Consider the following 57,257-nt stretch of genomic DNA (forward strand, 5'->3'; position numbering starts at 1 on the left):
GATCCTGCAACATCGCCATCAACACGTGCTGCATCGTATAGCCTTTTCTGATTGCACCGGCAACCGTTCGCGGCTATCCTTGAATTGTCTGGATTCAAAGAGTCGCCCTCGTAAGTTGCCTTAACAACAACGCGCGAGGGTTTTTCTTTTCCAGCAATGACGCCGCCAGGGTTAAAGCCCCCGCAACGTTGCGCCTGGTCAGCAAAAAGCTGACGTAATGCCATTTTACACCCGCTTCCTGTCGACTGGCTTGTACGACAAATGCTCCCCGGGAACCTTTTTCACCGCCCTGAACGGTATCCCTTTCCCTTATTAATAACCCGCCGTTAAATCATCCACTGAACGTGGATCGGATGCGCCGTACAGCGTTCCGTCCGGAGCAACCATAATGCTTTGTGTGCTGCCCATTGCTTCTTTCACCGCCACCTTCTGGCCTTTTTGACCCAGCAGTTTCAGCGTATCCGGGCTAAAGCCTTTTTCCACCCGCAGCTCATCGGGTAACCACTGATGATGAAAGCGCGGCGCATTCGTCGCCTCTGCAATGTTCATCCCGAAATCAATACTATTGACCACCATTTGCAGCACTGTGGTAATAATACGGCTACCGCCAGGGCTACCGGTCACCAGCCACGTCTTACCATCTTTAACAACAATGGTGGGGGACATTGATGACAGTGGACGTTTTTTCGGCCCCACCGCGTTGGCATCGCCACCTACCAGTCCATAAACGTTTGGCACGCCGGGCTTAGCTGAGAAGTCATCCATTTCATTGTTCAGCAAAATACCGGTGTTACCCGCTACAATCCCGGTTCCAAAAATAGTGTTCAGGGTATAGGTCACCGCGACGGCATTACCGTCTTTATCCACCACGGAAAAATGGGTGGTCTGATTGCTTTCATACGGCGCAAGCTTGCCGGGACGAATTTCGCTGGAGGGCTTCGCCTTGTTGACGTCAATCTGCTGGGCAATCGATTTGGCGTATTCTTTATTCGTTAGCGCCTGCCACGGCACTTTCACAAAGTCCGGGTCGCCGAGATATTCCGAGCGATCGGCATAGGCATACTTCTCCGCTTCCGCCATCACCTGCATGGCATCCGCACTGCCAAAACCGTATTTGCTCAGATCATAATTCTCCAGGATATTAAGGATTTGTACGATATGTATTCCACCGGAAGAGGGCGGCGGCATGGAAAACACCTGATAGCCACGATAGTCCCCACTAATGGGCGTACGCTCAACGGCACGGTAGGTGGCGAGGTCGTCTTTCGTGATCAGACCACCGTTCTTACTCATCTCCTGTGCAATCTGGTCAGCAATCGCGCCCTTATAAAACTCAGAAGGCCCGTTTTCAGCAATCATCTCCAGACTGTGCGCCAGATTGGCCTGCACCAGCCTGTCGCCTTTTTTCAGCGGTTCGCCGTTTTTCCAGAAAATAGCTTTACTGTTTTCATAATTCGGCAACACCTCACTGCCATAGGTTTTCAGATCGTCAGCCAGCGCATCGTTGACCACGATGCCCTCTTTCGCCAGCTTGATAGCAGGCCGTATTACTTTATTTAGCGGCAGCGTACCGTATTTTTCCAGCGCCAGCGAGAACCCGGCGACGGTACCCGGCGTGCCAGAAGCTAAGTGTGACGTCAGCGATTTTTTGCTGTCCGGATTGCCCTGATCGTCAAGGAACATGTCCCGCGTGGCACCGGCCGGGGCCATCTCACGGAAATCTATCGCAGTCGTGTTGCCGTCTTTGGTACGCAGCAGCATAAAGCCGCCGCCGCCAAGATTACCCGCCTGCGGATGCGTCACCGCCAGCGCGTAGCCAACGGCCACGGCGGCATCTACCGCATTGCCACCCTCCTTAAGAATTTCAACGCCTACTCGCGTCGCTGTCTCATCCACCGAAGCGACCATACCCTGCTTCGCCACCACCGGATGAAAGACATCAGCCTCCACGCCATAGGAGACCGGCGGAGCGGCCGCCACGCCAAAACATCCTCCCGCCATCAGAGCGGCCACCGCCACCCAGCGCAAAAACGTCGGTTTCATCATCGTTTTCTCCAGAGATATGAGGGATGGGTCCCGGCTTAAGCCTGGTCCACAATGCTTAAAAGATCATCGTTTTGTCAGAAAACAATTACACTTAAGGGAGTTTTCCGGAGGAGGAAAAGCAGATGAAACGACTTTTACTTCTGTCTCTTTTTGTACCTGCTGTCGCTCTGGCGCAGCCGCTGAACACCATGAATAATCCGAACCAGCCAGGCTATCAGATCCCCAGCCAGCAACGGATGCAGACTCAGATGCAAAGTCAGCAAATTCAGCAGAAAGGCATGCTGAACCAGCAGCTCCAGACGCAGACGCGGATGCAACAGCAGCATCTGCAAACGCAGATTAATAACAACAATGAACGTTTAATTCAGAATCAGCCGCGTGAGCAGGTGCTGCCAAACACTAACGGCGGCATGTTGAGCAGCGGTCAGCAGCATATGCTGACCGAGAAGAAAAACGGCGACATGCTGAATAATACCGTCACGCCGTCACCTGCGGTACGTTAGTCCGGCTGAAAATCCGGCCCAATCTGGTCAATACGATCGGTGCAGATGCAATCCACGCCCCAGCGCAGCAGTTGCGCCGCACGCTGGGGCTGGTTGACGGTATAGACCAGAATGCGTAGCCCCGCATCACGTAACGCCTTCACGCGCGCTTCATCCAGCAGTTTATGATTAAGATGAATCGATACGCAGCCCAGCCGTGCGGTAAGCTCGCGCCAGTCATCGCGCCAGTCATCCAGCAGCAGCCCGCGCGGCAGTTCCGGCGCGGCTTGCTGTGCCGCTTCCAGCGCGTCAATGTCAAATGAGGAGAGCAGCGGTGCAGTCATCCCCTGCCACAGTTCACGCGCGGCAAGCGCCACGACTTTTCCGGTTTGCGGGCCGCTGCCGGTGGTGGGTTTGATTTCGATATTCGCCATCATCCCATGTTCGTGACAGCGATCCGCCACCTGCGCAAGCAGCGGCAGCGGTTCGCCTTTAAACTCGCCGCTAAACCAGCCGCCGGCATCCACGTTGAGCAGTTCGCGCCATGTGAGGTGCCCTGCCACGCCCCAGCCGTTACTGGTACGTTCGAGATTATCGTCATGCAGCAGAAAGATCTGGCCGTCTTTCGACAACTTCACGTCGAATTCAATCATCGTATGCCCGTAGCGCGCTCCAACATCAATCGCCGCAAGGGTATTTTCCGGGGCCAGTTTGCCGCCGCCGCGATGGGCGACAATACGTGGATAAGGCCAGTTACGCATATTGTTTCACCATTTTATAAATACAGATATTACTGAGCTACAGCTTCGCCGCCAGGCAGATAATTACCACATTCATCGTAATAACGCTGGTTCTGGTAGAAAAAATTATTAATACTATGATAGACAAAAGTATTATATTTTGGGAAAGGCTCCAGCATCGTTGTTAGGTTATATATAGCATCAGCATGACCATACCCGTCTCCGTCCCCATCCGCATCATTTGATTTTATAAAATAATCCCATAAATTTTCACCATAACACACAACATCATCACCCTCATGAATCGAGTAAACCGGATTTCCGCTTTCCGCTGGAGAGAGTGAGAGATAGCGGTTAGACTTAATAGGTATAAATAATGGATTTTCTTTGATTTTTTTGCGGGCAAGCGCCAACCTGCCTTCCATCTCATCAGGTCTCTTTCCCCACGACTCCGGCCAACCATCGAGTTTTCGGACAGCATACAACACGCCATCAATGGTGCAGTCATACATTTTAAATTTGATATATTCAACATACTCTGCGGATAAATTCCGCCAGTCGGTAAAATCATGTCTATATAAAGGCATGCCAACAGAAAGAAATGCCTTGTAATCTGCCGGAAATGTAATGTTGTAGCATTCTTCTGCGGCATTTAATTCTTGTGTCGTTAAGCCTGCCGTAATGAAATAACCATTATATCGCAGACATTCAATACTTTTATTAATTTGTTCCGTAAACATCACCTACTCCCAACAAAATAATTTTACTGAAAAAAACCGGCTGGCTTTCTGCTCCACGAAGAGGATATTCATCCCCTGCCATACCCGCACGCAGGCACCTACAAGAATAGTGCCCGTTTTTTTTCAGAGCCGACTTAATCGCTGCAGTCGGCGACAATGTGAGGATAAGGCCAGTTACTCATATGCGTTGTCCCGTTTCACCATCAAAAAGATGCAAATGCGCCTCTGCCATATGCAGCCAGAGCGTGCTCCCTGCCGCCGGCCGTTCCTTATGTGCCAGGCGCACGACCAGTTTTTGCGCGCCCCAGCGTCCGTGGGCGAGATTATCCGCGCCCAGCATCTCCAGCGTATCCATCACCAGCGGTACGCCGCCTTCCGCCTGCGAGCTTAGCGCAATATGCTCAGGACGAATACCCAGCGTCATTTTACGCCCGGCATAGCCGCGATAATACCAGTTGATCGGCAACGCCATGCCACTTTCCAATTCAAAATGCGTCCCCGATGTGCTGATACGCCCGTCCAGCAGATTCATTGCCGGGCTGCCGATAAAGCTCGCTACAAAGCGGCTGGCGGGTTTTTCATACACTTCAACCGGCGTACCGATTTGCTCGACCACGCCTTTGTTCATCACCATCACCCGCTGTGCGAGAGTCATGGCTTCAACCTGATCGTGGGTCACATACAGCGAGGTCGTTTTCAGGCGCTGGTGCAAATGCTGAAGCTCAAGGCGCATCTGTACGCGCAGTTTCGCATCAAGATTAGAGAGCGGTTCATCGAATAAAAATACCGCCGGATCGCGCACAATCGCCCGCCCCATCGCCACGCGCTGCCGCTGGCCGCCGGAAAGCTCGCGCGGCCGACGTTTTAGCAGGCCTTCAAGCTCCAGAATCCGCGCCGCTTCTTTCACCCGCTCGGCAATATGTCCTTTACCCATGCCACGAATTTTCAGTCCCCAGGCCATGTTCTCTTCAACGCTCATATGCGGATACAGCGCGTAGTTCTGAAAAACCATCGCGATGCCACGATCTTTCGGCTCGGTTTCCGTCACCCGCTGTCTGTCGATCCAGATATCGCCACTGCTGACCCGCTCAAGACCAGCGACCATACGCAATAGCGTCGATTTACCGCAGCCGGACGGACCGACCATCACGATAAACTCGCCGTCCGCTACATCCACCGTTAGCGGCTGGATCACCTGTGTTTTGCCGCCGTCCCAGCTTTTAGTGACTGCCTGTAATTTTAAACCTGCCATCTTATTTCTCACTGTCAACGAGGCCACGCACAAACGCGCGCTGCATGGCTAATACAATAATGACCGGCGGGATCAGCGTCAGTAGCATCGCCGCCATCACCTGATTCCACTGTGTCGTCCCTTCCCCGGTGGCGATCATGCCTTTGATCCCCGCCACGGCGGTGCCGAGGTTGACGTCGCTGATAATCAGCAGCGGCCACAGGTACTGATTCCAGCCGTAAATAAACGTAATGACAAACAGCGCTGCCAGATTGGTTCTGGAAAGCGGCAGAACGATGTCACGGAAAAAACGCATTGGCGACGCGCCATCAATACGCGCAGCTTCCATCAATTCGTCAGGCAGGGTCATAAAGAACTGACGGAACAAAAACGTGGCGGTGGCCGAGGCCATCAGAGGCAGCGTCAGGCCCGCATAGCTGTCGAGCATCTTCAGGTTCGCTATCACCTCCACCGTCGGGAAAATACGTACTTCGACCGGCAGCATCAGCGTAATAAAAATCATCCAGAAGAACAGGTTACGTAGTGGAAAGCGGAACCAGACAATGGCAAAGGCGGAGAGCATCGACACGGCGATTTTGCCCACCGTAATGCCAAACGCCATAATGAAACTGTTAAGCATCATCCGCCAGAACGGTGCGCTGTTGACGCCCACGCCGTTCACCCAGATGGTTTGCATATTCTCCAGCAGATGCGTACCGGGGATCAGTGTCATCGGTGTGTCAAATACCGCCTGGTTATCCAGCGTTGCGGCGACAAAGGCGACGTACAGCGGGAACAGGATGGCGACGATCCCCAGAATAAGCATGGTATGGCTGAATATCGTCAGCCCGCGACGATTCTCAATCATTGATAGCGCACCTTACTTTCAACGTAGCGGAACTGGATAACTGTCAGGATGATAACGAGGAACATCAGTATCACCGACTGGGCAGCGGAGGCAGAGAGATCTAATCCGGCAAAACCTTCGCGATAAATTTTGTAGATAAGAGTGGTGGTTGCCTGCACCGGCCCGCCTGCGGTGGCGGCGTCGATGACCGGAAAGGTGTCAAAGAAGGCATACACCAGATTCACCACCAGCAGGAAGAAACTCACTGGCGCGATCAGCGGCAACGAGAGTTTAAAGAAGCGGCGTACCGGACCCGCGCCGTCAATCGCGGCAGCTTCCACCAGCGAACGGGGAATCGATTGCAGCGCGGCGAAGAAGAACAGGAAGTTGTAGCTAATTTGCTTCCAGACCGAGGCAAATACGACGAGGAACATGGCCTGGCCGCTGTTTTGCGCGTGATTCCAGTCATAGCCGAACGAGGCCAGCGCGTGGGTAATTAGCCCGCGTCCGGGGTTGAACAGGAAGATCCATAATACGGCTGCGACCGCAGGCGCGACGGCGTAAGGCAGCAGCATCAGCGTCTGATAGAAGCGGCTACCGCGCGTCACATAATCCACCAGCGCGGCAAAAAACAGCGAGACAATCAGCCCGCTGAACGTCACCAGCGTACTGAATTTGATCGTCGTCCAGAAGGCGTCGAGATAGTAGCTGTCATGAAACAGGGCGATAAAGTTTTCCAGGCCAACAAACTGGCTGGAGAAGCCAAACGGATCAACGCTTTGCAGTGAGTACCACAGCGCTTCGCCAGCGGGCCAGATAAAGAAAATAAGGGTGATAACCAGTTGCGGGGCGACCAGTACATACGGTAACCAGCGGGAACGGAATATCGGACGGGATGAGGACATAAATACGCTCTGCGATATTATCTCCCCCTCACCCCGACCCTCTCCCTCAGGGAGAGGGAGAAAACCGGCACCGGAGGCAGGAGCAAGTTTGTGCCTCACACTCTGTCCTGTGACACGTCGAGGAACACCGTTAAACCTGAGCGCCGGACTGTCCCCTTTCCCTGTGGGAGAGAGAAAACCAGCTCCGGTGGCAGGAGTAAGTTTGTGCCTCACACTCTGTCCTGTGACACGTCGAGGAACACCGTTAAACCTGAGCGCCGGACTGTCCCCTCTCCCTGTGGGAGAGGGTTAGGGTGAGGGCAAAAAGGTTAAGACTTCGTTGACTGCTCAAAACGGCGCAGCAGTTGATTACCACGCTCGACCGCTGAATCCAGCGCCTGTTGCGGGGTTTTCTTGCCGGTCCATACGCTTTCCAGTTCTTCATCCACAATGGTGCGAATTTGCGGCATATTGCCCAGGCGCAGCCCTTTGGTGAACGGCAATGGCGGCTTGTTCAGCATTTGACGAGTGGCGATATCCGCACCTGGATTCTTATCATAGAAGCCCTGCTCGCGAGTCAGGTCATAAGCTGCTTTGGTGATCGGCAGATAGCCTGTTTTCTGGTGCCATTCGGCTGCATTCTCCGGCTTCGCAAGAAAGTCGAGGAACTTCGCCACGCCGGTATAACTGTCTTTATCTTTACCCTGCATCACCCACAGGCTGGCTCCGCCGATAATGGCATTCTGCGGCGCGCCTTTGACATCGGCGTCATACGGCATCATCCCCACGCCGTAATTGAATTTGGCATAGTGACGAATATCAGCCAGCGAGCCGGACGAGGCGGTAGTAATAGCGCAATCCCCGTTATAGAACTTCTCGGTGGATTCGTCCTTACGCCCGAAGTAGCTGAAATCACCCTTCTTATTCAGCTCTTCCAGTAGCGCGATATGTTTCACCTGCTCCGGCTTGTTAAATTCCAGTACCGCGTCGGTACCGTCGAAGCCGTTGTTTTTGGTGGCAACCGGCAGGCCGTGCCAGGCGCTGAAGTTTTCAATCTGTATCCAGCCCTGCCAGCCGCTGGCATAGCCGCACTTCATCCCCGCCGCTTTCAGCTTCGCTGTATAAGCCGCCAGATCCTGCCAGGTTTTCGGCGGCTGTTCTGGATCTAACCCTGCCTTTTTGAAGGCGTCTTTGTTGTAATACAGAACAGGAGTCGAACTGTTAAACGGCTGAGACAACAAATGTCCGGTTTTCGAGTCGGTGTAGTATCCGGAAACCGTCGGCACAAACTGAGACTCGTCAAAGTTAATACCCGCGTCTTTAAACACTTCGTACACCGGCTTAATCGCTTTTGAAGCCATCATCGTCGCCGTTCCGACTTCATACACCTGCAAAATAGCCGGGGCGTTGCCGGTACGAAACGCTGCAATGCCCGCGCTCAGGCTCTGCTCATAGTTGCCTTTATAGGTCGGCACAATTTTGTAATCCGGATTGGCCTGGTTAAAACGCTGCGCCAGAGAATCGACTTCTTTACCCAGTTCTCCTTCCATAGAGTGCCAGAACGGAATAGTCGTAACGGCAAGGGCGTTGCCAGCAAATGCCAGACTCAACGCCATTCCCAGTGCTGTATGTCGTAACGATATCATTCGCTTATCTCTCTTATTGTGCCGGATGCGCGGGATCACGCGTTTCGTGTTCGCGAATTAACATGACATGCGCAAATGACAGAAAAATAACTTTTGAGTTACAGAAAAGTGACAGCCAGGCGTCGGTGGGATGATGGATTGGTGAAGATTAGATGGCGGAAAAAAGCCCGGTGGCGGGGTTGCCCTGGCACCATAACACAAACCTGCCGGGTGGCGGCTTCGCCTTACTCGGCCTACAAATTCATATTTAACGCAAAGGATTGAAGAAATCGTAGGCCCGGTAAGCGCAGCGCCACCGGGCAAAGCGGTTTACCCGCCTAAATACGCACTCCTCACCGCCTCATTCGCCAGCAGCGCGTCGCCGGTATCGGATAGCACCACGTGGCCGTTTTCCAGCACGTAGCCACGGTCGGCCAGCTTCAGCGCCTGATTGGCGTTTTGCTCGACGAGGAAGATGGTCATCCCCTGCTCGCGCAGTTGCTCGATGGTGTCGAAGATCTGCTGAATGATAATCGGGGCCAGGCCCAGCGACGGCTCGTCCAGCAGCAGCAGGCGCGGCTGGCTCATCAGCGCGCGACCTATCGCCAGCATCTGCTGTTCGCCGCCGGACATGGTGCCCGCACGCTGAATACGGCGCTCATGCAGGCGCGGAAACAGTTCATAAACCCACTTGATACGGCTCTGGAACTGGTCGCGATCGGCGAAGAAGCCGCCCATCGCCAGATTTTCTTCGACCGTCATGCGTGAGAAGACGCGACGCCCTTCCGGCACAATCGCCACCGCCTCGCGCATGATCTTCGCCGTTTGCCAGTCGGTAATATCTTTACCGTCAAACACGATCCGCCCGCTGGTGGCGCGCGGATCGCCGCAGAGAGTGCCAAGCAGCGTGGTTTTTCCCGCACCGTTTGCGCCGATTAGGGTGACGATTTCACCCTGATTGATGCTCAGGCTGACATTGTGCAGCGCCTGGATTTTACCGTAGTGAGCACTCACGTTATCGAAAGACAACATTGTTTTTTCCATCTTATGCTTCACCTAAATAAGCGCGGATCACGTCCGGGTTGTTACGAATTTGCTCTGGCGTGCCGTTGGCCAGCGGCGTTCCCTGATTGACTACATAAATGCGATCGGAGATGCCCATCACCAGCTTCATGTCGTGCTCAATCAGCAGGATCGTGGTGTTATGGTGGCTACGCAGTTCAACAATCAGCTCGTCCAGCTCTTTGGTCTCTTTCGGGTTAAGACCTGCCGCCGGTTCGTCGAGCATCAGAATTTCCGGCTGCGTGACCATGCAGCGGGCAATTTCCAGACGCCGCTGATCGCCATACGCGAGGTTACTGGCCTGGCGGTTAGCGTGCGCTAACAAACCAATACGCTCCAGCCAGGTGGCCGCACGATCCAGCGCCTCGCTCTGAGCGCGACGGAAGGACGGCGTTTTCAGCAAGCCAGAGAATACGCCGCTTTTCAGTTGTTGATGCTGCGCCACCAGCAGGTTTTCAATCACCGTCATCTCGCGGAACAGGCGCACGTGCTGAAAGGTCCTCACCACGCCCATGCGGGCAATTTGCTGGCCCGGCAATCCTTCAAGATGCTGATCGCGCAGCATGATGGTGCCGCCAGTCGGCTTATAGAAACCGGTCAGACAGTTAAAAACGGTGGTTTTGCCCGCGCCGTTCGGGCCGATAAGAGAAACTATCTCCTGCGGATGGAGATCCAGTGAAACGTTATTGACCGCCAGCAGGCCGCCAAAGCGCATCATCAGGCCGTTAACCGCTAATAGTGGCTGACTCATGCCTGCTCTCCTTTCGCCTGCGTACGCTTGAGCTTCAGTTGCGGACGCGTCATCGGTAACAAGCCTTCCGGTCGCCAGATCATCATCAGGACCATTAAACCACCCAGCATTAACATGCTGTATTCGTTAAAATCGCGCATTAATTCTCGCGATACTACCAGCAGTACCGCCGCCAGAATCACCGCAAACTGCGAACCCATCCCGCCGAGTACCACAATCGCCAGTACAAACGCTGATTCAGCGAAGGTGAAGGATTCCGGGCTGACAAAGCCCTGACGCGCGGCAAACAGCGTTCCGGCAAAGCCTGCAAACGCGGCGCTGATGGTAAAGGCGGTCAGCTTGATACGCGTCGGGTTTAAGCCCAGCGAGCGACAGGCGATTTCATCTTCGCGTAGCGCTTCCCACGCGCGACCCAATGGCATACGCAGCAGGCGGTTGATGACAAACAGCGAGAAGACCACCAGCAGCAAGGCCACCAGGTAGAGGAAGATCACCCGGTCGGACGGATCGTATTTCACGCCAAAGAAATTGCTGAACGTATCCCAGCCGCCTTCGCGCGCGCTGCGGCTGAACTCCAGGCCAAACAACGTCGGTTTCGGGATCTGGCTGATCCCGTTCGGGCCGCCGGTCACTTCGGTATTGTTAAGCAGCAGGATACGGACAATCTCGCCGAACCCCAGCGTCACAATCGCCAGATAGTCACCGCGCAGGCGCAGCACCGGGAAGCCCAGCAGGAAGCCCGCCGCTGCCGAGACCAGCCCTGCCAGCGGCAGGCAGGTCCAGAAGCCGAGACCGTAATAGTGATTAAGTAAGGCGAAGGTATACGCGCCGATGGCATAAAAGCCGCCGTAGCCCAGCACCAGCAGACCGGACAGCCCCACCACGACGTTCAGCCCGAGGCCGAGGATGATGTAAATCATGGTCAGGGTGGCAATATCCACCGTTCCGCGCGAAACCATAAACGGCCACGCCACGGCAATCACCAGCAGGGCAAGCAGAAACAGCTTCTGCTTAACCGTTGAACCATCAATGGCTGGCAGAACAAACTTCGGTCCGGAGACGCTTTTCAGCGACTTCTGGAATACAGGCCGCAGCAGCTGAAAGAAAAAGACCACCGCCGTACCAATGAAGATCCACTGCCAGCGGATATCGGCAGCCCGATCCACTACCAGTTTAGTGCCACTCAGTTCCAGTTGAACGCCCATAAAAACGCCCGCCAGGATGAAAAACATCGCGGCAGAGAGCAGCGCCATAACAAAATGGATTGGTTTCATACTTTCTCTACCTCCGGGCGGCCGAGGATACCGGTCGGCATGACCAGCAGTACCAGGATCAGCAGAGCAAATGACACTACATCTTTATATTCGGTACTCAGGTAAGCAGAGGAAAGCGCTTCAGCGACGCCCAGGATCAGGCCGCCGAGCATCGCCCCCGGAATACTGCCGATCCCGCCCAGCACCGCGGCAGTAAAGGCTTTCATCCCGGCCATAAAGCCGATGTAGGGGTTAATAACGCCGTAGAACTGGCCGAGCAGCACGCCCGCCACCGCCGCCATCGCAGCACCAATGACAAAGGTCAACGCGATAACGCGATCGGTATTAATACCGAGCAGACTCGCCATCTTCAAATCTTCCGCACAGGCACGACAGGCACGGCCCATACGCGAGTAGCGAATAAACAACGTCAGCGCCAGCATCGACACCAAGGTCACCACCCAGATCACCAGTTGCATGGTAGTGATAGAGGCGGAGAAGTTATCGCTGCTGCCGATTGTCCACTGGCCGTTAAACAGACTTGGCAGGGCCACGTCGCGCGAGCCTTCGGTCAGGCTGACGTAGTTTTGCAGAAATATAGACATCCCGATGGCGGAGATCAGCGCAATCAGACGTTTGGAATTGCGCACGGGCCGATAGGCGACGCGCTCAATACTCCAGCCGTAGGCGCTGGCAATCACAATCGCGCCGATAAATCCGGCTGCCACCAGCAGCCAGCTGGTGTCAATGCCCATCATCATGAGCGCGGCGATGATCATAAAGGAGACGTAGCTGCCGATCATGTAAACCTCGCCGTGGGCGAAGTTAATCATGCCGATAATGCCATACACCATCGTATAGCCGATGGCGATCAGCGCGTAGGTGCTTCCCAGCGTGACGCCGTTAAACATCTGCTGCAAGAAATAGAGAAACTGCTCGGACATAAAATAACCTTTCTCAACCCGCCCGGACGCACCGGGCGGCGGGACTATTATTTGGCTGCCGTGGAAGAACCATCAGCGTGCCACTGGAAGACACCAAACTCAAATCCCTTCAGATCGCCTTTTTCATCCCAGTTCAGCGGCCCAATCACGGTGTTTGCCCCGTGCGCTTTTAAATCTTTCACCAGATCCAGCGGCTCCTGACTGCCGCTGCGATCCATGGCCGTTGCCAGCGATTGCACGGCAGCGTAGGTGATCCACACGTAAGGACCGCTCGGATCTTTCTTCTCTGCGTTCAGCGCATCCACGATACCTTTGTTTGCCGGGTCCTGGTCATAGCGTTTTGGCATCGTCACCAGCATGCCTTCTGCCGCGTCACCGGCGATATTGGACAGCGAGGAGTTGCCCACGCCTTCCGGTCCCATAAACTGAGTTTTCAGCCCGACAGCGCGCGCCTGACGCAGCATTTGCCCCATTTCCGGGTAGTAGCCGCCGTAATACACAAAATCGATATTTTCTTTTTTCAGCCGCGCGATCAGGGCGGAGAAATCTTTTTCCCCGGCGGTAATACCATCAAAGAAAACGATATTGGCATTGCCTTTTTTCAACCCATCCTGCACCGAACGCGCCAGCCCTTCGCCATACTGCTGTTTATCATGAATGATGGCGATACGCTGCGGCTTCACGGTGCCCAGAATGTATTTCGCGGCGGTCGGTCCCTGCGAGGAGTCGAGACCGGCGGTGCGCATAATGTACTGATAACCGCGCTGGGTCAGCTCAGGGTTGGTCGCGCCTGGGGTGATCATCAGGATGCCTTCATCTTCATAAATGTCGGAAGCCGGCTGGGTCGAGGACGAGCAGAGATGACCAATAACGTACTGGATGCCGTCGTTCACGATTTTGTTGGCAACGGCCACCGCCTGCTTCGGATCGCAGGCGTCGTCGTATTCGACGCCAACCAGTTTATTGCCCTTCACGCCGCCTTTGGCGTTGATGTCTTTAATCGCCTGGCGCGCACCGTTGAACTCCATATCGCCCCACTGTGCCACCGGACCGGACATCGCCCCGACCACGGCTACCTTGATGTCGTCGGCCATCGCTGTGTGTGTAAAAGCCAGCGCAATAATGCCTGCGATAAGCGTTTTTGCATTCCTTTTCATGATGTCTGAATCCCCGTTCGTGATGTCGTGTGAATATTTTGTTTTTTTATGGTTAAAAAGCATTCTGTACTATTTGTGAACAACGCTACTTTTACCAGCATCTTTAATGGTTTAGCACTGTTTTATCGCGTAATCCAGACTAAAATCTCTATATTTCAGTCGATTAAGCAGAGATAATATTCTGTATTAGGCCGGAGATAAACAAAAAAAGTCCGCATGACAGCATAAAATAACGACATTATGAGCGGAATAAAACGCTACCTCTTAGGTTAAAATTCTGCTTATTTTTCGATCCTTAATGTTTCACACTGTACTTTCGGGCCGTCAAAAATTAATCACCTGATGGATGCGTCAAAAAAGAGAAAGGCCGCCGGGAGTGAAAATGGGTAAAATCGCTGCTCGTTTATGATTTGGACACGCCGTTAATGAAACTGACTATCATCCGCCTGGAAACGCTGAACGCTCAGGATTATGTCGATTTGGGTAAAATTTGGCCGGAATATTCTTCTTCATCGCTGAGCGTAGATAATACTCATCGTATTTACGCGGCACGCTTTAATGACAGGCTGCTTGGCGCAGTCCGCGTCACCTTAAGCGGCACCGAGGGCGCGCTGGATTCGCTGCGCGTGCGTGACGTCACCCGTCGTCGTGGCGTCGGGCAGTATCTGGTGGAAGAGATTGTGCGTGATAATCCCGACATAGCTTCATGGTGGATGGCGGATGTCGGTGTGGAAGACCGGAGTGTAATGGCGGCGTTTATGCAGGCGCTGGGCTTTACGGCGCAGCGGGATGGATGGGTGAAGCGGTAGTGCGCCATGAATGAAGCTATCACAATGTAAATGGCTCTCTTATAGCCAGAGGCTTCAATGTTTATTTCAGGCGCATAGCAGGATCTCCTGCCATTAGTGGTCGTTTACTGCCCCATTACAGACGCGTTACTCTTTCTGTTTATTGATTAACCATCGACATGCGCAAAAATGACCGGCCAACCATGAGAACTTATGGATTACGCAAAAAGAACGGGCATGCCTCGTTCCTGACGATTGCTCTGGTAACGCTGTTCATTCTGCTGGCAGCCCCCGTCCCAGCCGCAGTAAATATGGTCCGCTTACCCCCCAACGCGGCGCGGACTTACGAACATATTTTGTCCTTCGATTCCCATGCCCGGTTCACCCCGGATGGTCGCATGCAGGTACAGGAAAATATTACCGTCATGTCGCTGGGTAAGGAGATCCGGCGCGGTATTTTTCGCACGCTTCCGCTCTCCTGGAATCGCCCGGACGGCAAGATGTTCAGCGTCGATTACCAGATCCAGTCGGTTTCCCGCAATGACATAGCGGAACCTTACAGCCTCGATACTTCGGGCAAAACGCTGACCGTGCGTATTGGTAACGCTGATGCCACCCTGAAGCCGGGTATTCATCGCTATGAAATTCGTTATCAGGTTAGCAATCATTTCAGCCGCTTTGCGGACTGGGATGAGCTGTACTGGAATGTAACCGGTAACGACTGGAACTGGCCGATTAGTCGGGCCAGCTTTCATCTGCAATTGCCTGATGCCGCAGGCTATGTAAACAAAGATGGCAAAGATACTCGTCTGCGTTCAATTGATGTCTATACCGGTCCGCTGGGCGCAAAACAGCATAATGCGTTTCTGCTGGCCGATGGCGGCGTGGAAACGTCGCAGCCACTGAAAAAAGGCGAAGGGCTTACCGTCGCCTATACCTGGCCACGCACCATTCTTGCCCGCGCGCCTGCGCCACAGGCTATTTCACCATTCGTGCATCTGCTGTTGCCCACGCCGAAAACCAGCATCATCTGGCTTCCGCTGCTGCTGATGGTGCTGTATTACCTGGCGTGGTGGCGTAAAAACGTGACGCCTGCCGGGCTAAAAATGCCGCCCGTGACACCGCAGTACAGCATTCCTGCCAGCATGACGCCTGGATACCTGCGCTTTATTACCCGCCGCATCTATGATGATGTGGCGTTCACCAGCGATTTGCTGGGACTGGTGGCTAAAGGAGGGATGGCGCTCAGCAATACCCCCGATCAGCCTACGCTGGTCCGTCTGCCGGATGGTAATAACCCGCGTTTAACGGCTGATGACAGGGCACTGCTGAATATTCTTTTTGGAGGTAACGGCAACCGGATTGATTTAAGTATTGCCCGCCAGCCGATGGTGCATCACGCGCGGAAATGGTTAATGCAGCGCTGTGAAGAAAAACGCGATCTCCTCTTTCTGAAATGGGGTAAACTTGTACGGCATTGTATTTTCCTCGCCCTGCTCATTCCGCTCATTTGCGGGACCGTCTTTACTGCGTCAGTGGCAATACTGACCATACCAGGGCTGCTGATGCTACTCCCCGCGCTGATACTGTTGCTGGTGTTCGTGATGGCACTGTTCAAACCGCGCGAAACTGGCCGTAACAGAGCTCTGGTGCTCCTGTTTTCGTTTTTGTTCGGTGCGGGTTTGATCGCAGGATGTACGGTGTTCCTGTCGGCTATGCTGCCTCCTCTTGAGCAGATCCCGGCGGGCTATCCCGGCGCACTGGTGGTCGCCATCGCACTGTGCCTGCTTTTCTGCTGGCTAACGCCACGTTATACCCAGCGCGGGCTGAATGACCTGGCGATAGCTAAAGGGCTCAAACGCTACCTCAGGACGGCAGAAAAACATCGTCACCAGACGGTTTATCAGCCCCGCCAGACGGTGCTCAGTTTTGAGAGTCTTCTGCCGGCCGCGCTGGCGCTTGGGATAGGGAAAACCTGGGCGAATAAATTTGCAGCTTACCTTGGTAGCGTCGGTGCGGTATCAGGCGCGTTTTACAGCGCTGACTGGAGTCATCTGCATCATTTCAATCACGCCCTTCATACTTCATCGCAGGAAATGCCGGTGTTTAACTCGCATAGTGGCTCCTCAGACTCAGGGTCCAGCGGCAGTACGGATTCGGGTTCCAGCGGGTCAGGGTCGTCAGACAGCGGATCGTCCGGCGGCGGATCGGGGGGTGGCGGTGGTGGTGGCTGGTAAAGCCGGTTTAGCGGGGAAACCGGGCGCGCTCCTGCACTGTCTTGCCACTAACGTTTCCCGCCAGGACAGCGCAAAAATGGCAAACCTGTTTTTGTTCTGGTCTGGCCCTCCCCTTAATGGGGAGGGTCAAAATCCGTTACTTCGCGTCAGTCGCCGTACCGTTGGCGTGCCAGTCAAAGACGCCGAACTCAAAGCCTTTCAGGTCGCCTTTCTCATCCCAGGACAGCGGCCCCATGACTGTCTCGACTTTATTCGCCTTCAGGTATTTCGCGATTTCTTCCGGCTCGTCAGACTGATTCAGACCCGCCTGTAAGGATTGCAGCGCGGCGTAGGTGGTCCACACAAACGCGCCGCTGGGGTCCTGTTTCTTCGCTTTGATGGCATCAACAATTGGTTTATTCGCCGGAACCTGATCGTAGTTCTTCGGCTTAGTCACCAGCATGCCTTCGGCAGAATCACCCGCGATGTTAGACAGCGAGACGTTCGCTACCCCTTCCGGTCCCATAAACTGGGTTTTCAGGCCCGCCGCGCGCGCCTGGCGCAGGATCTGCCCCATTTCCGGGTGGTAGCCGCCGTAATAAACGAAATCGATATTTTCTTTCTTCAGACGTGCCACCAGCGTGGAGAAGTCCTTTTCACCGGCGGTGATACCGTCAAAGAACACCACGTTGGCGTTACCTTTCTTCAGGTTATCCTGCACCGCACGGGCCAGACCTTCGCCGTATTGCTGCTTATCATGCACAATCGCAATGCGCTGCGGCTTCACTTTTTCAAGAATATATTTGGCGGCCGTCGGCCCCTGATCGGAATCCAGACCGGTGGTGCGCAGGATCAACTTATAACCACGGGCGGTCAATTCCGGCGCGGTCGCTGCCGGAGTGATCATCAGAATGCCTTCATCTTCATAAATATCTGAGGCTGGCTGCGTTGAGGATGAGCACAGATGGCCTATAACGTATTTGATGCCGTCATTAACCACTTTGTTGGCCACCGCCACCGCCTGTTTCGGGTCGCAGGCATCATCATATTTTACGATGGTCAGCTTATTGCCTTTCACGCCACCTTTGGCGTTAATATCAGCCACGGCTTGTTCAGCGCCGGTGAATTCCTGGTCGCCATACTGCGCTACCGGGCCGGACATTGCGCCCACGACGGCGACTTTAATGTCTTCGGCCAGCGCCATGTTGCTTAACGACAGCGCGATACATCCTGCCAGTAACGCTTTACCCTTCATTTTCATCCTGAGATTCCCCATTATTGCGGTTATTACGTGTGTTGTGATGTTGTTATGCGACACATTATTTTGATTTAAAGACTGCGGGCCGTGCCTTTCCAGCATTCTATGCTAAAACATACCCCATTTTTATGATTTTGGAATAGTTAATTTGTCACAGTTATATGAAGTGAGAGAAGCTGTCCCCGGCCAGCACGGTGCTGCCGGGGAGAAACGGCAGGTTTAACGCGTCAGTGCGCGATCGATAATCTCCAGCGCCTGACGAAACTGCGCCTGCGGGATGGTCAGCGGGTAGAGAAAGCGGATCACGTTGCCGTAAACGCCGCAGCTTAGCAGCAGCAAGCCTTCCGCCAGCGCATACTCAAGCACCTGGCGGGTAAATTCCGCTGACGGCTCACCGGTCTGCGGATCGTTAAACTCAACGGCAACCATTGATCCCTGAGCGCGAACCCCGGCAATGTGCGGGCATACCGCGCGGGCCTTGTTCAGCACTTCCACCAGATGCATACCGAGTTCACGGGCGCGTTCGCATAACTGCTCGTCGTCAATCACGTCCAGTACCGCATGCGCTGCCGCGACCGCCAGCGGATTGCCCGCATACGTACCACCCAGACCGCCCGGCGCAGGCGCATCCATCACATCTGCACGCCCGGCAACCGCAGAGAGCGGCATCCCGCCTGCCAGACTTTTCGCCATGGTGATAAGATCGGCTTTCTGCACATAGTGCTCCATCGCGAACAGCTTGCCGGTACGGGCAAAACCACTTTGCACTTCGTCGGCAATCAGTAGAATGCCATGGGTATCACACAGTTCGCGCAACGCCCCGATAAATTCCGGCGGCGCGATGTTAAACCCGCCTTCGCCCTGTACCGGCTCCAGGATGATGGCGGCCACCTGATCCGCGGCAATATCCGCTTTGAAAATACGCTCCAGACTTTTCAGGGCGTCTGCCGTGGTCACGCCGTGCAGTTGGTTTGGATAAAGCGCATGGAACACAGAGCCGGGAAACGGACCAAAGCCGGTTTTATATGGTGCGACTTTGCCGGTCAGCGCGAGCGTCATGGAAGTGCGGCCATGAAAACCACCGCCAAATGCAATAATCCCGGGACGCCGGGTATAAGCGCGCGCTATTTTTACCGCGTTTTCAACCGCTTCAGCCCCGGTGGTAAAAAAAGCCGTTTTCGCCGGACCGTCAACCGGCACGCGTTCATTTATCCGCTCGGCCAGGGAAATATAGCTTTCGTAAGGAACGATTTGATATGCGGTATGAGTAAACGCCTGAAGCTGTTTTTCAATAGCGGCAACCACCCTGGGATGACGGTGCCCGGTGTTCAGCACGGCAATTCCCGCTGCAAAATCAATAACCTCGTTGCCATCCTGGTCCCACAACGTGGCATTTTCCGCCCGTTCAGCATAAAAGCCGCACATCACGCCAATACCGCGCGGCGTTGCCTGTAAACGCCGCTGATTAAGTGACTCATTACTCACGATAACCCCCTGCCAGAAGAAGCCCGAAACAGATAAAGCGCATACGTAATTGTTTGCCATCGCGCGAATTAACGCCAGTGAATGTAAGGAGTCAGACAGAGGAAAGGATTATGGTGGGAAGGCAGAAAACAAAAACCCCCGGACGTGTCCAGGGGTTTATCGGGTGTGGTACCAATCAGGCTTCGATAGCCGCGCGCAGTTTTTTCATCGCGTTTTTCTCAAGCTGGCGCACACGCTCAGCGGAGACGCCGTAGCGATCGGCCAGTTCCTGCAGCGTGGACTTGTTGTCATCGTCCAGCCAGCGGGCGCGAATGATAGCCTGGCTACGTTCATCCAGACCCTGCATCGCATCAGTCAACTTGTTCGCCGCCTGCTCTTCCCAGTTGTCATCTTCAATGCCATCAGCAAAGTTAGACGATTTATCCTGGAGATAAAGCACGGGAGCCATCGGCTGGCTGTCGGACTCATCGTCGGAAGACATATCAAACGTCATGTCCTGCGCCGCCATTCGTGATTCCATTTCCCGCACGTCTTTACTGGAAACGCCCAGCTCGCGTGCCACCATTTCCACTTCATCCTGGTTAAACCAGCCCAGACGCTGCTTAGTTTTACGCAGATTAAAGAACAGCTTACGCTGTGCTTTGGTGGTGGCCACTTTCACGATACGCCAGTTACGCAGCACGTACTCGTGAATTTCGGCTTTGATCCAGTGCACGGCAAAGGACACCAGGCGAACGCCCACTTCAGGGTTAAAGCGGCGTACGGCTTTCATCAGGCCGATGTTACCTTCCTGAATCAGGTCAGCCTGCGGCAGGCCATAGCCCGAGTAGTTACGAGCAATATGAACAACAAAGCGCAGGTGTGACAGGATCAGCGTCTTAGCTGCTTCCAGATCGCCCTGGTAATGCAGCTTTTCAGCGAGCGCCCGCTCTTCATCGGCCGTTAACATCGGCCATGCGTTCGCAGCCCGGATATACGACTCCAGGTTACCAACCGGGGCTAAAGCTAAAGTTTGCATTTCTTTGGTCATTCAAATCCTCTCAATTTACAGCTTACCGGCAGCGGCTTGTTCTGGGGTACAGCAACAAACGTGCCAGTGCGTATGAGCAACGAGAATATCATCCACTCTTTTATCAGACCGTGATTTTATCCACAAGTTCAATGCAACCGTGTGAATAAATTACGCACAAAATGTGACACGGGATAAAAGATTAAGGCATGGGAAGACGAGGAGTGGTCGGCTACGCTTCCCCTGCACAGGGAATATTGCATTGCAGGGGAAGAGTATATCAGAAAATCATTAGTCAGGCGTAAAGTGACGTAAATGTTGAACCGTGGCCAGCCATGCCGCGACCCAGCCAATCATTGAGCATACCAGCAACAGCAGCAGACATTCGTCAAAGGAGAGGTCGCTGAGTGCAAACTGGGTACCGAACACTTTAGCAACCTCAGTAACAGCAGAAGACAGCCGCATCACCAGAATTTCGGACAAAATTAACGACAGCAACGCACCAGAAAAACCCAGCACCGCGCCGCCATACAGGAATGGACGCAGGATGAAACCATCCGTTGCACCGATCAGTTTTTGCACGTTGATGGTATCGCGGCGCGCGAAAATGCTCAGCCGCACGCTGTTACCGATGACGAGGAACACGGCGGCAATCATCAACACGCCAATCATCGCTGATACTCGGCCAACCAGTCCGGTAAGCGAGGCCAGACGCGCAAACCAGCTATCGTCCATCCGCACTTCGTCTACGCCCTGCACGCGGCTGACGCGGTCACGCAGAGTATTCAGCGAATCGGTGCTCTGGAAATCAAGTTTTGGGATCACCACCGCCACGGCAGGAAGCGGGTTCTCTTCCAGCATGTCCAGCGCGCCGCCAAAACCTGACCAGTTACGAAACTCGCCCAGCGCTTCATCGCGCGACAGGTAGTTAACCTTATCAACGCCCTGCTCCGCCTGAAGCTGCCCCACCACGCGGGCTGCGGCATCGTCGTCCAGCGCTTTGTCCAGATAAACGGTGATTTGCGGAGAGGGATAATACTGCGCTGCCGCCTCGCTGACGTTTTTGTACACCATATAGCAGACGCTGGGCAGCGTCAGTGAAATGGCGATCACCATCACGGTCAGGAAGGTAGCAAACGGCTTGCTTTTCAGATCCTGTACCGCGCCGTGCCACGCATAGCGCACCTGCTCGTTAAAGACGTTGGTCTTACGCGAGGCGGTTTTAGGCGCAGGTTTATTACGCTTTGGCGCACCGCGATTGCCGTCTGCGGAACCGCCGCCTGGCTTACGGAAGCGGTCGAAGCGATTACCGAACTGCCTGATGTGATTCACAGCATCACGTTTATTCACCGTGGTGGCCTCCATGCAAATGACCGTCGCTGAGCGTTAACATCGGATAGGTACGACGGGAAATCAGCCCGATATCGTGCGTCGCCATCAGCACCGTTACCCCAACGCGGTTAAACTCTTCGAATAGCCGTAAGATCCCCTCAGACAGCGCATCATCCAGGTTGCCGGTCGGTTCGTCCGCCAGCAATACGGCAGGTTTATTCACCACCGCACGGGCAATCCCCACGCGCTGCTGTTCACCGCCGGAAAGCTGAATCGGAAAGTTTCGCGCTTTATCAAGCAGACCGACTTTATCCAGTGCCGCCGAAACGCGACGACGAATATCATCGCCGCTGGCACCCGCGATGATCAGCGGAATAGCGACGTTATCAAACACCGTGCGATCCATCAGCAGGTGGTGATCCTGGAAGATCATTCCAATTTGCCGACGCAAAAACGGTACTTCACGGTTTTTAAGACGGCTAATATCATGACCGCTGAAGTAAATTTTTCCGGCGCTGGGCCGCTCGATGCCACAGATCAGCTTCAGCAGCGTACTTTTCCCTGCGCCTGAGTGCCCGGTCAGGAAGGCCATCTCGCCTTGTTGCAGGTGAAAAGTCACTCCCTGCAACGCTTGTCTCCCACCGAGATAGGCTTTGCTGACGTGTTCAAAGCGAATCATTGTTAATCCTCTCGGGCAAAAAGTGCCTCTATAAAATCGCCCGCATTAAACGGACGCAAGTCCTCTATACGTTCACCGACCCCGATATATCGGATCGGAATTTCGAACTGATCGGCGACGGAGAAGATCACTCCGCCCTTGGCGGTGCCGTCCAGTTTAGTCAAGGTGATCCCGGTCAGCCCCACCGCCTCATGGAACAGTTTGGCCTGGCTTATCGCATTTTGCCCGGTGCTGGCGTCCAGCGTCAGCATGACTTCGTGCGGCGCATCAACGTCCAGTTTTTTCATTACCCGGACAATTTTCTTTAACTCTTCCATCAGATGCGCTTTGTTTTGCAAACGCCCTGCGGTGTCGGCAATCAGAACGTCAACATGGCGCGCTTTTGCCGCCTGAATGGCGTCGAAAATCACCGAGGCGGAGTCTGCGCCGGTATGCTGCGCGACGACCGGAATATTGTTGCGCTGACCCCAGACCTGAAGCTGCTCAACCGCCGCCGCCCGGAAGGTATCTCCCGCGGCCAGCATGACTGATTTGCCCTGCTGCTCAAACTGGCGGGCCAGCTTACCGATAGTGGTGGTTTTACCCACCCCGTTAACGCCGACCATTAAAATAACAAAGGGCGTTTTGCCTTCAATATTAAGCGGTTCGTCCACTTTCGCGAGGATTTCGCCCATTTCGTCTTTTAACAGACCATATAACGCTTCGGCATCGCGTAGCTGTTTGCGGCTTGCGCCTTCCGTCAGATTAGCGATGATTTTGCGGGTGGTGTCCACGCCCACATCGGCAATCAGTAACTGTTCTTCCAGCTCTTCAAATAAATCATCATCGATTTTTTTGCCGCGGAACAGACTGATAAATCCGGAACCGAGATTTTCTTTGGTTTTGAGCAGGCTACGCTTGAGGCGCGCAAAAAAACCTTCTTTGGTTGGCTTTTCCTGCTCCTGGATAATCTCGTCCTGCGGTACGTCTTCTTCAACCGGTACCACGATAACAGCTTCTTCTGCCGCTTCAGCGGCCAGCGCGTCCAGCTCTTCATCGCTAACCGGGAGATCTTCCGGCACGGACGGCTCCTGCTCGCTGATCCACTCTTCCGGTTCAACCGCAGAAGGCGTCAACTCTTCGGCCAGCGGCAATTCTTCATGCTCGACAAGGGCAACAGGTTCGGGTTCGATGACCGGTTCCGGCTCAATGACAGGTTCCACGTCAATGACCACTTCAGGCTCGACAACCGGTTCCACGTCAACAACCACCTCAGGCTCGGCAACCGGTTCAGGCGTCACAACGGCTTCCGTCGCGTCACGTTCCGCAACCTGCTCTGTTACCTCAACAACATCAGCAGCAAACGCGTCGGTTTCTGCCTCGCTACGCGACGCGGTGTCTGGCGTAGCCTCATCTGCAACCGGCAACTGTTCTTCGGGCTTTTGCTCTGCCGCTGCCGTTTGCTCGTCATCTTTTTGACCAAAGCCCAGCCAGGAAAAAAAGCCACGTTTTTTTTCTTTTGCCATTTGCGACCACACTCCCCGCTGTTAATTCAAAGCTCAGCCCCGCCACCATACTGTCGGGCGCTGAAAATCAGGATGAAATTCGTAGACTAGTCTATCACTTAACTTAACTCGCATCACCGCTTGCGGAATAAGGTTTCACCGCAGGCGTTGCATCGCTAGAATAGCAGGCCGAAATAGTGACCAGAGCAGCAAAATGAAGAAACCGCATTCCGCAGGCAGTGGCCAGATCCGCATTATCGGCGGGCAATGGCGCGGCCGTAAACTACCGGTTCCGGACAGCCCCGGCCTGCGTCCCACGACTGACCGGGTCAGAGAAACCTTGTTTAACTGGCTGGCACCGTCAATGGTCGATGCCCGCTGCCTCGACTGCTTCGCCGGAAGTGGCGCGCTGGGGCTTGAAGCCTTGTCACGCTATGCGGCTCAGGCAACGCTGCTTGAAATGGAACGCCACGTCGCTCAACAGCTACAGAAAAATCTTGCAACACTAAAGGCTACGCATGGGCATGTTGAGATCGTGAATACGCTCGCATTCCTTAACCGCCCCGGTACGCCTCACGATATCGTGTTTGTTGATCCCCCTTTCCGCAAAGGGTTGCTGGAAGAGACGCTAAACCTCCTGGAAAGCAACGGCTGGCTGGCGGATGACGCGCTCATTTATGTTGAAAGCGAATCGGAGAATGGCATGCCGCCGGTTCCGGTTAGCTGGCAATTATACCGGGAAAAAGTCGCAGGCCAGGTGGCTTACCGTCTGTACCAACGCGACGCGCAAGGAGAACAACATGCTGATTAATATAGGACGTTTGCTCATGCTCTGCGTGTGGGCATTTCTGCTACTGAACGTGTTTCATCCCTTTAAGTACCCGGCCAATATTTTCATTAATGTCGCGATGGTATTTATGGTGCTGATGCACGGACTGCAACTGGCGCTGCTGAAAGCCACCCAGCCGAAAGAAGGTCCCCAACTCACTACTGGCGAGAAAACGCGTATCTTCCTGTTTGGCGTGTTTGAACTGCTCGCCTGGCAGAAAAAACTGAAAGCGAAAAAATAAATGCGCCGTGGTCTGGCGTTGTCATCTCCCGACGCCAGACACTACACTGAGTAACAGGGCTGCAGGCGTGATGCCTGCGTAAATATATGCTCTGTGGATTTTGGGTTGCAGAAAGGTGTTAACGCGGCGAGTGATCATACATCTGTAATCTGAAGACAACGAGTATAGCGAATTCAAGGAATTATGATGCTCTGGTCTTTTATCGCAGTTTGTTTTTCAGCATGGCTATATGTCGATGCGTCCTACCGTGGCCCCGTCTGGCAACGGTGGGTCTTTAAGCCTGTCACGCTATTACTTTTACTGCTGCTTGCCTGGCAAGCGCCTATGTTTAATGCCGTAAGCTATCTGGTATTAGCCGGGCTGTGTGCAACGCTGATAGGCGATGCCTTAACGCTGCTGTCGCGCCAGCGTCTGCTGTATGCCATCGGCGCATTCTTTCTCTCGCATTTACTCTACACCATCTACTTTGCCAGCCAGATGACACTATCGTTCTTCTGGCCGTTGCCGCTGGTGCTGCTGGTGATTGGCGCACTGCTGATTGCCACTATCTGGACGCGGCTGGAAGAGTTGCGGTTGCCGATTTGTACGTTCATCGCCATGACGCTGGTCATGGTCTGGCTGGCCGGAGAACTGTGGTTCTTCCGCCCGACGGATACGGCACTCTCTGCGTTCGTGGGGGCGGTACTTCTGCTGCTGAGTAACGTCGTCTGGCTGGGAAGTCATTATCGTCGGCGTTTTCGCGCCGACAGCGCCATCGCAGCCGCCTGCTATTTTGCCGGGCACTTCCTGATTGTACGTTCACTTTATCTCTGATAGGGCTTGACTCTGGAGTCGACTCCAGAGTGTATGCTGCGGGTAATGAGAAAATTATCATTACCCGGAGGGTACAATGTCGATTTCAGCCCCTGATGGCAAAAAAGCCCCTCAGTTCTCTGCGCTCAAATTCACGCCGGCTGCACCACAGGCCGCGCCATGCTGCAGTGACACCGCCTGTGAGCAGCCCGTTGTGCAAGACACGCTCACTCATGCGAGCTACCGATGGAAGGTCGAGGGAATGGACTGCGCTGCCTGCGCCCGAAAAGTAGAAAACGCGGTGCGTCAGGTGGAAGGCGTCACGCAGGTGCAAGTGCTGTTCGCTACGGAGCGGCTGGCGGTAAATGCCACAACGGACGTGAGTCAACGCGTTGAACAGGCGGTACAAAAAGCAGGCTACACGCTGCGCAGTGAAGCGGCACCTGCACCTGAGACCTCACCCCTGCGGGAAAATCTTTCGCTTATCGTGTTGATAGTGATGATGCTTATAAGCCAAGGGCTTGAGCGTATCAATCATCCGGCGGGTCAGGCCGCATTTATTCTTACTACTCTGGTGGGACTCTATCCTATCCTGCGGCAGGCGCTACGGTTGATCCGCAGCGGAAGCTGGTTCGCCATTGAAACGCTGATGAGCATCGCCGCCCTCGGCGCATTGTTTATTGGTGCCACGGCGGAAGCGGCGATGGTGCTACTGCTGTTTTTAATCGGCGAACGGCTTGAGAGTTGGGCTGCCAGCCGGGCTCGTCAGGGAGTCAGTGCATTAATGGCGCTGAAGCCGGAAACCGCCGTAAGGTTACGTGACGGCAAACGTGAGAGCATCGGCCTGCACGATCTGCATGTGGGCGATGTTATTGAAGTCGCCGCCGGTGGACGTCTGCCTGCTGACGGACAATTGTTAACCTCATTTGCCAGCTTTGACGAGAGCGCTCTGACGGGCGAGTCTATCCCGGTGGAACGCTCAGCAGGAGAAAACGTCCCGGCGGGTGCCACCAGCGTGGACCGTCTCGTCACCCTGGAGGTGACCTCAAGCCCCGGGGCAAGCGCCATCGACCGCATCCTGACGCTTATCGAAGAGGCCGAAGAGCGCCGCGCGCCCATTGAACGTTTTATCGATCGCTTTAGCCGTATTTATACGCCGGCAGTGATGGCTATCGCGCTGCTGGTTGCCCTGGTTCCGCCGCTACTGTTTACCGCCTCCTGGCAGGAATGGATCTATAAAGGGCTGACGTTGCTTTTGATTGGCTGCCCGTGCGCACTGGTGATTTCCACGCCAGCGGCCATTACCTCCGGGCTGGCCGCGGCGGCCCGTCGTGGCGCACTGATCAAAGGCGGCGCAGCGCTGGAACAGCTCGGGCGCATTGAGCAAATTGCTTTTGATAAGACGGGAACCCTGACCGTGGGTAAACCACAGGTGACGGGCGTTTATCCCCATTCGGTCGATGAAAAGACGCTGCTGACGCTCGCCGCCGCCGTCGAGCGGGGATCGACACATCCGCTGGCACAGGCCATTGTCCGCGAAGCGCAATCCCGTCAACTTTTTATCCCGGTAGCGACAGCGCAGCGTACGCTGCCAGGTTCCGGTATTGAAGCCCTTGTTGCCGGTAAAACGCTGCTAATTTGCGCGGCAGAGAAATTTCCCGGTGACGCATTTAATGAGCAGATCAGCGCGCTGGAGCAAAAAGGTCAGACAGTAGTCATGGTGGCTCAGGAGGGCGATGCGCTTGGCCTTATCGCGCTGCGCGATACGCTGCGTCCTGATGCACGAGATGCGGTAAATGCGCTGCGTCAGGCAGGCGTACAAGGTATTATGTTGACCGGCGATAATCCACGCGCCGCAGCTGCCATTGCTGATGAGCTGGGGCTGGCGTTTAAAGCGGGGTTAATGCCAGCGGATAAAGTGCAGGCGGTCAGCGAACTGAATCGCCAGGCCCCGCTGGCCATGGTCGGTGACGGCATCAACGATGCGCCCGCCATGAAAGCCTCTACTATCGGTATTGCGATGGGCAGCGGGACGGATGTGGCGCTGGAAACGGCAGATGCCGCGCTCACCCACAACCGCCTGACGGGCCTGGCGCAGATGATTGCCCTCGCCCGCGCGACGCACGCCAATATCCGGCAGAACATCGCCATTGCGCTGGGACTGAAAGGCATTTTTCTGGTGACCACCCTACTCGGCATGACCGGGCTATGGCTGGCGGTGCTGGCGGATACCGGCGCGACGGTACTGGTTACGGCGAATGCGCTGCGGTTGTTGCGTAGAGGGGATTAAGGAAGCGCGGCATTGTGACCGCGTTGCCGGGCGGCGGCTTCGTCTTGCCCGGCCTACGTATTCTCGCAAAATATCAATGCGTTAAAAAACGTAGGCCCGGTAAGCGCAGCGCCACCGGGCAGGTATTGCAGCTCAGGCCGCACCATGTGAGATGCCGGGCGGCGGCTTCGCCTTGCCCGGCCTACATTTTCTCATTAAATATCAACGGGTTAAAAAAATGCAGGCCCGGTAAGCGCAGCGCCACCGGGCAGGTATTGCAGCTCAGGCCGCACCATGTGAGATGCCGGGCGGCGGCTTCGCCTTGCCCGGCCTACATTTTCTCATTAAATATCAACGGGTTAAAAAAATGCAGGCCCGGTAAGCGCAGCGCCACCGGGCAGGTATTGCAGCTCAGGCCGCACCATGTGAGATGCCGGGCGGCGGCTTCGCCTTGCCCGGCCTACATTTTCTCATTAAATATCAACGGGTTAAAAAAATGCAGGCCCGGTAAGCGCAGCGCCACCGGGCAGGTATTGCAGCTCAGGCCGCACCATGTGAGATGCCGGGCGGCGGCTTCGCCTTGCCCGGCCTACATTTTCTCATTAAATATCAACGGGTTAAAAAAACGCAGGCCCGATAAGCGCAGCGCCACCGGGCAGGGCCGTCAGAGCGGCAGCAAATTAGTGCCCCTTGCGCACCAGATAACGGTACGGCAATACGTCCGTCTCTTTCGCTATCAGTTCATGCTCCATAAACGTACAAAACCCCGGAATATCACGGGTTGTCGCCGGATCGTCCGCCACGATGAGCAGTGTTTCCCCCACCTGCATGGTACGCACGGTTTTACGTACCATCATGACAGGCTCCGGGCAGCGCAGGCCCTGTGCGTCGAGGGTATGATCGGCAGTGGAAAACGAATCGGTCATGGTTATCTCACGTCATGTAAAAACGGCGATAGTTTACGCCGCCTTTTTGACGACGCAAGTCAGGTTAACGATTGCGTGAAAAACAACCGTTGCAAAGCGTGCTCAAAGCAGTATTATGCGGCGGTTTTTATTGGGTTCCCTCACCCCAACCACTAAAAAGGTCACAAATGATGCATTTTACTTCCGCCCAGCGCACAAAGGCGCTGATCTGGCTATCGCTTTTTCATCTGCTGGTGATCATCTCCAGTAACTATCTGGTCCAGCTGCCGGTCTCCATTTTTGGCTTCCATACCACCTGGGGCGCGTTTAGCTTTCCGTTTATTTTTCTGGCAACCGATCTTACCGTGCGCATCTTCGGCGCGCCGTTGGCACGACGTATTATTTTTGCCGTGATGGCTCCGGCGCTGCTGGCGTCTTACGCGATCTCTTCCTTGTTTTATATGGGTGAATGGCAGGGATTCGGCGCGCTGGCGCATTTCAACCTGTTCGTTGCCCGTATCGCGGCAGCCAGTTTTATGGCCTATGCGCTGGGGCAGATCCTCGACGTTCACGTCTTCAACCGTCTGCGGCAAAATCATCGCTGGTGGATGGCACCGACAGCGTCAACGCTGTTCGGTAACGTCAGCGACACCCTTGCGTTCTTCTTCATCGCTTTCTGGCGCAGTTCCGATCCTTTTATGGCGACACACTGGGTAGAAATCGCGCTGGTTGATTACAGTTTCAAAGTCATTATCAGTCTGCTGTTCTTCCTGCCGATGTACGGCGTGGTGCTGAATATGCTGTTAAAACGCCTGACGGATAAATCTGATTTCTCCGCATTGCAGGCGGGTTAAAGGTTCAGCGTTGCGGTTGTGTTAAGATAGGGTCATGAGCCATTCATGGCCGTTTATCGAATAAGGAAGAAGTCAATGCGCAAGATGGTTAAGTATGTCGGTATTGGCCTGCTGGTGATGGGGCTTGCGGCCTGTGATAATAACGACTCAACGTCCTCATCTGCTCAGGCGGCCCCGGCAGAAAGTAATGCTTCCGGTCAGCCTGTCAGCCTGATGGACGGAAAAGTGACCTTCTCGCTCCCGGCGGATATGTCCGACCAGAGCGGAAAGCTGGGTACGCAGGCAAATAACATGCACGTGTATTCCGATCCTACCGGGCAGAAAGCGGTAATTGTAATCGTCGGCGATGATACCAATGAAGCTTTAGACGTGCTGGCAAAACGTCTTGAAGATCAGCAGCGCAACCGCGACCCGCAATTGCAGGTAGTCTCTAACAAGGCGCTGACGGTGAAAGGGCATGACATGCAGCAGCTCGACAGCATTATTTCTGCGAAAGGCCAGACTGCATGGTCTTCCGTGGTGTTGAGCAAAGTGGATAACAAGCTGCTGACCCTGCAGGTCACGCTGCCTGCTGATAACCAGCAGAAAGCGCAAACGGCCGCTGAAAATATCATCAACACCGTAGTGATCAAATAATCATACCGTGGCTTCCGGCGGCAGTGCCGGAGGCCGTTTTTTTAATCGCCATCCCAGTAATAACGCGACAACCACCAGCCCTGACGATGCCAGATAAATCACCGGCACGCCTGCCCAGGTCATTAACAATCCAGCCAGCGGCCCGGTCACGCCAAGCGACATATCCATAAACACCGTATAGGTAGCCAGTGCCGAGCCTTGATTCTGCTGCGGAACCGCTTTAACAGCAACCACGCCCAGCGCCGGGAAGACCAGCGAAAAACCTGCGCCCGTCAACAGCGTACCGATTTTTGCCAGCAGCGGCGTCTCCGCTATGCCCACCAGCAACAGTCCGACGATTTCAACAACGAAACAGATCATCGCCACGTTCAGCCCACCCAGACGATTGATCGCATTCGGGAACAGCAGACGCGTGCCAACAAATGCACAGCTAAAGAGGGTTAGCGCAAAAGCCGCGCCGTCCCAGCCTTTGGCGTCATAAAACAGGGTAATAAAGGTGGCGATCACCCCGAATCCGCTGGAGGCCAGCGCCAGCGCCATACCGTATAGCCATACGCGGCCCATCACAGCCCGAAACGACATTGGTTTACCGCGACTGGCTTTCACCGCCGCACGCGGTAAGGCGCACAGCAAGGCGACCAGCGCCACCGCCATAATAATCACTGACAGCCCGCGCAACCCCGCCCAGTGATAACACAGGACGCCGAGCGGCGCGCCCATCGCCATCGCGCCGTAGGTCACAATGCCGTTCCAGGAAATCACCCGTCCGATATGCAGCGATCCCACCACACCTACGCCCCATAATGTCGAACCGGTTCCGGCAAAGCTTTGACCGAAGCCGAGGATCACCCGCCCGAGACATAACAGCGCCAGACTTAATACCGGCCAGTCGCTGCCGGACGCCGCCAGTAAATAGCTTAATCCGCTGAGAAAACAGCCACACAGGCCAAAAACGACGATTTTTTTCGGACCGAGCAGATCCGCATAGCGCCCGGCATGCGGTCGGCTGAGCAGGGTGGCAAAATATTGCAGGCTGATGACCAGTCCCGCCCAGAAGGCGCTAAATCCCATGACATCATGCACATAGCCGGGAAGGACCGCCAGCGGCAGACCAATAGTGAGGTAGCTTGCGAAGTTAAAAATAGCGACAGAAAGAATTCGCAGGTTCAGGCGTAAGCCGCTCGGCTCCGTCCCGGCGACAGGTTCAGGCATAACAATCACCACGTTTTTACAACAATGTTTCAATATTACACGGCATGATATGAAATGTTGCAGTCCTTTTCAGATTTTGTGTCTCCGGCGGATATCGGACAAAGCGCTATACTCAACTCAATCACGTTTCAGGCGGCTACTCAGAAGTATGTGACTGAGGCGAGCAAGTGCGGCCTGGACAAAGGCCATACAGAGGATGAAGGGCATACCCGCAGTGCATTCTCGGACAAGGAACCATTCGATGATTACCCCAAATCCCGACCAAAAAGCGGGCCTGCATATTTTGTTAAAACTGGCCGCGCTGGTCATTATTCTGGCGGGTATTCATGCCGCAGCCGATATCATTGTTCAGCTTCTACTGGCGCTTTTTTTCGCTATTGTTCTGAATCCACTGGTCACCTGGTTTATCCGCCGGGGGGTGAAGCGTCCGGTGGCGATCACCATCGTGGTTATCGTGATGATGATTGTGTTGACCGCCCTGTTTGCCGTGCTGGCCGCCTCGCTCAACGACTTTGTCGCCCTGCTGCCGAAATATAATAAGGAGCTGACCGCTAAGGTGATTTACCTGCAACGGCAGATCCCGTTACTCAATCTACACCTCTCGCCCGAAGTAATGCTCAGACGGATGGACTCTGAGAAAGTGATGGCCTTCGCTACCACGCTGATGACCCAGCTTTCCGGGGCGATGGCAAGCGTCGTGCTGCTGGTGATGACCGTCGTGTTTATGTTGTTTGAAGTGCGTCACGTACCCTATAAACTGCGTTTTGCACTTGCAAATCCACAAATTCACATTGCCGGGCTGCACCGCGCGCTAAAGGGCGTTTCACACTACCTGGCGCTGAAGACGTTAATCAGCTTATGGACCGGCGCTATCGTCTGGCTCGGACTGGTGCTGTTGGGTGTACAGTTCGCGCTGATGTGGGGCGTGCTGGCCTTCTTGTTGAACTACATTCCCAATATTGGTTCAGTACTTTCTGCGGTGCCGCCGATGTTTCAGGCATTGCTGTTTAACGGCGTGTATGAGTTTGTGATGGTTGGCGCATTGTTCCTGGTGGTGCATATGGTGCTCGGTAATATGGTAGAGCCGCGCATGATGGGGCACCGGCTGGGGATGTCGACGCTGGTCGTCTTTCTCTCGTTGTTAGTGTGGGGCTGGCTGCTTGGCCCGGTCGGGATGCTGCTTTCGGTGCCGCTCACCAGCGTGTGTAAGATCTGGATGGAAACCACCAAAGGCGGCAGCAAGCTGGCGATCCTGCTGGGACCGGGAAGGCCGAAAAGCCGGTTGCCGGGGTAGTCTTTAAAACGGCCAATTGATGGCTGGCGAGAGCAGGCTGGAGCAGTCTGAATAGCCGCGAAGTCTATGCCGGGTCTGAAAGCAGTCCCAGCCAAAAGCCAGCAGATCGTCATTCTGATGTGCTGGCTAACAAGAAGCCGCTTTAGCACAGGTTTTGCGGGAAATTGGCAGGTAACGCATTCGCCGCGCAGGCGATGACGTCATCATTGTTTGCGCCGCAATCGCGAACGAAGGTGATGGTCGCAAACTCATCAATCACTTCTGTTGGATACGCCGGACCCGCATCACGATACGACTCCATCAGCGGGATATGATCGTTCTGGAAACAGACCGTTTTTTCCGGGTTATTGATCACCCAACGTGGGAAGAAAATAGTGCCGTGGAATAGCTTATCGCCCAGATTAACGATCAAACTGACATCGGTACCTGTCGGCTCGGTCCAGGAAATTTTATAGATACTCTCCCCTACCCGCACGATGTATGCCCGCTGATCTTTTACCCACCGGTTTCCCACAATGCCGCTATGAATACGGTAATCAAGCGTCACGTCATTTTTGACATAAATTTCGTAATTCCAGCCGTTATCGTAGGTATAAACCAGATGTTTACCGACAAAGCCACTTAAATCATGTTTATCAAATGTACTCATGGTTGTCCTCCTCTCAGATGATGTGAGGATCTTAATGCTTCAAAAATCAGATTAATAACGCTATGTTTGCATCAAATTCATTCAATTATCAGATAAGTTATGCATAAAACGACCCTTGAACAGTGGGCGCTACTGGAGCAAGTGGTGACGCTGGGGAGCTTTGCCAAAGCGGCGGAGGAAACCCATCGTAGCCAGTCTTCAGTGAGCTACAATCTGGCACTTTTACAGGAACGGCTCGGCGTTACGTTATTAGTGCCAGAAGGTCGCCGGGCGGTACTGACGCCGGCGGGCGAACTGCTGCTCAATCAGGTAAAACCGTTGCTGAAAGCCTTCTCATGGCTGGAAACCCGGGCCGCAACGCTGCAAAACGGCATGCGCACACGACTGGATTTAATGGTGGACAGCATCTTTCCGCGCCGACGCTTGTTCGCCATTCTCAAACAATTTCAACAGGCGTGGCCCCAGACGCAGATACGTCTGACGGAAGTGCTGGAAAACAGCATCGAAAACCAGGCGGCCTACACCGATGCCGATATCATGGTACTCACGCGGCGACAGGATCTCACCGGACGAGGTGAATGGCTGATGAATATCGATTTTGTTGCCGTCGCACATTGCAATCATCCGCTGTTTGCGCTGGAGTCTCCGCTTGATGAAGAGGCTTTGCGCGACTGGCCCCTGATCCGCATTGCGGACCGGGATAATTCGCAGCAACCCGCCCGCGATGCATGGACCTTTTCCACCGTTGATGCCGCTATTGATGCGGTGATGTATCAGGTTGGCTACGGCTGGTTACCTGAAGAGCGTATTCAGGCTCAGCTTGAACAGGGCATTTTGCGTACATTGCCGCTAAACCACGGCGTACGCCGCGCCACGCCGCTGCACCTGATTGTAAAAGAAACCCTCGCGCCGCTGGACGACCAGGTTAATACGCTCATCCGACTGCTGAGAGGGCACTAACATAGGATTTTCGTATACTTTGCCCTTCTGACCGCCCTTCTATTGATCCAGGACAGTTCAAAAGTATGATGAATTACTAGAATCATCATACTTCTTTAGTCGTACTTCCCGTATCGTGTGAGGCTTCCATTTTGACCCGATTACGCCATGCTTTATTGGTACTGCTTGCCTGTGCCTCTTGTTTCGCACACGCCGCAGCGCCTGACGAAATCACCACCGCCTGGCCGGTGAACGTTGGTCCGCTTAACCCCCATCTCTACACCCCTAATCAGATGTTCGCCCAGAGTATGGTCTATGAGCCGCTGGTAAAATATCAGGCCGATGGTTCAGTCAAACCGTGGCTGGCAAAAAGCTGGACCCATTCGCCAGACGGCAAAACCTGGACGTTTACCCTGCGCGATGACGTGACCTTCTCCAACGGCGAGGTTTTCGACGCGCACGCGGCGGTGGAAAACTTCCGCGCGGTGCTGGACAACCGCCAGCGCCACGCCTGGCTGGAGTTGACCAATCAAATCACCGACGTCAAAGCGCTTGATAAAACCACGCTGCAAATCACGCTTAAAGACGCCTATTACCCCTTCCTTCAGGAGCTGGCACTGCCACGTCCGTTCCGCTTTATCGCCCCGTCGCAATTTAAAGATAATGAAACGATGCATGGCATTAAAGCGCCGATTGGCACCGGGCCATGGGTGCTGAAAGAATCGAAACTGAATCAGTACGACGTGCTGGTACGTAATGACCATTACTGGGGTGTTAAGCCTGCGATCAAAAAAATCACCGTCAAGGTGATCCCCGATCCGACCACCCGCGCGGTCGCCTTTGAGACCGGCGATATCGACCTGCTCTACGGTAACGAAGGGCTGCTGCCGCTCGATACCTTCGCCCGTTTCAGCCACGACTCGCAGTATCGCACCCAGCTCTCCGCGCCCGCCGAGACGGTTATGCTGGCGCTGAACTCAGCGAAAGCCCCGACTAACGAGTTACAGGTACGTGAAGCGCTGAATTATGCGGTGGACAAAAAATCGCTGATTGAGAACGCGCTGTATGGCACCCAGCAGGTAGCGGATACGCTGTTCGCCCCCAGCGTGCCTTACGCCAATATTGGCCTGAAACCCCGCCAGTACGATCCGCGCCAGGCCAGTGCGCTACTGGAAAAAGCAGGCTGGACCCTGCCTGCCGGCAAAACGATCCGTGAAAAGAACGGCCAGCCACTGCACATTGAACTGGCATATGTGGGCACCGATGCGTTAAGTAAATCGATGGCGGAAATTATCCAGGCCGATATGCGCAAAACGGGCGTTGATGTCGCGCTGATCGGCGAAGAAGAAAGCAGTATTTTCGCCCGCATGCGCGATGGCCGCTTTGGCATGATTTTCTCCCGCACCTGGGGCGCGCCTTACGATCCGCACGCCTTCATGAGTTCGATGCGCGTACCGTCCCATGCTGATTATCAGGCCCAGCTTGGTCTGCCGGACAAAGCGCAAATCGACAAAGAAATTGGCGAGGTACTCACCACCACCGACGAGACGCAGCGCAAATCACTGTACCGCGACATTCTTACTCGCCTGCATAACGAGGCGGTGTATCTGCCGATCAGCTATATGTCGATGATGGTAGTAGCGAAACCTGAACTGGGGGTGATCCCGTATGCACCGATCACCTCTGAAATCCCGTTTGAACAAATTACTCCGGTGAAACCCTGATGTTGCGTTATGCCCTGCGGCGCTTGCTGCTGCTGATCCCGATGATTTTTGCCGCGTCGGTGGTGATCTTTTTGATGCTACGTCTTGGCACCGGCGATCCGGCACTCGACTATCTGCGCTTATCCAGCCTGCCGCCGACGCCGGAAATGGTGGCCTCAACGCGGGTGATGCTGGGGCTGGACCAGCCGCTGGCTGTCCAGTACGGTAGCTGGCTGTGGAAGGCGCTGCATCTTGATTTTGGCATCTCGTTCGCCACTCAGCGGCCGGTGCTGGATGACATTCTGCATTTTCTTCCCGCCACCCTACTGCTGGCGGGTGCGGCGCTGGTACTGATTCTGCTGACCTCGGTGCCGCTCGGCATCTGGGCGGCGCGCCATCGTAACCGCCTGCCGGATTTTATCGTCCGGCTGATCGCCTTTCTCGGCGTGTCGATGCCCAATTTCTGGCTGGCGTTCCTGCTGGTGATGTTCTTCTCAGTCCATTTAAAATGGCTGCCCGCGATGGGCTATGGCGACTGGCAGCATCTGATCCTGCCTGCGGTGTCGATTGCTTTTATGTCGCTGGCGATCAACGCCCGTCTGCTACGCGCCAGTATGCTGGAGGTGGCCGGGCAACGTCACGTCACCTGGGCGCGGCTGCGCGGCCTGAGTGAAAAACAGACAGAGCGGCATCATGTTTTACGCAATGCTTCGCTGCCGATCATTACCGCCGTGGGCATGCACATTGGTGAGCTGATCGGCGGCACGATGATTATCGAAAATATCTTCGCCTGGCCGGGCGTCGGGCGCTACGCCGTCTCGGCGATTTTTAACCGCGACTACCCGGTGATCCAGTGCTTTACGTTAATTATGGTGGTGGTTTTTGTGGTCTGTAACCTGATTGTTGACCTGCTGAATGCCGTGCTGGACCCGCGTATTCGTCGCCATGAAGGAGCGCAGTCGTGAACTTTTTCCTCTCTTCACGCTGGCCGGTACGTCTGGCACTGATCGTCATCGTCCTGCTGGCGGTGGTAGCCTTTACCTGCCAGTGGTGGCTGCCTTACGATCCGCAGGCCATTGATTTACCGTCACGTTTATTGTCCCCGGATAGCCAGCACTGGCTGGGTACCGATCACCTGGGGCGCGATATCTTCTCTCGCCTGCTGGCGGCAACAAGGGTTTCTCTCGGCTCGGTAATGGCCTGCCTGCTGCTGGTTCTGGCGCTGGGGCTGATTGTCGGCGGCAGCGCCGGGCTGATAGGCGGTCGGGTCGATCAGATCACCATGCGCGTGGCCGATATTTTTATGACCTTTCCGACCTCGATCCTTTCCTTTTTCCTGGTCGGCGTACTGGGCACCGGGCTGACTAACGTGATTATTGCCATCGCGCTGTCACACTGGGCGTGGTATGCGCGCATGGTGCGCACGCTGGTGATCTCCCTGCGCCAGCGTGAGTTTGTGCTGGCTTCACGCCTGTCTGGCGCGGGCCATCTTCGCGTCTTTATTGACCATCTGGCGGGTGCGGCGATCCCGTCCCTGCTGGTGCTGGCGACGCTGGATATCGGACATATGATGCTGCACGTCGCCGGGATGTCATTCCTTGGCCTCGGTGTTACCGCGCCCACGCCGGAATGGGGCGTGATGATTAACGACGCGCGCCAGTATATCTGGACCCAGCCGCTGCAAATGTTCTGGCCGGGACTGGCACTGTTTATCAGCGTGATGGCCTTCAATCTGGTCGGTGACGCACTACGCGATCATCTCGACCCTCATCTGGTCACGGAGCACGCCCACTGATGCCACAACAAATCGCATTACACCATCTCGCATTACAGGCCGAGAAAACGCTGGTTCACGATGTTTCAATAACGCTCAACCGTGGACGCGTGCTGGCGCTGGTCGGCGGCAGCGGTAGCGGCAAATCGCTGACCTGCGCGGCAGCGCTCGGCGTACTGCCTGCCGGTGTGCGTCAGACGGCGGGAACCCTGCTGGCAGACGGCAAACCCGTCAACAGTGCCGCCCTACGCGGGATTACAGTGGCGACCATCATGCAGAACCCGCGCAGCGCGTTTAATCCGTTACACACCATGGCGACTCACGCGCGCGAAACCTGCCGGGCGCTGGGTAAACCGGCAGATGATATAACGCTTACTCACGCCTTAGCCTCTGTCGGGCTGGAAAATCCGGACCGCATACTGAGACTGTATCCTTTTGAAATGAGCGGCGGCATGTTACAGCGGATGATGATTGCGATGGCGGTACTGGCCGACGCGCCGTTTATTATCGCCGATGAACCCACCACCGATCTGGATGCCGTCGCCCAGGCACGCCTTCTCGACCTGCTGGACAACATTATGCAAAACCGTGCTCCCGGTATGCTGCTGGTGACGCATGACATGGGCGTCGTCGCACGGCTGGCGGATGAGGTGGCGGTGATGCATGAGGGGCAGATTGTCGAACAAAATAGCGTGGAGGTGATTTTCACTGCTCCACAGCACCCCGTTACGCGCGGTCTTCTGGCTGCGCATCTGGCGCTTTATGGTATGGAGTTACCCGCATGACGCTGCTTTCTGCTTCCGGGCTAAGCCACAGCTACCCGCACCAGCCTGCGGTACTGAAGGATATTTCATTGACGCTTCAGGCGGGTGAAAGCGTCGCCCTGCTGGGCCGCAGCGGCTGCGGCAAAAGCACGCTGGCGCGGCTGCTGGTCGGGCTGGAGCATCCTGAGTCCGGCGACATTGCCTGGCGTGGCAAAACGCTGTCGCGCTTAAACCGGGCCTCCCGCAACGCGTTTCGTCGCGATATTCAGATGGTGTTTCAGGACGCCATCAGCGCAGTGAATCCACGTAAAACGGTGGGGGAGATTATCGCCGAGCCGATGCGTCACCTGCTGACGGTAGCGAAAAAAGATCGCCAGCAACGCATTGAGGAGATGCTCCGCGCCGTCGAACTCGACGCCAGTACGATGAATAAACGCCCCTCCCAGCTCAGTGGCGGGCAGCTACAGCGAGTCTGCCTTGCGCGTGCGCTGGTAGTGCAACCGGCGTTGCTGATCCTGGATGAAGCTGTCTCCAGCCTGGATTTGGTTTTACAGGCCGACATCATCCGGCTGCTGAAGCGCCTGCAACAGCAGTTTGGCACCGCCTGTCTGTTTATTACCCACGACCTGCGGCTGGTCGAACGTTTCTGCCAGCGGGTAATGGTTATGGATCGGGGTGCTATTATCGAAACCGCCGTCGTGCAGTCTCCTTTGCAGCTACAAACACCGGAAGGACAGGCACTCCAGCAGGCGGTCCTTCCCGCATATCCTGTTTTTCGCCGCACTCAACAATAGGGCCTTACAGATGCAACGAATCACCATTACACTTGATGACGATCTTCTTACTACGCTGGATGCCCTGAGTCAGCAGCGCGGTTATCACAACCGCTCCGAAGCGATCCGCGACATTCTGCGTAACACCCTGGCCCACGATCATACACAACACGCGGAACAACATGGTTACGCCGTTCTATCGTACGTTTATGAACATGAGAAGCGCGATCTTGCCAGTCGCATCGTCTCAGCGCAGCATCACCACCATGATTTATCTGTCTCCACGTTGCACGTACATATTAATCATGATGACTGTCTGGAAGTCGCGGTGCTAAAGGGCAATATGCATGAGATCCAGCATTTTGCTGATGATGTGATCGCTCAACGCGGAGTACGTCACGGGCATTTGCAGTGTCTGACGGCGGAAGAGTGAAAGGTATTATTAACGCCAGAACCCTGTGTCTTGCATAAACCCTCTGGTTTTCGCCTGCTACGCTTAATGATTCGAACGATGCATAACAAGGTGGAGTGAATCATGAAAATCGATTTTACGGGGAAAGTCGCGCTGGTCACGGCATCTACCGGAGGGATTGGCCTCGGGATCGCCAGAGGACTGGCGGAAAGCGGTGCAGAGGTGATCATCAACGGGCGTAGTGAAAGCAGCGTAAATCAGGGCATTCAACATCTTCAACAGGCGGTGCCGGGCGCGCAGCTTCGCGCGGCGATTGCCGATCTCAGTACCCCGGAAGGCGTGGAGACATTGCTGAAGGTTGCACCGGATGTCGATATTCTGGTCAATAACGCCGGGATTTTCGGCCCGCAGGACTTCTATTCCACCGACGATGCAACCTGGGATAACTACTGGCAAACTAATGTGATGTCCGGCGTGCGCCTGTCACGGGCGCTATTGCCTGGAATGGTACGTAAGGGCTGGGGGCGCGTTGTGTTTATCTCTTCTGAATCGGCACGCAATATTCCGGCAGATATGATCCACTATGGGGTGACGAAAACGGCGCTGCTTTCGCTGTCTCGCGGGCTGGCAAAATTTGTTGCCGGCAGCGGTGTGACGGTAAACAGCGTTCTGCCTGGGCCGACCTTATCCGATGGCTTTGCTGCCATGATGAAAGACGAGGTGGAGAAAACCGGTAAGTCACTGGAGACAGTGGCAAAAGAGTTCGTGATGCAAAATCGCCCCAGTTCGGTGATCCAGCGCGCCGCCACGGTCGAAGAGGTGGCGAACATGGTGGTTTACGTCTGTTCAGAGCAGGCGTCGGCCACCTCCGGCGCGGCATTGCGCGTGGATGGCGGCGTCGTGGACGATATTGTTTGAGTGGAGGCTTTTCTTGCGGCCACGGACATCGTGATACCTGGCGGCGCTGCGCTTGCACAGGCCTACGAATACCGTTACCCGCCGCTTCACAGACAATGCGGTAATCAATGTAGGCCGGGCAAGGCGAAGCCGCCGCCCGGCATTACGCCAAAAGTACCCTGGCACCGGTTTAACCCCGGTGCGTATTTACCACCTGGCCTATCCCCTTCCCTTCCAGCGCCTCATCCGGGTCGGCAAAGAAATCGATATTGAAATAGGTGTCGTCGGTCAACAACTCAATACGATGCCAGTATTGTGGCGGACTGATACCAAAATGTCCGGCCTCAATAACCACTTCTATTTCTGCCGTGGTCTCATTCTCATTAGCAAAGCCGAAATACTTCACTGCACCCTGCATCACCGACAGGCGGCCATAGACGCCTTTTTTGGTGTTGTGGTGGGTTAACAGCGCCTGAGGCACCGACTGTTTATCCCAGAAAGGGGTGGATCGGGTGTGACGAAAATGGACAGGAATTTGAAACGCCATAATCAATCCTCCGTAACAGGGTTATTACCAGCCGCACACATTAGTTTCTTCATCAGATTCATACCCGCGAACAATATTAATCAGATCTTTTACGCTATCGGCCGCGGTCAACGGGTCCTGCAACTCACTCAGGCTGGAAAAGTTTTTATCCACCGAAATACCGTTATTATTATTAGTTACCGTCAGGACAAATTCGTTCGCGTTATTCTTTGCTGCTGACAGGCCAGAAGCCAGCGCCGCCACGGCCTGCACGGCAACGTCCGGGACATACAGCGACATCGGTTTCAAATAGACTTTATTTTCAGTTTCATGATTACTGCTGTTCGTTAACGCTAAAGAATAGCCTTTATTTTCAGTGGTCATTATGAATACCTCAGCCTTCAATCAAAATTTTCGGGTCAACATAAAAATCTACGCAAAATATTGTATCGTCAGTTAAGGCTTCTATATTGTGCCATTTTTCCGCCGGGAAAACGCCAAATTCGCCCGCATTGATCGTCAGGGTCTCCACCGGATCAGGACTGGTCTCATCGGCATAACCGTAATAACGAATCACGCCGCGCATAACACTTAAACGAGGATAAACGCCTTGCCGTGTCCCGGCATCAAGATGACGCTTCCAGATCGATGCAGGCGCAGTTTCATTGCTCCAGAAGGGCGTAGACCGGGTATGTACATAGTGAGCGGGTATGACGATACGTTGCATATTTCAACCTTTTGCTATTCTCCAGCTCAGCACAGAGAAAAGGAAATCATATGTTGCATATCATATACCTGTTTTTGAATTTATGTTGTGCTTTTTTTAGTGGGTATTTTAACACTGACTTTGATGGCCGCGGCAATAAATCATGACGGTTAGCAATAATAACGTCATTTCATGGCTGGCGTATGACGATTAATGAGTATGATTATTCATACTCATTAAGAGTTAATTAAAATGCAGTATATCAGATGTGCTTCAGAAATAATAAAAAGCTGACCACCTTAAATTACGACGATTTCTCAACACGTTGCGACTCAATTAATTCCTGGGCACATGCCCATGCGCTTGACCAAGCCCACTGGAAGTTATAGCCACCCAGCCAGCCGGTCACATCCATCACTTCGCCAATAAAATAAAGACCCGGCACATTGCGCGCCTCCATCGTCCGGGAGGAAAGCTCACGCGTGTCGACGCCGCCGAGCGTCACTTCTGCGGTGCGATAACCCTCTGTCCCGTTAGGCTGCACGCGCCACGCGGTAAGCGTCTCTACCAGCGCCTGCTGTTCACGCGCATTGAGTTGCTTAAGCGTAACGTCAGGAATTTGCCCTAACTGTTGTAAACACTCCACCAGTCGCTTAGGGAGTTGCTGCGCGAGTGTATTTTTCAGGCTCTGATTAGGATGTGCCGTCCGCTGCTCATTCAGAAAACTCTCCGGATCGCTATCCGGTAGCAAGTTAATAGTCACAAACTCACCGGGTTGCCAATAGCTGGAAATTTGCAGTACCGCCGGTCCGGACAGCCCACGATGGGTAAATAGCAGGCTTTCGCGAAACACCGTGCCATCTTGCGCTGTAATTACCGATGGTACAGAAACGCCGGAGAGAGTCTGTAGCGGCTCCAGTAACGGTTTATGCAACGTAAAGGGAACCAGCCCGGCACGGGTTGGCAGGACGTTCAGGCCAAACTGCTCAGCGATTTTATAGCCGAAAGGCGAAGCGCCCAGCCCTGGCATAGAAAGACCGCCACTGGCGATAACCAGTTTTGTGGTCGTCACTGTCGCGCCGTTAAGTTGCACAATATACTCGTCGTGCTGGCGTTCAACACTCAGCACGTCGCTGCGCAGGCGGAGTGATACCTGCCCTTTTTCACATTCTTTCACCAGCATATCGACAATCTGCTGGGCAGAATCATCGCAAAACAGCTGGCCGAGCGCCTTTTCATGCCAGGCGATACCGTATTTACCGACCAGATCAATAAAATCCCATTGCGTATAGCGCGCCAGCGCTGATTTGCAAAAGTGCGGGTTTTGACTCAAGTAAGCTGCAGGCTCGACGTAGAGGTTAGTAAAGTTACAGCGTCCGCCACCCGACATCAAAATTTTGCGGCCTGGTTTTTTGCCGTTATCAATCAGCAGTACGCGGCTTCCGGCCTGGCCCGCCATGGCCGCACAAAACATTCCGGCGGCACCCGCACCGATAACAATGGCATCAAACCTTTCCACAGCAGTTTCCTCTCACAAAACAGGGCGTGAATTGTAAAGATTACCCGCTGGTCGCACCAGCTCTAAAATTGATTGCGTGAATCATTTCATTGAAATCTATAAGATAAATATCTGGCACGATTCGACAAAGCACGACTAATATCAAAAAAAGGCTATATTTCACTTTGCCCGCGCCGCTAAAGTCACTGATAATGCGCCGCGTTCATGTCCTCAAAATGGCGTAACGTCCTATGCTACATTTGTTTGCTGGCCTCGACTTCCATACTGGCCTTTTATTATTGCTTGCTCTGGTTTTTGTGCTGTTTTATGAAGCTATCAATGGCTTTCATGACACTGCAAATGCGGTTGCGACCGTGATTTACACCCGGGCCATGCGCTCGCAACTTGCGGTGGTCATGGCTGCGGTATTTAACTTTTTTGGCGTTCTGCTCGGCGGATTGAGCGTAGCCTATGCCATTGTGCATATGTTACCGACCGATCTGCTGCTGAATGTCAGCTCCGCTCATGGCCTGGCGATGGTCTTCTCCATGCTGCTGGCGGCGATCATCTGGAACCTCGGCACCTGGTATTTTGGTCTGCCAGCGTCCAGTTCTCATACCCTGATTGGCGCAATCATCGGTATTGGTTTAACCAATGCATTGATGAGCGGTACGTCAGTGGTAGATGCGCTGAACATTCCCAAAGTTATCAACATCTTTGCTTCGCTGATCGTCTCTCCCATCGTGGGTCTGATCTTCGCTGGCGGGCTGGTGTTTATTTTGCGCCGCTACTGGAGCGGCACCAAAAAACGCGCCCGTATCCACCTGACCCCAGCAGAGCGTGAAAAGAAAGACGGTAAGAAAAAGCCGCCGTTCTGGACACGTATCGCGCTGATTCTTTCCGCCATTGGCGTGAGTTTTTCTCACGGGGCCAATGATGGTCAGAAAGGGATCGGCCTGATTATGCTGGTACTGATTGGCGTGGCACCTGCGGGTTTCGTGGTAAACATGAATGCCTCCGGCTACGACATTACCCGTACTCGCGACGCGATTAATAACGTAGAAGTCTATTTCCAGCAGCATCCGGACTTCCTGCAAAAAGCGATCGCAAAAGAGCCGGTCATTCCGACGCCTGAACAGACTGGCACCGGCCCGGCTGAGTTTCATTGCCATCCAGGGCTTGCGATTAACGCTCTGAATCGCGCGAAAACCATGCTGGCTGATATTGATAACTACGACAAGCTTCCGGTAGAACAGCGCAGCCAGCTGCGTCGTATCATGCTGTGTATCGCTGATACCACCGATAAAGTCGCGAAGATGCCGGACGTCAGCGCTGACGATCAGCGTCTGCTGAAAAAACTGAAAGGCGATATGCTCAGCACAATCGAGTATGCCCCTATCTGGATCATCATGGCCGTCGCGCTGGCGCTGGGCATCGGTACGATGATTGGCTGGCGTCGTGTTGCCACCACTATCGGTGAAAAAATCGGTAAAAAAGGCATGACCTACGCACAGGGGATGTCCGCCCAGATGACGGCCGCGGTCTCCATTGGCCTTGCCAGTTATACCGGGATGCCGGTATCAACGACGCATGTACTTTCATCTTCAGTGGCAGGAACGATGATCGTTGATGGTGGCGGTTTGCAACGCAAAACCGTGACCAGCATACTGATGGCGTGGGTGTTTACTCTTCCCGCCTCGATCCTGCTATCAGGTATCCTGTACTGGCTGGCATTGCTTATTGTTTAACCGTGAGTCTGACACTCTGTAAAAGCGGGCCAGGAAACTGGCCCGCTTTTTTTAGTGCCAAATCATCAGTCCAACTAAGCTTACGACGACCAGACCGCACAGGAAACTGGTCAAAATGAATTGCCCACGCACGCGCTCACAGCGGCGAATAAACTCATCATCATGATGATCGAGGTAGCGTTGGGCATAGATATACCATACCAGGCGTACCTGCTTGCCGGGCTGACCGTGAGAGGTAAAGAAACCGCCACCATCAACATACTGATAAAGCAAAGGGTCACAACCGCGTAGTACCACTAACAGCGCACGCAGGGATGAAAAATAACGTGCCATGTTAACAACACAAACAACACATAAAGCCCAAAAAAGCGCGATGGTGCTGATCATACCGCCTCCCCGGCAATTACCCACTGCTCTGGCCTGCGGGTAACCGCTCCCCAACATACGACAACGAGTTCATTGAAAGAGTGAGAAACCGATCACGTTTATTTATCCGACCGGCTCATTAAATAGTGTAGGAGATCAGTTAATTTTTTTACCAGAAGGTTAATCATTATCAATACAATTGTCTGATAGTTTTGTTCAACTTTGCTTTGAAGCAGTGACATTGACGAAGGACCTGGCGCGCTATAAGGTAGGATCATCTTCTACGCCAGGCTTCTTAAGGCAGGGCTGATACATCCCGCGCGTGTAGTACGCAGGACGCGGAAAATGCGACAGTCACTTATCACAGGCTGTCAGGCCCACTGGTCATCGACAACTTATGGAAGGAGTAACAACTATGGCTTATAAACATATTCTCATCGCGGTTGACCTGTCACCAGAGAGCAAAGTACTGGTAGACAAAGCGGTATCGATGGCGCGTCCCTACGATGCGAAAATTTCCCTGATTCACGTTGATGTTAACTATTCCGATCTCTATACCGGCCTGATTGATGTCAACCTGGGCGACATGCAAAAACGCATTTCTGAAGAAACCCATCATGCGTTGAGCGAACTCTCTACCAATGCGGGCTATCCTATTACCGAAACGCTCAGTGGTAGCGGTGATCTGGGTCAGGTGCTGGTTGATGCCATTAAAAAATATGATATGGACCTGGTGGTATGTGGCCATCATCAGGATTTCTGGAGCAAACTAATGTCCTCTGCCCGCCAGCTGATTAATACTGTGCATGTCGATATGCTGATCGTCCCGTTGCGTGACGAAGAAGACGAATAAACCCACTTTCCCTGTAAAAAACTGCGGCTGGTCCGCAGTTTTTTTATGCCTGCCTGCCTGCAAATTATTCTCTGGGGCGCTCGCTCTTCTGTTAGCCGTCTGACACTTACGTTATTCATCCCACCATTAATTAACAATTATTAAACGCAATAGAAACCCAATAATGCGCATAAATGCATTAATGATATTAATAAACGCATTAACGCGCACTCTTAATTGGTTGATTAATCGCCACACAAGAAATGCGATCCTCTACGCAAAATAAATACAAAAATGTAATTATATGATTTATATGCATAAATAAATTTATGATGTGATTCACTTCGCATATTGCGCGTATCGTCGTAGTCAATGCGTTTTTCTGCGCATAAATTACAAACGCGCACAAAAACGCATTTATTCCTGATAAACATGCAATGTTACGTACCCACGCCTTTGCATGTGCAAACCAACGTAAAAAAGTGAGAGAACAAAAATGGATCAAGCAACGAAGTGGTTGGATCTTTCCGGAAAAGTGGTGATTGTGACCGGTGGCAGCATGGGTCTTGGTGAGAAGATGGTTGAAAACCTGCATGCCAATGGCGCAAAGGTAGTGTATGCCGACCTCGCCCCCAACGCCGCATTTAGTCAAATCGATGGCATCACCTACATCAAATGCGATGTAACTAAAAAGGCAGAAGTAGAGCAACTGACTGCGACTGTGGTTGAGAAGTTTGGCCATATCGACGGGCTGGTCAACAACGCAGGCGTCAGCCGCCCGCGCCTGCTGGTCGATGTCTTCAAACAAAAACCGGAGTATGAACTGAGCGAAGATGACTTCGACTTTATGGTCAATGTTAACCAGAAAGCGGTTTATCTGGTCTCTCAGGCCGTCGCACGTCAGATGGTTGAACAAGAATCCGGGGTCATTATCAACATGACCTCCGAAGCGGGTGTTCAGGGTTCACGTGGTCAAAGCTGTTATTCCGCGACCAAAGCCGCCGTCAACGCGTTTACCTTCGCCTGGGCAAAAGAACTGGGGCCGTACAACATTCGTATCGTCAGTGTTGAACCGGGCATTAACGTCCCTACCCCAATGAACAGTGAAGCAAATTTCCGTGCCCTGGCTTATACGCGCGGCACCGATCCTTCCCACGTCCATAAAGATTACAAGGGCATTATTCCCCTTGGACGCCCTGGCAAACTGGAAGAAATTGCCGATCTTATTTCTTACCTGATCTCAGATCGTTCTTCTTACATCACAGGCTCCGTCATCAATATTACTGGCGGTAAATCACATCATTAATCATTCATCATCATAAGAAATGGAGCCGACCATGGGGAACAATCGAATTGCCAATAGCCCTACGTTAGCGAAAATTAGAAAGTTCGGTGGAGTTATGAGCGGCATGGTTATGCCGAATCTGGGTGCATTTGTTGGATGGGGATTAATGGCCGCCATTTTTATACCAAATGGCTGGTTCCCTAATGAAAAATTAGGAGAGATGGTCGGCCCTATCCTGAATTATCTTTTTCCATTATTAATTGGCTACACAGCAGGATATAACATTCATGGTCAACGTGGTGGTGTCATTGCAGCATTTGCCACCATGGGAGTCATCGTAGGCTCGAATATTACGATGATCAGTGGTGCGATGGTTATGGGCCCACTCTCATCGTGGCTGCTGAAGAAGTTCGATCAAAAAGTGCAGCACAAAATAAAGCCAGGCTTCGAAATGTTTGTGAACAATTTCAGTCTGGGGATCATTGGTCTGCTGTGCGCTATTTTCGCTTACATGACCGTGGGGCCAGTGATCCGTCTGCTGATCGTTATTATCACTTCTGGCGTTAACTGGTGTACTGCCCATAATCTGCTGCCGCTGCTTTCTGTCTTTATGGCCCCGGCGCAAGTGTTGTTCCTCAACAACGTGGTTAACCACGGTATTCTCGCCCCTATCGGCTTTGCGCAGGTTCCTGAGCTTGGCAAATCGATTATGTTCCTGGTCGATACCAACAATGGACCGTTGCTTGGAACGCTGATGGCGATTGCCCTCTTTGGGCGCGGACGCGCTAAAAAGACAGCCCCGATGGCGATGTTTATTGCCGGTATCGCGGGGATCGGTGAAGTTTACTTCCCTTTCGTACTGGCAAACCCGCTGCTGGTCTTCGCCACAATGGGTGGGCTTGCGGTCTCTCTGTTCCTGCAGGTTATTATGGGCGGCGGTCTGATTGGAGTAGCCTCTCCAGGTAGCTTAATCGCTATCGCGATGATGACACCAAAAAGTGCAATCATCGCCAACCTGGTATCGATAAGCGCTGGCTTTATCGTCTCCTGCACACTCGGTTGGTTACTCCTTAAAATCAGCCCCGGTTCAGAAGATGAAGAAGAGGACAATCCCGTCATCGTCGGTGGGCGTCAGGTAAAATCCGTCACTGATTTTGTACCGGGAATAACGCCATCAGTTTCTGCGCAGGCTACTGCCCGGAAAAGTATCCAGAGAATACTCGTCGCCTGTGATTCCGGCATGGGGTCCAGTGCCATGGGAGCCTCGGTATTGCGAAAACGGCTAAAAGAGGAAAACCTTGATGCAATTACCGTTGTCAATGATTCCGCTAACCGTGTCGGTAAAGACTATGACATCGTGATTACGCTCTCAGGGTTACTCGAACGTGCGAAGCTGAGTTGTGAAAATGCGGATACAGCTTTTATCACTGTTAATAACTTTATTAAGTTAAGTGACTACGATGAAACCGTTGCTTTTATCAAGCAGCACAATCAGGAAGCAGCAACATGAATGACATTTTTTCAATAAAGAATATTGTTCTTAATGCCAATGCCGACGATAAATTTGCAGCAATAGTGCTTACTGGAGATGTTTTAAAACAGAACGGGTACATCACCGAGCGATACATTGAAAGAATGAAGCTCAGGGAAGAAATAGTTTCGACGTATCTGGGAAATGGAATTGCGATCCCTCACGGTACGGATGGCTCAGACTGTGAAATCATTAAAACCGGGATCTCTTTAGTGCAGTTTCCCAATGGGGTCGACTTTGGTGATGGAAATACTGCATATATAACCATTGGTATTGCTGGTAAGGAGGGCGAACATATGGACTTACTGAATAAAATCGCCCTTATTTGTATTGAAGAAGAGAATGTTATGGCGTTACGTAATGCCACATCATCAGAACAAATTTTACAAGTCCTGAACTTATAAGATATACTCGTTATTCTCTGAATAACATGAGTATGTAATGATGAAGGCAGCCAGACAAGACATTATTCTTCAGATACTTGAAAAAGAAAAAAAGATTGTTGCCAGCAAATTAAGTGAGCGCCTGAAGGTTTCTGAGGATACTGTAAGGCGCGACTTAAATGAACTTGCAAATCAGGGTCTAATTCGACGCGTGCATAGCGGTGCAATACGCGTTGGCCCGGCAATTACTGACTTTAACGTCAGGCAGGATTTGAATATTAATGAAAAAGTCAAACTTGCAAAGAAAGCAGTGACGTTAATCAAAGAGAATAGTGTCATTCTGATTGATGGAGGGACGACCAACTACGAATTAGTTAAACAAATACCTAAAGATATAAAATGTACAGTAGTCTCCAATAACATTCCTATTTTGCATTTGCTCAGCGATTATCAAAATGTGGAGGTTATCGGTTTAGGCGGCAGACTTTACAAAAACTCTTTGGTATTAATTGGTGCAGAAACCATTCGTGAACTGGCCGCTATTCGTCCTGACATCTATTTTATGGGCGTCGCCCATGTTGATAGCGAAGTCGGCGTAACTATTCCAGGGCTGGATGAGTGCTACACCAAACAAAAAATGGCCGAAGTCTCTAATGAAGTTGCCATCCTTGTAACTGAAGAAAAACTTGAGACCAGGTCTAATTTCGTTGTGTCCTCACTCAAGGATATCACTCATATATTCACGAGTAAGGACATCTAAATATGATGAGGTATGTTAATGAAACGCGTATTAATTGTAGGCGCTGGCCGCCTTGGTAAAGGCTTTGTTGGCGAAACGTTTGATAATGCTGGCTGGAATATTACGTTCCTGGATAAAGACCCCCGAGTCATCGACGAATTAAACAAACACCACAAATATACCGTTCAGGTATTTCGTACTGATGACATCATCATGCACGATGTGACTAACTTTAATGCTTTCCTGACTGATGATAACTATTCCGTAATGGATGACTTCCTTGATGCATCCGTTATTATGTGCCCGTTATATCCTGAAGATTTCCCGGAGTCCGGTAAATATCTGGCGAAATGTTTTGAACAGCAGTATATCGTCAACCCTGACAAAAAAATGACGTTGATCTGCCTGACGAACAAAAACCATATTATCAAAGATATTGAAGGCTATTACCGTGACGCAATCTCTTCATCCGAGGCTCGTGCCTGGTTTGATACCCATGTCGCCATCCGCGACTCTATTGTGCGCCGCTCCACGGATGCCGAAACCAATTATGCCACCGATATTGACAGCACCGCCGTTGCATCGCTGCTGATCCAAACTCCGTTGTATAACGACATCAGCGATGTCGAATGGCTGGAGCCAAGAGAGCACCTTGAAATGCTTAAAGACATCAAGGTATTCACCATTAACGGTCCGCACGCGACTACCGCCTACTTTGGCTTCTTGAAAGGGTATAAAACCATCCCGGATGCATCCGCTGACCCGGAAATTGCCGCGCTGGTCAATGCGGTCCATGACGTGACCATTAAAGCGGTGATGCTGGAATATCCGCAAATCACCCGTGAGGCGCTGACGGATCTTGAGTATTTACCGAAAGCGAAAAACGAATTGCCGGACTCCATCCACCGTGTTGCCTGGGACCCGATCCGTAAGCTGGCGAACCGTGACCGTTTGATGGGCGTGGCGCATTTGTGCCTCAAATTTGGCCTTGATTATACGCCGATTGCTAAAGCGATCGCCTGCGGTCTGGCCTATTACGCCCCGGACGATAAAGCGTCGGTGACTATTCAGCAATCACTGCAAAGTCAGGGTCTTCTCGCTACGGCGGCCACGATTATTGGCCTCGCGGAAGATCATGAAATTACACGTTGCGTTGCCAAACACTATACCGACGCAGGTTATTCCATCCAACAATCTGTAAGCCACTATGGTAAATAATCACTGTCACGCACAATTTATTATCCGTAATGAAAACGGACTACATGCGCGACCCGGAGCGACTTTCGTCTCAACGTTGAAGCCGTTTACCTGTTCCGTTACGGTCGCGAACCTGTCGCGCGGCGATAAGTTCGTTAACGCTAAAAGCCTGATGGCGCTAATGTCTTTAGGTATTAAAAAAGGACATGAAATCCGCGTCGAGTTTGAAGGTGATGATGCCATCACTGCAATGGAACGTCTGAAGAGTGAAATAGAGAAAGGTTTAGGCGAATAATAATCCCTTTTCGCCTTTTAACAGGTTTACCTGACAGTCGGTAAACCTGTTTTTTTTGCGCTTATTACCTCAAGGTCAAAATAAACGGTAATACCTCATCATGATGATCGATAATCGCGTCAGCTAACGTAAAGCGCGGGTCGTGACGCTGATGTGGTGCTGGCAGAGCCAGTGCACGCATGCCGGCCGCTTTGGCAGCAATCAGACCATTAAGCGAATCTTCAATGACCAGACAAAACTCCGGATCGGCATCCATCATGGCTGCGGTATTGAGAAAAATTTCTGGATGTGGCTTGCCGTGCGCCAGCGTTTCTGCCGAGATAGCGGCCTGAAAATAGTGACGAATATTCAGCGTATCAAGGACGTTATCGATCTGGCGCAGAGGAGAAGAAGAGGCGACTGCCATGGCAATATTGCGCTGGTATAACTCATCAAGGAGTTGAAAAATACCTGGCATGGGCCGGGGCTGCTGGCGTATTTTTTCGGCCACGCGGCCAACGATGATGTCATGAACGCGGGAAAGGTCATGCGCGGGTAACTGGTGTCTCTCATGCAATTTACGCAAAAAAAACATGACCGGCATACCGGTGAACGCACTAAAGTCGGCGTCAACCAGCGTCAGGCCATGTTCCTGTAAATAGAACGCTTTCTCGACGTCCTGCCATACGGGTTCAGAGTCAATCAGCACGCCATCCATATCAAAAATAACGGTTATCGTCATTTCTATTCCTTGTGAATAAAGAAAACGCGCCATCGTGCGGTTTCCTGCACTACGGCGCAAAAAAGAAGTGTATTAGTGAAATCTCTTATTCAAGATTGGCGTGAAACTGCCAGAGCGATTCCATATTGATATGTCGCTTCTCAATCAGCAAAAGGGCAAGGATATCGCCCAGCAGCAGCAGCGACTGCTCAAAAAGAGAGGTCATTGGCTGGATGGAAGGCGTTTCAGACGGTAGATTGAGTTTCGTTTTCACCGGAATGCGGATAAATAAATCACTGACGTCTTTCATACTGCTTTGCGGATTTGCGCCAATATGCGCGACACGGGCGTGAAAGGTTTTTGCTTTTCGGGCAATGCCCAACGGGAACATACTTTCACCGCTTCCCGATCCCACAATCAAAAGGTCGTTGGCCGTAATAGCGGGTTCGGTAATCTGCCCGACAATGCAGGTTTGAATACCGAGGTGCGCCAGCCGTTTTGCCATTGCCTGCAACGAAAGCAATACGCGGCCAACGCCGACAAAAAATACCCGATCCGCCGATTCAATCATTTCAAGAAGTTGCTCTACGCTCTGTGAAGAGACGTTATCCAGCGTCGTGTTAAGCTCATTGATAACGTGGCTTTTGTTGATCTGGTAGTTCATACGCTGGCTCCCTCTTTGTGCATCAAGGCCAGGCCGCCTGCCACGGCCTTATCAAGCATTCGCTTACTCTCTTCGAGCGTTTGCCCGGCAACAAATAGCCCGGTACTGCCCAGCACCAAATTAGTAGCTCCTGCGGCAATCAGACCGGGGATGGTGGCGAACGAGACGCGACCATCGACCTGTATTGCCGTACGGTTACCCGTTGCAGTAATTTTTGCACGAAGTTGCCTGACTTTCTCTTCGGCATACGGTACCTGCTGCTCGCTTTTATCTCCGGCAAAGCCAGGATTGATGAGCATCAGTAAAGCGTAATCCAGTGAAGGCAGGAGGTAATCAAGCGTCGTCAGACTGGTGGCCGGATTAAGCGCAATGCCCGCTTCTACGTTCTCTTTTTTGATGAGATTAACCAGCCTGTCAGGGTGCAGCGATGTTTCATAATGAAAGGCAATTCGCTGAACGCCAATATCCAGTACCTGCTTGATAAACCATTCATTATTGACAGACATAATGTGGATATCAAAATCCAGGCGGGTATGCTTGCGCAACTGTTTAATGGTTTCCAGCCCCAGCGGCATACTGGGGCTAAATGCGCTGTCGATAAGATCTATGTGCAACGCATCGACGCCTGCCTCTTCGAGTTCCCTGACGGCGTGACTTAAGTTAAGTAGATCAGCGCACATCAGAGAAGGCGACAAAATGACCGATTTCAACGCCATTTCATTCACTCCTTAGCATGAGTTATTTATGCATTATTCTGCGGTTTTTACTATATTATGCGCAAAACAATGCATTCACTATGCGGCCCGAAGTGAACTGTGATCGTGATCGAAAACAATTCTTCATAGCGTGATAATTCAAAGTGTTAAGAAAAATGCCGGAGGCTACCCGCGTTTGCCGGAAATCCACTCCTGAACTTCGACCACGAACTCATCGGGCGCTTTGCGGTACATTTTACGAGTCAGATCGAGGATTGTATGTTGGGAAAGCGCCTCTTCCATGCGCTGCTGTGCCATATCCATCACCGAACGAACCCCGCAAATCCCCTCACAGGCCCATTCAGGAGGTTGTTGTTCAAAAACAGCCAGCCGTTGGCGAATTTCACGGCATTCAAAAATAGATTTGTCGCCGTCGATCGCGGTGACAACATCCAGTACGGTGATGTGCTCAGCAGGCTTTGCCAGCCGAAAACCACCGCCTTTTCCCTCTATGCTACTCACCAGCCCGGCCTTTGAAAGACGGGTAAAAATTTTGGCCAGATAGTCGTAAGGAACGCTTTGCAATGCAGCAATTTCACGCACGCTCATTTCGCGCGCATCTCCTTTGCTGTCAACCATACACATCAGGCTATGGATGCCATATTCAACGCCCGAACTGTAAAATGCCATTCTCTATTCTCAGCCATAAATAATCTTAGTTAGTGTAACGGGTTCCGGTCAGACATTCCATAGCCTGCCATTTTCCGCCGTTACGAAAAGAAAGTTTATTGTTTATGTATCAACAAGTTAACTGAAAATCCTCACAACACCATGATAAAACGCATGTTGCGGCTTGCGCCAACAAACTAAGACTAATAAAATCCGAGTTAATAGCTAACGTTAATGATTAAGTGAAAACAGAGATGCGTAAACATATTGTTATTCTCGGCGCAGGTTTTTCCGGCATGTGGTCTGCACTGAGTGCGGCCCGACTGGTTGATCTTCACCAGCAGGAAGGTATCGACATTACGGTAATAGCGCCACAACCCGAACTGCGTGTTCGCCCCCGCTTTTATGAAACGCAGGTGACAAGCCTTACCGCTCCGCTTCAGCCGCTGTTTAACGCAACGGGTGTGAACTTTATCCAGGGCACCGTTTCCGATATTTGCATTGAAAATAAAGAAGTTACTTTTCATAACGCGACCAACAACAAACAACATCTGCATTACGATCGCCTGATTCTGGCCACTGGCAGCAACCTGAGGCACACATTCGTGGCCGGTGTTGAACAGCACGCATTCAATCTGGATCAGATTGAAAGTGCAGCCCTTCTGGAACAACACATTAATGGGCTGGCACAGCATGCGCAGAGCGTAGCGCGTAATACCATCGTCGTGTGCGGCGGTGGCTTTACCGGGATTGAAATGGCGATGGAATTGCCAGCCAGATTACGCAATATTCTCGGTGACGAAGCTAAGACCAGAGTAGTCGTAGTTGAACGAGGCCCCGTCCCGGGTGCACGATACAGCCAGGCGCTGCGTGACGTGATTATGCAGGCCTCAACAGAACTGGGAGTGGAATGGCTGGTCAATGCGCAAGTTGAACAGATTGATGCACAAGGAATAACCCTCAAGGACGGGCAGAGAATTGCCTCAAAGACCGTCATCTGGACCGTAGGTGTGCAGGCCAGCGCACTCACTGCCCATATTCCTGCACCGCGAGATGCGCAGGGGCGTCTGCATGTGAATCATCGTCTGCAGGTCGAAGGCTATGAGGACATTTATGCCACTGGCGACGTAGCATATGCAGCGACCGACGATAAGGGCAACCATGCGCTGATGACCTGCCAGCACGCGATTCTGCTCGGTAAATTTGCCGGTAATAATGCGGCCGCCAGCTTGCTTTCCGTCGAGCCACTGCCTTATCGCCAGGAAAATTATGTGACCTGCCTGGATCTGGGCGCATGGGGTGCGGTGTATACCGAAGGCTGGGATCAGCAAGTGAAATTGACGCGGGCTAAAGCGAAAAAGCTGAAGCTGTCTATTACCAGCGAGCTGATTTATCCGCCAAAAGCGGAAAAAGCGGCAGCGTTTGAAATGGCCGATCCGCTGGCACCGTTTGTGTAGTCACGCCCTTTTTACCTTACATGTAGCGGCGAAACCCTGCCCGGCAGCGTATTCGCTTGCGCGGACCTGCGCTACTGTGACAGTAAGGCCTCTGGAGGCTGCATAAGGCGCAGCCGCCATCCGGCATTACGGGTAGTGGTTCACACTATGTGCAACATCGAGCAACAACAAGACGGCTGAAAACGCTACGCCGTTCCCGGATAAATATCAAACCGGTGACCTTTGGTGACAATCGCATTCTGCGTCGCGACATTAGCCAGCGGCGGCGCGTAATCCGGCCGCTTCACCACCACGCGCTTGCTCGCCAGCAGACGTGCAGGCGCAAGCAAACCGTCGGCATCCAGATCCGGCCCCACCAGCGACTGAAAGACCCGCATTTCCTTTTTCACAAGGGCGCTTTTCTGCTTATGCGGGAACATCGGGTCGAGATAAACCACCTGTGGACGCGGCGTAATCTCCGTAAGCCCGGTCAAACTGGACGCATGGATCAGTTGCAGACGTTCCTGTAGCCAGCCGCCAATTTCCGCGTCGGCATAACCACGCGCCAGACCATCATCAAGCAACGCCGCCACCACCGGATTACGCTCCAGCATTCGTACCCGACAGCCTACCGAGGCCAGCACGAACGCATCCCGGCCCAGCCCCGCCGTGGCATCGACCACGTCCGGCAGATAATCGCCTTTAATGCCCACGGCTTTCGCTACTGCCTCGCCGCGGCCGCCACCAAATTTGCGTCGGTGCGCCATCGCCCCGCCGACAAAATCAACAAAAATGCCGCCAAGCTTTGGCTCATCCCGCTTACGTAATTCCAGATGCTCTGGCGTTAACACCAGCGCCATCTGATTATCGTCATCCTGTTCCAGCCCCCAGCGGGCCGCCAGAACAGATAAGGCACCGTCTCCGGTGCCTGTTTCATCAATTAAACAGATCTTCACTGGCGTGTTAGCCTTTGATCCCATAGTGATCCAGCATGGCATCAAGCTGCGGTTCACGGCCGCGGAAGCGTTTGA

The 57,257-nt window shown here is 53.2% G+C and carries 60 protein-coding genes (1 of these 60 running past the window's edge); 27 read left to right on the top strand and 33 right to left on the bottom strand.

Going from position 1 to position 57,257, the window contains the following annotated elements; translation table 11 throughout:
* Both CHU32_RS12100 and ggt read right to left on the bottom strand, forming a co-directional pair.
* Positions 1-224, bottom strand: a 224-nt coding sequence (locus CHU32_RS12100; protein ID WP_103750854.1) for a hypothetical protein, incomplete at its 3' end; no start/stop codon positions are given.
* An 88-nt stretch (positions 225-312) separates the two neighbouring features.
* Positions 313-2,046: a gamma-glutamyltransferase gene (ggt, locus tag CHU32_RS12105; RefSeq protein WP_103675780.1), complete on the bottom strand. Its 1,734-nt coding sequence runs from the start codon at positions 2,044-2,046 to the stop codon at positions 313-315.
* Between the two features lie 122 nt (positions 2,047-2,168).
* On the opposite strand from ggt, the gene CHU32_RS12110 reads away from it, so the two are divergent.
* Complete coding sequence (locus tag CHU32_RS12110; RefSeq protein ID WP_103675781.1) at positions 2,169-2,549, top strand: DUF2756 family protein; 381 nt, start codon at positions 2,169-2,171, stop codon at positions 2,547-2,549.
* Here the strand turns inward: CHU32_RS12110 and ugpQ are convergent.
* From ugpQ to livK, 11 genes are all read right to left on the bottom strand, one after another.
* Positions 2,546-3,289 (bottom strand): glycerophosphodiester phosphodiesterase, encoded by a 744-nt coding sequence (gene ugpQ / locus CHU32_RS12115; RefSeq protein WP_103675782.1) that lies wholly within the window; start codon positions 3,287-3,289, stop codon positions 2,546-2,548. The genes CHU32_RS12110 and ugpQ overlap by 4 nt on opposite strands.
* Before the next feature lie 29 nt (positions 3,290-3,318).
* A complete protein-coding gene (locus tag CHU32_RS12120; RefSeq protein ID WP_103675783.1) occupies positions 3,319-4,008 on the bottom strand; it encodes an SMI1/KNR4 family protein in 690 nt (229 codons plus the stop codon).
* Positions 4,009-4,186: 178 nt separating this feature from the next.
* Complete coding sequence (locus tag CHU32_RS12125; protein ID WP_103675784.1) at positions 4,187-5,260, bottom strand: sn-glycerol-3-phosphate import ATP-binding protein UgpC; 1,074 nt, start codon at positions 5,258-5,260, stop codon at positions 4,187-4,189.
* 1 nt (position 5,261) lies between these two features.
* A complete protein-coding gene (gene ugpE / locus CHU32_RS12130) occupies positions 5,262-6,107 on the bottom strand; it encodes a sn-glycerol-3-phosphate ABC transporter permease UgpE (protein WP_103675785.1) in 846 nt (281 codons plus the stop codon).
* Positions 6,104-6,991, bottom strand: a complete 888-nt coding sequence (gene ugpA, locus CHU32_RS12135; protein WP_103675786.1) for a sn-glycerol-3-phosphate ABC transporter permease UgpA — start codon at positions 6,989-6,991, stop codon at positions 6,104-6,106. The genes ugpE and ugpA overlap by 4 nt, the downstream gene beginning before the upstream one ends.
* A 308-nt stretch (positions 6,992-7,299) precedes the next feature.
* On the bottom strand, positions 7,300-8,616 hold the full coding sequence (ugpB, locus tag CHU32_RS12140; RefSeq protein WP_103675787.1) for a sn-glycerol-3-phosphate ABC transporter substrate-binding protein UgpB: 1,317 nt from the start codon (positions 8,614-8,616) through the stop codon (positions 7,300-7,302).
* Positions 8,617-8,925: 309 nt separating this feature from the next.
* Positions 8,926-9,639 carry a high-affinity branched-chain amino acid ABC transporter ATP-binding protein LivF gene (gene livF / locus CHU32_RS12150; protein ID WP_103675789.1) on the bottom strand — a complete coding sequence of 238 codons (714 nt, stop codon included), beginning with the start codon at positions 9,637-9,639 and terminating at the stop codon, positions 8,926-8,928.
* Between the two features lies 1 nt (position 9,640).
* Positions 9,641-10,408, bottom strand: coding sequence for a high-affinity branched-chain amino acid ABC transporter ATP-binding protein LivG (livG, locus tag CHU32_RS12155; RefSeq protein ID WP_103675790.1), 768 nt, complete (start codon positions 10,406-10,408; stop codon positions 9,641-9,643).
* Positions 10,405-11,682, bottom strand: coding sequence for a high-affinity branched-chain amino acid ABC transporter permease LivM (locus CHU32_RS12160; RefSeq protein ID WP_103675791.1), 1,278 nt, complete (start codon positions 11,680-11,682; stop codon positions 10,405-10,407). The genes livG and CHU32_RS12160 overlap by 4 nt, the downstream gene beginning before the upstream one ends.
* Positions 11,679-12,605 (bottom strand): high-affinity branched-chain amino acid ABC transporter permease LivH, encoded by a 927-nt coding sequence (livH, locus tag CHU32_RS12165; RefSeq protein WP_103675792.1) that lies wholly within the window; start codon positions 12,603-12,605, stop codon positions 11,679-11,681. Before livH ends, CHU32_RS12160 begins: the two co-directional genes overlap by 4 nt.
* 47 nt (positions 12,606-12,652) lie before the next feature.
* The gene (livK, locus tag CHU32_RS12170; RefSeq protein ID WP_103675793.1) at positions 12,653-13,762 is read right to left on the bottom strand and encodes a high-affinity branched-chain amino acid ABC transporter substrate-binding protein LivK; all 1,110 of its coding nucleotides are present in this window, start codon (positions 13,760-13,762) and stop codon (positions 12,653-12,655) included.
* Positions 13,763-14,187: 425 nt separating this feature from the next.
* Between livK and panM the strand changes: the two genes are divergently transcribed.
* The gene (gene panM / locus CHU32_RS12175) at positions 14,188-14,571 is read left to right on the top strand and encodes an aspartate 1-decarboxylase autocleavage activator PanM (protein WP_103675970.1); all 384 of its coding nucleotides are present in this window, start codon (positions 14,188-14,190) and stop codon (positions 14,569-14,571) included.
* A 182-nt stretch (positions 14,572-14,753) separates the two neighbouring features.
* A complete protein-coding gene (locus CHU32_RS12180) occupies positions 14,754-16,787 on the top strand; it encodes a DUF2207 domain-containing protein (protein ID WP_425444889.1) in 2,034 nt (677 codons plus the stop codon).
* A 136-nt stretch (positions 16,788-16,923) separates the two neighbouring features.
* Here the strand turns inward: CHU32_RS12180 and livJ are convergent, their stop codons facing one another.
* The 6 genes from livJ to ftsY form a co-directional block, all read right to left on the bottom strand.
* Positions 16,924-18,027 (bottom strand): branched chain amino acid ABC transporter substrate-binding protein LivJ, encoded by a 1,104-nt coding sequence (gene livJ, locus CHU32_RS12185; protein WP_103675794.1) that lies wholly within the window; start codon positions 18,025-18,027, stop codon positions 16,924-16,926.
* Between the two features lie 216 nt (positions 18,028-18,243).
* Positions 18,244-19,509, bottom strand: coding sequence for a 4-aminobutyrate--2-oxoglutarate transaminase (locus tag CHU32_RS12190; RefSeq protein ID WP_103675795.1), 1,266 nt, complete (start codon positions 19,507-19,509; stop codon positions 18,244-18,246).
* Positions 19,510-19,684: 175 nt separating this feature from the next.
* Positions 19,685-20,539, bottom strand: coding sequence for an RNA polymerase sigma factor RpoH (rpoH, locus tag CHU32_RS12195; protein WP_103675796.1), 855 nt, complete (start codon positions 20,537-20,539; stop codon positions 19,685-19,687).
* 270 nt (positions 20,540-20,809) lie between these two features.
* Entirely contained in the window at positions 20,810-21,868 is a 1,059-nt protein-coding gene (gene ftsX, locus CHU32_RS12200) for a permease-like cell division protein FtsX (RefSeq protein WP_103675972.1), read from the bottom strand.
* Positions 21,861-22,529, bottom strand: coding sequence for a cell division ATP-binding protein FtsE (gene ftsE, locus CHU32_RS12205; protein WP_103675797.1), 669 nt, complete (start codon positions 22,527-22,529; stop codon positions 21,861-21,863). The genes ftsX and ftsE overlap by 8 nt, the downstream gene beginning before the upstream one ends.
* 2 nt (positions 22,530-22,531) lie before the next feature.
* Positions 22,532-24,034: a signal recognition particle-docking protein FtsY gene (gene ftsY, locus CHU32_RS12210; protein ID WP_103675798.1), complete on the bottom strand. Its 1,503-nt coding sequence runs from the start codon at positions 24,032-24,034 to the stop codon at positions 22,532-22,534.
* Between the two features lie 193 nt (positions 24,035-24,227).
* On the opposite strand from ftsY, the gene rsmD reads away from it, so the two are divergent.
* From rsmD to zntA, 4 genes are all read left to right on the top strand, one after another.
* On the top strand, positions 24,228-24,824 hold the full coding sequence (gene rsmD / locus CHU32_RS12215; protein ID WP_103675799.1) for a 16S rRNA (guanine(966)-N(2))-methyltransferase: 597 nt from the start codon (positions 24,228-24,230) through the stop codon (positions 24,822-24,824).
* On the top strand, positions 24,814-25,083 hold the full coding sequence (locus CHU32_RS12220; RefSeq protein WP_103675800.1) for a DUF1145 family protein: 270 nt from the start codon (positions 24,814-24,816) through the stop codon (positions 25,081-25,083). The genes rsmD and CHU32_RS12220 overlap by 11 nt, the downstream gene beginning before the upstream one ends.
* A 186-nt stretch (positions 25,084-25,269) precedes the next feature.
* Entirely contained in the window at positions 25,270-25,896 is a 627-nt protein-coding gene (locus tag CHU32_RS12225; protein WP_103675801.1) for a lysoplasmalogenase, read from the top strand.
* An 82-nt stretch (positions 25,897-25,978) separates the two neighbouring features.
* The gene (gene zntA, locus CHU32_RS12230) at positions 25,979-28,165 is read left to right on the top strand and encodes a Zn(II)/Cd(II)/Pb(II) translocating P-type ATPase ZntA (RefSeq protein WP_103675973.1); all 2,187 of its coding nucleotides are present in this window, start codon (positions 25,979-25,981) and stop codon (positions 28,163-28,165) included.
* Between the two features lie 659 nt (positions 28,166-28,824).
* Here zntA and tusA read toward each other — a convergent pair.
* On the bottom strand, positions 28,825-29,070 hold the full coding sequence (tusA, locus tag CHU32_RS12235) for a sulfurtransferase TusA (protein ID WP_103675802.1): 246 nt from the start codon (positions 29,068-29,070) through the stop codon (positions 28,825-28,827).
* A gap of 167 nt (positions 29,071-29,237) precedes the next feature.
* Between tusA and CHU32_RS12240 the strand changes: the two genes are divergently transcribed.
* Together CHU32_RS12240 and CHU32_RS12245 are read left to right on the top strand one after the other, a co-directional pair.
* Entirely contained in the window at positions 29,238-29,903 is a 666-nt protein-coding gene (locus tag CHU32_RS12240; protein ID WP_103675803.1) for a 7-cyano-7-deazaguanine/7-aminomethyl-7-deazaguanine transporter, read from the top strand.
* Between the two features lie 75 nt (positions 29,904-29,978).
* The gene (locus tag CHU32_RS12245) at positions 29,979-30,539 is read left to right on the top strand and encodes a DcrB family lipoprotein (protein ID WP_103675804.1); all 561 of its coding nucleotides are present in this window, start codon (positions 29,979-29,981) and stop codon (positions 30,537-30,539) included.
* Here the strand turns inward: CHU32_RS12245 and CHU32_RS12250 are convergent, their stop codons facing one another.
* On the bottom strand, positions 30,540-31,784 hold the full coding sequence (locus CHU32_RS12250; protein WP_176691646.1) for an MFS transporter: 1,245 nt from the start codon (positions 31,782-31,784) through the stop codon (positions 30,540-30,542).
* A 208-nt stretch (positions 31,785-31,992) separates the two neighbouring features.
* On the opposite strand from CHU32_RS12250, the gene CHU32_RS12255 reads away from it, so the two are divergent.
* Entirely contained in the window at positions 31,993-33,045 is a 1,053-nt protein-coding gene (locus CHU32_RS12255) for an AI-2E family transporter (protein ID WP_103675806.1), read from the top strand.
* A gap of 142 nt (positions 33,046-33,187) precedes the next feature.
* On the opposite strand, the gene CHU32_RS12260 is transcribed toward CHU32_RS12255, so the two are convergent.
* Positions 33,188-33,694, bottom strand: a complete 507-nt coding sequence (locus CHU32_RS12260) for a phenolic acid decarboxylase (RefSeq protein WP_103675807.1) — start codon at positions 33,692-33,694, stop codon at positions 33,188-33,190.
* Positions 33,695-33,793: 99 nt separating this feature from the next.
* On the opposite strand from CHU32_RS12260, the gene CHU32_RS12265 reads away from it, so the two are divergent.
* The 8 genes from CHU32_RS12265 (at position 33,794) to CHU32_RS12300 (ending at position 40,977) form a co-directional block, all read left to right on the top strand.
* The gene (locus CHU32_RS12265; protein ID WP_103675808.1) at positions 33,794-34,654 is read left to right on the top strand and encodes a LysR family transcriptional regulator; all 861 of its coding nucleotides are present in this window, start codon (positions 33,794-33,796) and stop codon (positions 34,652-34,654) included.
* 128 nt (positions 34,655-34,782) lie between these two features.
* Positions 34,783-36,357 carry a nickel ABC transporter substrate-binding protein gene (gene nikA, locus CHU32_RS12270; protein WP_103675809.1) on the top strand — a complete coding sequence of 525 codons (1,575 nt, stop codon included), beginning with the start codon at positions 34,783-34,785 and terminating at the stop codon, positions 36,355-36,357.
* A complete protein-coding gene (gene nikB, locus CHU32_RS12275; protein WP_103675810.1) occupies positions 36,357-37,301 on the top strand; it encodes a nickel ABC transporter permease subunit NikB in 945 nt (314 codons plus the stop codon). Before nikA ends, nikB begins: the two co-directional genes overlap by 1 nt.
* Positions 37,298-38,131, top strand: a complete 834-nt coding sequence (nikC, locus tag CHU32_RS12280; RefSeq protein WP_103675811.1) for a nickel ABC transporter permease subunit NikC — start codon at positions 37,298-37,300, stop codon at positions 38,129-38,131. The genes nikB and nikC overlap by 4 nt, the downstream gene beginning before the upstream one ends.
* Complete coding sequence (nikD, locus tag CHU32_RS12285; protein ID WP_103675812.1) at positions 38,131-38,895, top strand: nickel import ATP-binding protein NikD; 765 nt, start codon at positions 38,131-38,133, stop codon at positions 38,893-38,895. The genes nikC and nikD overlap by 1 nt, the downstream gene beginning before the upstream one ends.
* The gene (gene nikE / locus CHU32_RS12290) at positions 38,892-39,668 is read left to right on the top strand and encodes a nickel import ATP-binding protein NikE (RefSeq protein WP_103675813.1); all 777 of its coding nucleotides are present in this window, start codon (positions 38,892-38,894) and stop codon (positions 39,666-39,668) included. Before nikD ends, nikE begins: the two co-directional genes overlap by 4 nt.
* 10 nt (positions 39,669-39,678) lie before the next feature.
* A complete protein-coding gene (nikR, locus tag CHU32_RS12295) occupies positions 39,679-40,080 on the top strand; it encodes a nickel-responsive transcriptional regulator NikR (protein ID WP_103675814.1) in 402 nt (133 codons plus the stop codon).
* A gap of 102 nt (positions 40,081-40,182) precedes the next feature.
* Entirely contained in the window at positions 40,183-40,977 is a 795-nt protein-coding gene (locus CHU32_RS12300; RefSeq protein WP_103675815.1) for an SDR family NAD(P)-dependent oxidoreductase, read from the top strand.
* Positions 40,978-41,146: 169 nt separating this feature from the next.
* On the opposite strand, the gene CHU32_RS12305 is transcribed toward CHU32_RS12300, so the two are convergent.
* The 4 genes from CHU32_RS12305 to CHU32_RS12320 all read right to left on the bottom strand — a co-directional run bounded on the left by CHU32_RS12305 (position 41,147) and on the right by CHU32_RS12320 (position 43,707).
* Complete coding sequence (locus tag CHU32_RS12305) at positions 41,147-41,503, bottom strand: TehB family protein (RefSeq protein WP_103675816.1); 357 nt, start codon at positions 41,501-41,503, stop codon at positions 41,147-41,149.
* Between the two features lie 24 nt (positions 41,504-41,527).
* Positions 41,528-41,866, bottom strand: coding sequence for a DUF1869 domain-containing protein (locus CHU32_RS12310; RefSeq protein ID WP_103675817.1), 339 nt, complete (start codon positions 41,864-41,866; stop codon positions 41,528-41,530).
* A 10-nt stretch (positions 41,867-41,876) separates the two neighbouring features.
* Complete coding sequence (locus tag CHU32_RS12315) at positions 41,877-42,209, bottom strand: TehB family protein (protein WP_103675818.1); 333 nt, start codon at positions 42,207-42,209, stop codon at positions 41,877-41,879.
* A 283-nt stretch (positions 42,210-42,492) separates the two neighbouring features.
* Positions 42,493-43,707, bottom strand: coding sequence for a BaiN/RdsA family NAD(P)/FAD-dependent oxidoreductase (locus tag CHU32_RS12320; protein ID WP_103675819.1), 1,215 nt, complete (start codon positions 43,705-43,707; stop codon positions 42,493-42,495).
* Positions 43,708-43,937: 230 nt separating this feature from the next.
* Here CHU32_RS12320 and pitA point away from each other — a divergent pair, with 230 nt between their 5' ends.
* On the top strand, positions 43,938-45,434 hold the full coding sequence (pitA, locus tag CHU32_RS12325) for an inorganic phosphate transporter PitA (RefSeq protein ID WP_103675820.1): 1,497 nt from the start codon (positions 43,938-43,940) through the stop codon (positions 45,432-45,434).
* 51 nt (positions 45,435-45,485) lie between these two features.
* Here pitA and uspB read toward each other — a convergent pair whose 3' ends face one another.
* Positions 45,486-45,821: a universal stress protein UspB gene (gene uspB, locus CHU32_RS12330; protein WP_103675821.1), complete on the bottom strand. Its 336-nt coding sequence runs from the start codon at positions 45,819-45,821 to the stop codon at positions 45,486-45,488.
* A gap of 394 nt (positions 45,822-46,215) precedes the next feature.
* Here uspB and uspA point away from each other — a divergent pair, with 394 nt between their 5' ends.
* From uspA to CHU32_RS12365, 7 genes are all read left to right on the top strand, one after another.
* Entirely contained in the window at positions 46,216-46,653 is a 438-nt protein-coding gene (gene uspA, locus CHU32_RS12335; protein ID WP_103675822.1) for a universal stress protein UspA, read from the top strand.
* A gap of 475 nt (positions 46,654-47,128) precedes the next feature.
* Positions 47,129-47,938 (top strand): sorbitol-6-phosphate dehydrogenase subunit, encoded by an 810-nt coding sequence (locus CHU32_RS12340; RefSeq protein WP_103675823.1) that lies wholly within the window; start codon positions 47,129-47,131, stop codon positions 47,936-47,938.
* A 31-nt stretch (positions 47,939-47,969) separates the two neighbouring features.
* On the top strand, positions 47,970-49,427 hold the full coding sequence (locus tag CHU32_RS12345; RefSeq protein WP_103675824.1) for a PTS transporter subunit EIIC: 1,458 nt from the start codon (positions 47,970-47,972) through the stop codon (positions 49,425-49,427).
* Positions 49,424-49,852 carry a PTS mannitol transporter subunit IIA gene (locus CHU32_RS12350; RefSeq protein WP_103675825.1) on the top strand — a complete coding sequence of 143 codons (429 nt, stop codon included), beginning with the start codon at positions 49,424-49,426 and terminating at the stop codon, positions 49,850-49,852. The genes CHU32_RS12345 and CHU32_RS12350 overlap by 4 nt, the downstream gene beginning before the upstream one ends.
* 37 nt (positions 49,853-49,889) lie before the next feature.
* Complete coding sequence (locus CHU32_RS12355) at positions 49,890-50,591, top strand: DeoR/GlpR family DNA-binding transcription regulator (RefSeq protein ID WP_245880217.1); 702 nt, start codon at positions 49,890-49,892, stop codon at positions 50,589-50,591.
* 18 nt (positions 50,592-50,609) lie between these two features.
* A complete protein-coding gene (locus CHU32_RS12360; RefSeq protein ID WP_103675826.1) occupies positions 50,610-51,788 on the top strand; it encodes a mannitol dehydrogenase family protein in 1,179 nt (392 codons plus the stop codon).
* Entirely contained in the window at positions 51,778-52,062 is a 285-nt protein-coding gene (locus CHU32_RS12365) for an HPr family phosphocarrier protein (protein WP_103675827.1), read from the top strand. Before CHU32_RS12360 ends, CHU32_RS12365 begins: the two co-directional genes overlap by 11 nt.
* 64 nt (positions 52,063-52,126) lie before the next feature.
* On the opposite strand, the gene hxpB is transcribed toward CHU32_RS12365, so the two are convergent.
* From hxpB to CHU32_RS12385, 4 genes are all read right to left on the bottom strand, one after another.
* Positions 52,127-52,783: a hexitol phosphatase HxpB gene (gene hxpB / locus CHU32_RS12370; protein ID WP_103675828.1), complete on the bottom strand. Its 657-nt coding sequence runs from the start codon at positions 52,781-52,783 to the stop codon at positions 52,127-52,129.
* 85 nt (positions 52,784-52,868) lie between these two features.
* Positions 52,869-53,426 carry a 6-phospho-3-hexuloisomerase gene (hxlB, locus tag CHU32_RS12375; protein ID WP_103675829.1) on the bottom strand — a complete coding sequence of 186 codons (558 nt, stop codon included), beginning with the start codon at positions 53,424-53,426 and terminating at the stop codon, positions 52,869-52,871.
* On the bottom strand, positions 53,423-54,142 hold the full coding sequence (locus CHU32_RS12380) for a ribulose-phosphate 3-epimerase (protein ID WP_103675830.1): 720 nt from the start codon (positions 54,140-54,142) through the stop codon (positions 53,423-53,425). The genes hxlB and CHU32_RS12380 overlap by 4 nt, the downstream gene beginning before the upstream one ends.
* A gap of 165 nt (positions 54,143-54,307) precedes the next feature.
* Positions 54,308-54,811, bottom strand: coding sequence for an RrF2 family transcriptional regulator (locus CHU32_RS12385; protein WP_103675831.1), 504 nt, complete (start codon positions 54,809-54,811; stop codon positions 54,308-54,310).
* A 233-nt stretch (positions 54,812-55,044) separates the two neighbouring features.
* On the opposite strand from CHU32_RS12385, the gene CHU32_RS12390 reads away from it, so the two are divergent.
* Positions 55,045-56,247 carry an NAD(P)/FAD-dependent oxidoreductase gene (locus CHU32_RS12390; RefSeq protein WP_103675832.1) on the top strand — a complete coding sequence of 401 codons (1,203 nt, stop codon included), beginning with the start codon at positions 55,045-55,047 and terminating at the stop codon, positions 56,245-56,247.
* Positions 56,248-56,432: 185 nt separating this feature from the next.
* Here the strand turns inward: CHU32_RS12390 and rsmJ are convergent, their stop codons facing one another.
* Positions 56,433-57,182, bottom strand: a complete 750-nt coding sequence (gene rsmJ / locus CHU32_RS12395; protein WP_103675975.1) for a 16S rRNA (guanine(1516)-N(2))-methyltransferase RsmJ — start codon at positions 57,180-57,182, stop codon at positions 56,433-56,435.
* A 7-nt stretch (positions 57,183-57,189) separates the two neighbouring features.
* Positions 57,190-57,257, bottom strand: partial view of an oligopeptidase A gene (gene prlC / locus CHU32_RS12400; protein ID WP_103750855.1) — the end only. Its footprint extends 1,975 nt past the window's final position; the window shows 68 of its 2,043 coding nt (coding positions 1,976-2,043); its start codon lies beyond the right edge, outside the window; the stop codon is at positions 57,190-57,192.

Source organism: Superficieibacter electus (assembly GCF_002915575.1).
Classification (GTDB): domain Bacteria; phylum Pseudomonadota; class Gammaproteobacteria; order Enterobacterales; family Enterobacteriaceae; genus Superficieibacter; species Superficieibacter electus.

Coding starts and splice junctions, on each gene's coding strand:
- CHU32_RS12120 (WP_103675783.1), bottom strand. CDS start 4,008: ATGTTTACGGAACAAATTAATAAAAGTATTGAATGTCTGCGATATAAT.
- tusA (WP_103675802.1), bottom strand. CDS start 29,070: ATGACCGATTCGTTTTCCACTGCCGATCATACCCTCGACGCACAGGGC.
- hxpB (WP_103675828.1), bottom strand. CDS start 52,783: ATGACGATAACCGTTATTTTTGATATGGATGGCGTGCTGATTGACTCT.
- ggt (WP_103675780.1), bottom strand. CDS start 2,046: ATGATGAAACCGACGTTTTTGCGCTGGGTGGCGGTGGCCGCTCTGATG.
- livJ (WP_103675794.1), bottom strand. CDS start 18,027: ATGAAAATGAAGGGTAAAGCGTTACTGGCAGGATGTATCGCGCTGTCG.
- CHU32_RS12240 (WP_103675803.1), top strand. CDS start 29,238: ATGATGCATTTTACTTCCGCCCAGCGCACAAAGGCGCTGATCTGGCTA.
- CHU32_RS12305 (WP_103675816.1), bottom strand. CDS start 41,503: ATGGCGTTTCAAATTCCTGTCCATTTTCGTCACACCCGATCCACCCCT.
- CHU32_RS12245 (WP_103675804.1), top strand. CDS start 29,979: ATGCGCAAGATGGTTAAGTATGTCGGTATTGGCCTGCTGGTGATGGGG.
- CHU32_RS12345 (WP_103675824.1), top strand. CDS start 47,970: ATGGGGAACAATCGAATTGCCAATAGCCCTACGTTAGCGAAAATTAGA.
- uspA (WP_103675822.1), top strand. CDS start 46,216: ATGGCTTATAAACATATTCTCATCGCGGTTGACCTGTCACCAGAGAGC.
- rsmD (WP_103675799.1), top strand. CDS start 24,228: ATGAAGAAACCGCATTCCGCAGGCAGTGGCCAGATCCGCATTATCGGC.
- nikE (WP_103675813.1), top strand. CDS start 38,892: ATGACGCTGCTTTCTGCTTCCGGGCTAAGCCACAGCTACCCGCACCAG.
- nikB (WP_103675810.1), top strand. CDS start 36,357: ATGTTGCGTTATGCCCTGCGGCGCTTGCTGCTGCTGATCCCGATGATT.
- panM (WP_103675970.1), top strand. CDS start 14,188: ATGAAACTGACTATCATCCGCCTGGAAACGCTGAACGCTCAGGATTAT.
- ugpB (WP_103675787.1), bottom strand. CDS start 8,616: ATGATATCGTTACGACATACAGCACTGGGAATGGCGTTGAGTCTGGCA.
- nikR (WP_103675814.1), top strand. CDS start 39,679: ATGCAACGAATCACCATTACACTTGATGACGATCTTCTTACTACGCTG.
- ugpA (WP_103675786.1), bottom strand. CDS start 6,991: ATGTCCTCATCCCGTCCGATATTCCGTTCCCGCTGGTTACCGTATGTA.
- CHU32_RS12380 (WP_103675830.1), bottom strand. CDS start 54,142: ATGGCGTTGAAATCGGTCATTTTGTCGCCTTCTCTGATGTGCGCTGAT.
- livF (WP_103675789.1), bottom strand. CDS start 9,639: ATGGAAAAAACAATGTTGTCTTTCGATAACGTGAGTGCTCACTACGGT.
- CHU32_RS12355 (WP_245880217.1), top strand. CDS start 49,890: ATGATGAAGGCAGCCAGACAAGACATTATTCTTCAGATACTTGAAAAA.
- uspB (WP_103675821.1), bottom strand. CDS start 45,821: ATGATCAGCACCATCGCGCTTTTTTGGGCTTTATGTGTTGTTTGTGTT.
- ftsY (WP_103675798.1), bottom strand. CDS start 24,034: ATGGCAAAAGAAAAAAAACGTGGCTTTTTTTCCTGGCTGGGCTTTGGT.
- CHU32_RS12360 (WP_103675826.1), top strand. CDS start 50,610: ATGAAACGCGTATTAATTGTAGGCGCTGGCCGCCTTGGTAAAGGCTTT.
- CHU32_RS12315 (WP_103675818.1), bottom strand. CDS start 42,209: ATGCAACGTATCGTCATACCCGCTCACTATGTACATACCCGGTCTACG.
- CHU32_RS12160 (WP_103675791.1), bottom strand. CDS start 11,682: ATGAAACCAATCCATTTTGTTATGGCGCTGCTCTCTGCCGCGATGTTT.
- CHU32_RS12365 (WP_103675827.1), top strand. CDS start 51,778: ATGGTAAATAATCACTGTCACGCACAATTTATTATCCGTAATGAAAAC.
- nikD (WP_103675812.1), top strand. CDS start 38,131: ATGCCACAACAAATCGCATTACACCATCTCGCATTACAGGCCGAGAAA.
- pitA (WP_103675820.1), top strand. CDS start 43,938: ATGCTACATTTGTTTGCTGGCCTCGACTTCCATACTGGCCTTTTATTA.
- rpoH (WP_103675796.1), bottom strand. CDS start 20,539: ATGACCAAAGAAATGCAAACTTTAGCTTTAGCCCCGGTTGGTAACCTG.
- livH (WP_103675792.1), bottom strand. CDS start 12,605: ATGTCCGAGCAGTTTCTCTATTTCTTGCAGCAGATGTTTAACGGCGTC.
- ugpE (WP_103675785.1), bottom strand. CDS start 6,107: ATGATTGAGAATCGTCGCGGGCTGACGATATTCAGCCATACCATGCTT.
- livG (WP_103675790.1), bottom strand. CDS start 10,408: ATGAGTCAGCCACTATTAGCGGTTAACGGCCTGATGATGCGCTTTGGC.
- CHU32_RS12110 (WP_103675781.1), top strand. CDS start 2,169: ATGAAACGACTTTTACTTCTGTCTCTTTTTGTACCTGCTGTCGCTCTG.
- ugpQ (WP_103675782.1), bottom strand. CDS start 3,289: ATGCGTAACTGGCCTTATCCACGTATTGTCGCCCATCGCGGCGGCGGC.
- CHU32_RS12340 (WP_103675823.1), top strand. CDS start 47,129: ATGGATCAAGCAACGAAGTGGTTGGATCTTTCCGGAAAAGTGGTGATT.
- CHU32_RS12125 (WP_103675784.1), bottom strand. CDS start 5,260: ATGGCAGGTTTAAAATTACAGGCAGTCACTAAAAGCTGGGACGGCGGC.
- CHU32_RS12310 (WP_103675817.1), bottom strand. CDS start 41,866: ATGACCACTGAAAATAAAGGCTATTCTTTAGCGTTAACGAACAGCAGT.
- CHU32_RS12220 (WP_103675800.1), top strand. CDS start 24,814: ATGCTGATTAATATAGGACGTTTGCTCATGCTCTGCGTGTGGGCATTT.
- CHU32_RS12385 (WP_103675831.1), bottom strand. CDS start 54,811: ATGGCATTTTACAGTTCGGGCGTTGAATATGGCATCCATAGCCTGATG.
- CHU32_RS12180 (WP_425444889.1), top strand. CDS start 14,754: ATGAGAACTTATGGATTACGCAAAAAGAACGGGCATGCCTCGTTCCTG.
- CHU32_RS12225 (WP_103675801.1), top strand. CDS start 25,270: ATGCTCTGGTCTTTTATCGCAGTTTGTTTTTCAGCATGGCTATATGTC.
- CHU32_RS12265 (WP_103675808.1), top strand. CDS start 33,794: ATGCATAAAACGACCCTTGAACAGTGGGCGCTACTGGAGCAAGTGGTG.
- CHU32_RS12255 (WP_103675806.1), top strand. CDS start 31,993: ATGATTACCCCAAATCCCGACCAAAAAGCGGGCCTGCATATTTTGTTA.
- livK (WP_103675793.1), bottom strand. CDS start 13,762: ATGAAAAGGAATGCAAAAACGCTTATCGCAGGCATTATTGCGCTGGCT.
- CHU32_RS12350 (WP_103675825.1), top strand. CDS start 49,424: ATGAATGACATTTTTTCAATAAAGAATATTGTTCTTAATGCCAATGCC.
- CHU32_RS12300 (WP_103675815.1), top strand. CDS start 40,183: ATGAAAATCGATTTTACGGGGAAAGTCGCGCTGGTCACGGCATCTACC.
- CHU32_RS12260 (WP_103675807.1), bottom strand. CDS start 33,694: ATGAGTACATTTGATAAACATGATTTAAGTGGCTTTGTCGGTAAACAT.
- CHU32_RS12390 (WP_103675832.1), top strand. CDS start 55,045: ATGCGTAAACATATTGTTATTCTCGGCGCAGGTTTTTCCGGCATGTGG.
- ftsE (WP_103675797.1), bottom strand. CDS start 22,529: ATGATTCGCTTTGAACACGTCAGCAAAGCCTATCTCGGTGGGAGACAA.
- hxlB (WP_103675829.1), bottom strand. CDS start 53,426: ATGAACTACCAGATCAACAAAAGCCACGTTATCAATGAGCTTAACACG.